Here is a 53,425-nt window from a genome sequence, read left to right as displayed (position 1 = left end):
CGGCTGCGCGCCAGGAACAGCGCGCCCTCGGCGGTGAGCGTGATGCTGCGCGTGCTGCGGTGAAACAGCCGCACACCCAACCGCTCCTCGAGCCGCGCCACGCGCTTGCCCACCGCCGAAGCCGACACGCCGAGCGCGCGCCCGGCCGCCACGAAGCTGCGGGTCTCGGCGACCTGAACGAAGACGGCGAAGCCGCTGAGGCTGTCCATGGGAATCTCCATTTCGGACGCCAATGTCCGCATTGATCGGAACTGTAGCCGTCTTTATCCGAAGTCAGCTTCTTCCTATCGTTGGCCGCATGACCTTCCTCCCCGACATTCCCCCCCATTTCTCCCCGGCCTGGCAGGGCCCGAATCCATCGCGCATCGACGCCGCCATCGACCGCGCGCTCGCCGAGCAGCGGCTGGTGGGCGCCGTGGTGCTCGTGAGCCACAACGGGCGCCTCGTCCACCGGCGCGCCGCCGGTCTGGCCGACCGCGAGGCCGGCCAGCCGATGCGCGAGGACGCGCTGTTCCGGCTGGCGTCGGTCTCCAAGCCCATCGTCTCGACCGCCGCGATGGTGCTCGTGGACCAGGGCCGCCTGGGTCTCGACGACCCGGTGACGCGCTGGCTGCCGGACTTCCGCCCTCGCCTGCCTGAAAGTGCGGGTGGTGGCGACGCCGAAGCCGTCATCACGCTGCGGCAACTGCTGACCCACACGGCCGGGCTAGGCTACCGCTTCCTCGAAAGCTCGGACGATGGCCCCTATGCGCGCGCTGGCGTGTCGGACGGCATGGACCGCGACGGCGACCTGACGCTGGCAGGCAACCTGCAACGCCTCACCAGCGTGCCACTGCTGTATCCGCCCGGCACGGGCTGGCTCTATTCGCTGGCCATCGACGTGCTCGGCGCGGTGGTCGAGGCGGCCAGCGGCCTGCCGCTGCCCGAGGCCGTGCGCACGCTGGTGACCGCACCATTGCAGATGCACGACACGGGCTTCGCCGCCGCACCGGATGACCAGCGACTCGCCACACCCTACGTGAACGGCCCCGACGCCACGCCGCCGCGGCGCATGGAGGGCCCCGTCGTGGTCACGCCGTTCGAAGGCGCCATCGGCATCCGTTTCGATCCGGCGCGCGCGTTCGACACCCATGCCTGGCCTTCGGCCGGCGCTGGCATGGTCGGCAGCGCGGGCGACTTCCTGCGCCTGCTCGAAACGCTGCGCACCGGCGGCGCCCCGCTGCTGGGCGCCGCCACCGTCGATGCGATGGGCCGCAACCACACGGGCACCTGGGGGCCGGCAGACGCGCCAGGCTGGGGCTTCGGGCTGGGCTTCTCGGTGCTGCACGACCCGCAGCCCACGCAGACGCCGGAATCGCCCGGCACCTGGCGCTGGGGCGGCGCCTACGGACACGCCTGGTTCGTCGACCGGGCGCGCGAGCTCAGCGTGGTGGCCTTCACGAACACGCTCTACGAAGGCATGTCGGGCCGCTTCGTCACCGAACTGAGGGATGCGGTCTATGCGTGACACGACGTCTTCCTCCCCCCTGCCCCTCTCGGGCCTGCTGGCACTGGCGGCCGGCGGCTTCATCACCATCCTCACCGAGGCGATGCCGGCCGGCCTTCTGCCGCAGATCGGCGCCGATCTGGGCGTGGCGCCCGCGCTGGTCGGCCAGCTGGTCACTGTGTACGCGATCGGCTCGCTGGTGGCAGCGATTCCGCTCGTGGCCTTCACGCGTGGCTGGCGGCGCCGGCCGCTGCTGATGGGCGCGATCGGCGGCTTCGCGGTGGTCAACACGGTCACGGCGCTGTCGCACGACTACACGCTGACGCTGGTCGCGCGCTTCTTCGCCGGCGTATTCGCCGGCCTGCTGTGGGCGCTGCTGGCCGGGCATGCGGCGCGCATGGTGGCGCCGTCGCAGCAGGGCCGGGCCATCGCGGTCGCGATGCTGGGCGCGCCGCTGGCACTGTCGCTGGGCATTCCGGCGGGCACGCTGCTGGGCGCGAGCGTAGGCTGGCGTCCGGCCTTCCTGATCATGTCGGCGCTGTCGGTGCTGCTGCTCGGCTGGGTGCGCTGGCGGGTGCCCGACTTCCCGGGCCAGGACGCCGGGCGCCAGCAAAGCGTGCGCCGCGTGTTCCTGCTGCCGGGCGTGCGGCCGGTGCTGGCCGTGATGTTCGCCTTCGTGCTGGCGCACAACATCCTCTATACCTATATCGCGCCCTTCCTGGCGCACGCCGGGCTCGGCACGCAGGTCGGGCGGGTGCTGCTGGTCTTCGGCGCGGCCTCGCTGGGCGGCATCTGGCTCACGGGCGTGCTGATCGACCGCTGGCTGCGCATGCTCGTGCTGGCTGGCACCACGGCCTTCGCGCTGGCGGCGCTGATGCTCGCCGCAGCAGGCGGGTCGGCGGCGGGCGTGTACCTCGCGGTCGCGGTCTGGGGCCTGGCCTTCGGCGGCGCGGCGACGCTGTTCCAAACGGCCTCGGCCCAGGCGGCCGGCGACGCGGCGGACGTGGCGCAGTCGATGGTGGTGACGACCTGGAACCTTGCCATCGCCGGCGGTGGCCTGGCGGGCGGCCTGCTGCTGCAAGGCGGCGGCGCGGCCAGCCTGCCCTGGGCACTGCTCGCGCTGCTGGTGCCGGGGCTGGTGCTGGCGTGGCGGGCCTGCGAGCACGGCTTTCCGGGCGTGCGCGGCGCGGCGGCTGCTGCGGCGCGCTGACAAGGAAGGAAGGCGGGCGCAGCCTGCCTTCCCTCTTTGATGCCGTACGCGCATCGAAACCGCGCTCACAAATCATCAATGGCTTTAGCCACCGCGACACCTGCCGCAGCATGCATGTCGCTACATTCGAAGGATGCAAGCCTCCCCCGCTCCCACCCTTTCGATCAAGCAGGTGCTGTTCTGCGGCGCCATGATCGTCACGCTCTCGATGGGCATCCGCCACGGATTCGGCCTCTGGCTGCAGCCCATCACGCAGGCACAGGACTGGAGCCGGCAGACCTTCTCGTTCGCGCTCGCGGTGCAGAACCTGTCCTGGGGCATCTTCGGCGTGTTCGCGGGCATGCTGGCCGACCGCTTCGGCGCGTTCCGCGTGCTGATCGGCGGCTCGGTCTTCTACGCGCTGGGCCTGTTCGGCATGGCGCATTCGCCGACACCGCTGTTGTTCACGCTGAGCGCGGGCGTGCTGATCGGCGCGGCGCAGGCGGGCTCGACCTACGCCGTGATCTACGGCGTGATCGGCCGCCAGATCCCGGCCGAGCGGCGCTCGTGGGCCATGGGCGTGGCGGCTGCGGCCGGTTCGTTCGGCCAGTTCCTCATGGCGCCCATCGAAGGCCGCCTGATCGGCGCCTTCGGCTGGCAGAGCGCGCTGGCGATGCTGGCGGTGGTGGTGCTCGTGATCATCCCGCTGGCCTTTGGCCTGCGTGAACCGAAAACGGCCGCGCTGGCCGGCCATCGCGACCAGTCGGTGATGCAGGCGGTGGGCGAGGCCTTCCGCTACCCGAGCTTCGGGCTGCTCATGGCGGGCTACTTCGTCTGCGGCTTCCAGCTGGCGTTCATCGGCATCCACATGCCGACCTACCTGCGCGACAAGAGCCTGTCGGCCGACGTGGCGGGCTATGCGCTGGCGCTGATCGGCCTGTTCAACGTGTTCGGCACCTACACGGTCGGCCTGTTGGGGCAGAAGCTGGCCAAGCGCAAGATCCTTGCGGCGATCTACTTCGCGCGGGCAGTGTCGATCGCCCTCTTCCTGGTCGTGCCGATCTCGCCGCTCAGCGTGTACATCTTCTCGGCGGCGATGGGCTTCCTGTGGCTGTCGACCGTGCCGGCCACCAACGCGATCGTGGCGGGCATCTTCGGCGTGGCGCACCTGTCGATGCTCAGCGGCTTCGTGTTCCTGAGCCACCAGGTGGGCTCGTTCCTCGGCGTCTGGCTGGGCGGCTACCTGTACGACACCAGCGGCAGCTACAGCATCGTCTGGTACATCTCGATCGCGCTGGGCGTGTTCGCCGCGCTGATCAACCTCCCAGTCAAGGAAAGCGCCATTGCGCGCACGGTCCGGCCGGCCGGCGCGGCGGCCTGACCGTCCTCTTGTTCAAGGAGCCATTGCCATGACACCCGCCACACGCAACCACCTGGCCCAGGCCGCCTGGCTCGCCGCCGTGCTGGCGGCGCTGGGCGGCGTGTTCGCGCTGTATGTGCATCCGGCATTCCTGGTCACGCTGGTCGACCAGGTGTGGTCCTGCTTCTGACAACCTCGCCCCAAGATCGACCGCTATGAAAGATATAGCAGCCGCAGTGCATGCGACCGCGACACCTTCTGAATGGATCGTGCGCTGGTCGCACCTGCTCGCGCCGGCCGCCACCGTCCTCGACGTGGCCTGCGGGTCCGGGCGGCACATGCAGTGGTTCGCCGGGCGCGGACATGCAGTGACCGGCGTCGACCGCGCGCCCGAAGCCGTCGAGGCCGCGGGCGCTTTCGGCCGGGTCGTGGCGGCCGACATCGAGTCGGGCCCCTGGCCCTTCGCGGCCCAGCGCTTCGGCGCGGTGGTCGTCACGAACTACCTCTGGCGCCCGCGCATGGCCGAGATCGTGGCCGCGGTGGCGCCCGGCGGCGTGCTGCTGTACGAGACCTTCGCGGCCGGCAACGAGTCCGTCGGCAAGCCCTCGCGGCCCGATTTCCTGCTGCAGCCTGGCGAACTGCTCGGGGCCTGCGCCAGCCTGCGGGTCGTGGCTTATGAAGATGGTTTCCTGCCGGAGCCGGCGCGCTTCGTCCAGCGCATCGCCGCCGTGCGGCCCGGCGAAGCGGCCGCGGGTGCCCCGCCCCGCCACTTCCTGAAGGCCAGCTGAGCGCGCCGACACAACTGTCTCCGGCCCGGCCGGAGTCAGTAGAATGGCCGCTTTCGTCCACCGACAAAGAGATTCCCTTGGAGCAACTGACAGGCAGCATCGTCGCGCTCGTCACGCCGATGCACGACGACGGCAGTGTCGACTACCCCGCCCTGCGGCGGCTCATCGACTGGCACATTGACGAAGGCACCGACTGCCTTGGCGTGGTCGGCACCACCGGCGAATCGCCGACGGTCGATGTGGAAGAGCACTGCGAAATCATCCGCGTATCCGTCGAGCAGGCCCGGGGCCGCGTGCCCGTGATGGCCGGCTGCGGCGCGAACTCGACCAAGGAAGCCATCGAGCTCGCCAAGTTCGCCAAAGGCGTCGGCGCCGACTCGCAACTCCAGGTCGTTCCCTACTACAACAAGCCCACGCAAGAGGGCCAGTACCAGCACTTCAAGGCCATCGCCGAAGCTGTCGGCGACCTGCCCGTCGTGCTGTACAACGTGCCCGGCCGCACCGTCGCCGATATGGCGCACGACACCGTGCTGCGGCTGGCGCAGGTGCCCGGCATCATCGGCATCAAGGAAGCCACCGGCAACATCGAGCGCGCCCAGTGGCTCATTCGCGACCTGCCGAAGAACTTTGCCGTGTACTCAGGCGACGATCCGACGGCGGTGGCACTCATGCTGTGCGGCGGCCAGGGCAACATCAGCGTCACGGCCAACGTGGCGCCGCGCAAGATGCACGAGCTGTGCGTGGCCGCGCTGGCCGGCGACGTGAAGCGCGCCATGCAGCTGCAGTTCGAACTGATGCCGCTGCACCGCAACCTGTTCGTCGAACCCAACCCGATCCCGCTCAAGTGGGCCATGGCCCGCCTGGGTCTGTGCGGCGGCGCCCTGCGGCTGCCGCTCACGGAATTGGGCGAAGCGAGCCGTCCGGCGGTCGAAGGTGCCCTGCGCGCCACCGGCCTGCTCAAGGACTGACCGAACCCGTTCCCCACCGATCACACCGGTTCCCGCCCGCCTTTCCCCTGCTCCAATCAAGGTCAAGCAACCTTTTGCCGGAACAGCGCTCAGAGAAGGCGGGGCGCTGGGGCCCATCGATTGACCGAACCATTCCACCAAGGAAGACGACGTTGAAGAACATTTCGCGACTTGCACTGCTGGCCCTCGTTGCCAGCCTCGCCGCCTGCTCCGTTCTCGAGAGCGACAAGATCGACTACAAGAGTGCAGGCAAGGCCCCGACGCTCGAAGTCCCACCGGATCTCTCCCAGCTTTCGCGCGACAACCGCTACGCGGTGCCAGGCGGCGCCGTCACCGCCAACGCCTACCAGGCCGGCATCGCGAACGCACCGGGCATTCCCACGGCCGTGGCCAACATCGGCGACGTGCGCATGGAGCGCTCGGGCACGCAGCGCTGGATCGTCGTCAACCGCACGCCCGACCAGCTCTGGGAGCCTGTGAAGGACTTCTGGCAGGAAAGCGGCTTCCTGCTGACCACCGACCAGCGCAACCTGGGCATCATGGAAACCGACTGGGCCGAGAACCGCGCCAAGCTGCCACAGGACATCATCCGCGGCACGCTGGGCAAGCTGGTCGACTCGGTCTACTCGACCGGCGAACTCGACCGCTTCCGCACCCGCCTGGAGCGCAGCACCAACGGCACCGAGATCTTCATCAGCCACCGCGGCATGCAGGAGGTCTACAACAACTCCCGCCAGGACCAGACCGTGTGGCAGCCCCGCCCGAGCGATCCTGAGCTCGAAACCGAATTCCTGCGCCGCCTGATGGTCAAGCTCGGCGTGTCGCAAGAGCAGTCGAAGATCCTCGCCGCCACCACCGCGACGCCCAAGACCGCCACCGTGGCCACCGTCGGCAACCAGCCGGTCGTGCAGATCAGCGAAGGCTTCGACCGCGCATGGCGCCGTGTCGGACTGGCCCTGGACCGCACCGGCTTCACCGTCGAAGACCGCGACCGCAGCGCCGGCATCTACTACGTGCGCTACGTGACGCCGAACCCCGACAAGAAGGACGAAGGCTTCTTCGGCAAGCTGTTCAGCAGCTCGAAGAAGGACGAAGCGCCGATCAAGTTCCGCATCTCGGTCAAGAGCCAGGGCGAAGCCACCACGGTCTCGGTCCTGAACGAAGCCGGCGCGCCCGAAACCTCGGCCAACGCGCAACGCATCGTCAAGGTCATCGCCGACGACCTGAGGTAAGTCCCATGCTCCGCTTCCGAAGCCTCGGCAGCGGCAGCACGGGCAACGCCGCGCTGGTCGAAGCGACGACCAGCGCCGGCCGCACCACCCGCCTCCTGGTCGACTGCGGCTTCGGCATCCGACAGCTCGACCGGCGGCTGGCCCAGGCGGGCCTTGCCGCATCGGACCTCGACGCCGTCTTCATCACCCACGAGCATGGCGACCACATCGGTTGCGCCCATGCCCTGTCGCTGCGCGACCGCATCCCGGTCTGGATGAGCGAAGGTACCTGGCTCGCAACCGGCGGCCGCGACTACGAAGGCCGCCTGCACCTGGCGCGCGACGATGCCGAGTTCACGGTCGGTGACCTCTGCCTGCAGCCCTTCACCGTGCCTCACGACGCCCGCGAGCCGCTGCAGCTGCGCTGCACCGATGGCAACCGCACGCTGGGCGTGCTGACCGACCTGGGCCACGCCACCAGCCATGTGCTGGCCCGGCTGCGCGGCGCGCATGCGCTGCTGCTCGAGTTCAACCACGACAGCGACCTGCTGGCCGGCTCGGCCTACCCCGCGTTCCTGAAGCATCGCGTGGGCGGCAACTACGGCCACCTGTCGAACACCGCCGCGGCCGACATCGCGCGTGCCGTGCTGCACGACGGACTGCGCCACGTGGTCGCGGCGCACCTGAGCGAACAGAACAACCGGCCCGAGATCGTGCGGCGCCTCATGGCCGACGCACTGGGCGGCGACGAGGCCGAAATGCTCACGGCGACCGCCGCCGAAGGCTCGCCCTGGCTGGACGTCTGAGCCCCGTCTGAGCGCCTTCGCCCTCCCCCAATGAAAAAGCCGCCCTCGGGCGGCTTTTTGCATGGTGTGGACCTGGCAGCGAAATTACTGCTTCGGTGCCTCGCCCTTCTTGGCGGCCTCGGTCGCGGCGTTGGCGGCGTCCAGGGCCGACGAAGCGGCTGCCGACGGTGCCGAAGCGGGCGCGGCGGCCGGCGGTGCGGCGGGTGCGGGTTCGGTCACGGGAGCAGGCGGCGGGGTCACGACCGCAGGCGCGGCGTCCTCTTTCGTTCCGCAGGCCACCAGGGCGGCGGCGGCGATCAGCGAGGCAATCAGGACGGACGACGACTTCTTCATGAGGACTCCTTTGGCAATGAAGGTCTGGAATCAAAAAATTCTAGACCGCCAACCTCGCCCGGATATGTCGCAGGGGTGTATTTGCGGCATTGGCTTACAAGCCGAGCGTGGAGGCCGCAAAGGCCGGCCGGCCCTGGCGCCAGCGCTCGTCGACGCTCTCGCGCAGGTCGCGCCGCGCGCGCGCCTCGCTACTGCAGACGCCGCGGCTGCGCTCGGGGTCGATGCGGCGCAGGCACCAGGTGGGCGTCCAGAGGGCGCTGGGCACCTCCTCGGTCGCGCCCGCGCGGCCGCCTGTGGCACGGCATTCGACGATGTGGTCCCAGGTGCGGCGCCACGTCACGAAGCGCGCGTGGCCGCGCTCCACCAGGTCGAAGCGCCCTGCCAACAGCAGCAAGCGGCGGCCACGGCCTGACCAGGCCTGCAGCGCCTCGATGCTCGCGCGCTCGCCCAGGGGCCAGTCGACGAAGTCGGGGTCGCTGAAGACGATCTCGTTCCAGCCCTGGCTCGCTGCCGCAGCCAAGGCTTCGCGCACGAGGTCGGCGAAAGCCTCCCGGCCGTCGAAACGGCCTTCGGTCAAAGGCGCCGGGGCCGCCCCGCCGTCATTCGGCATGCAGCCAGCCCGCCTCGCACCAGTCGCCCAGCAGCGCCAGCGCCCCCTCGCTGGCGCGAGCCAGTTCACGTGCGCCGAGCGCGCGCCGGTCGGCCAGCCTGCGCATCAGCGTGGCGTCGGCACCGCCGGCGCGAAAGCTCTCGCCGTTGATGTAGATGTGCCGCGCGTCGTAGAGCATGCGTGTGCGGCGGTCGAGCGTGACCTCGCGCAGCACCTCGGGCGCCTCGGCGCCTTCGCCGAACCAGACATTGGCCTTCGGTTCGGTGAGCGATTCGCCCAGTGCGCGGTCGATGGCATCGGGGTCGCGCAGCGCAGCCTCGACGGCCTTGCGTGCGAACTCCTGCAGCGCAGCCGGCATCGCGGCCGGAGCTTCGACCGCCGGTTGCGACGGATCACGGTAGCGCGCCAGTTCGGCCGGGCCTGCGTCCTCCAGGTCTTCGGCATAGGCCTGCGCGACGCGCGCCAGCAGATCGGCACCCAGCTCGCCCACGGCGGACGAACGCAGCCCGATGGAGTACGTCATGCAGTCGTCGCCCACCGCCACGCCGTCGTGGGCGTACTTCGGCGGCAGGTACAGCATGTCGCCGGGCTCGAGCACGAAGGTCTGTTCGGGCTCGAAGTTCTCGAGCACCTTGAGCGGCACATCGGGCTGCAGCCGCAGGTCGGACTGCTTGCCGATGGACCAGCGCCGCCGGCCGTGCGCCTGCAGCAGGAACACGTCGTAGCTGTCGAAATGCGGGCCGACGCCGCCGGTGTCGCTTGCGTAGCTGATCATCAGGTCGTCCAGGCGCGCATCGGGCAGGAAGCGGAACTGCCGCAGCAGGTCGTGCACGCCGTCATGGTGCAGGTCGACGCCCTGCACGAGCATCGTCCAGCCTGGCTGCTTCAGCGGCGGCAACGCGCGCCGAGGCAGCGGACCGTGCTTGAGCGACCAGCCGGATGCGCCATGCCGGATCAGGCGGGACTCGACGCCTTCGCGCTCCGCCAACGCGAACAGCGAGGAGCGGTCGATCGGTGGCACCATGCCGGGGACGGCCTGCCGGATCAGCAGGGGTTTCTTTTGCCAGTGCCGGCGCATGAACTGCGCGGCGCTCAGGCCGCCAAGCAAGGGCAGCGGTTGATTGATCTCCATGGGAGAATTCTGCAATGGAAATCTCTGAACAATGCGTGGTCGGCCTGACCTGGACCATGAAAGACACGCTCGGCGATGTGCTGGACGTGCTCGACGAGCCGGTGGAATTCATGGTGGGCGGCGACGACCTCTTCGACGTGATCGAGGCCGCCCTGCAGGGCCATGAGCCCGGCGCGCGCGTCCAGCTGCAGATCGAGCCCGAGCAGGGCTTCGGCGACTTCAACGACCAGCTGCTCTTCCTGGAGCCGCGCGCGCTCTTCCCCGAGGGCACCGAGGAAGGCATGACCTTCGACGGCTCCGCCCTGCCCAAGGGCGTGAGCGAGGCCATGCCCAAGGACGCGCTCTACACGGTGGCCGAGATCTACCCCGACCACCTCGTGCTCGACGGCAACCACCCGCTGGCGGGCATCGCGATCCGCCTCGACATCACGGTGCGCTCGGTGCGCGAAGCGACCGAGGAAGAAGTCGGCCGCGGCTCGGCCGGTACCGCCTTCTTCAAGGTGCCGCCGATGGCACCGGGCAACCAGATGCTGCACTGAGGCCACGCCACCCCACAAAGCAAAAGCCGGGCATTGCCCGGCTTTTTTCTTGCGCGGCCGATCGCCTACATGCGCGAGATGTGCCCGTTGTCGATGCGCACGCGATCGCCGATGCGCAGGTCGCCCGGGTTCTGTACGTCGAAGGCACGGTAGCCGCCGTGGTCGGTCTGCACCGAGACCCGGTAGCTTTCATAGGCACGCGGCCCGTTCTGCTGGGCTTCGATGGTGTTGCCCAGCAGGGCGCCGCCCACGATGCCGAGTGCGGTCGCCGCGGCACGGCCCTGGCCGCGCCCGAACTGGTTGCCCACCACGCCGCCGATGAGACCGCCCGCGACGGCACCGCCACCCGTGGTGCCGATGCCTGCAGTCTCGCTGCGCAGCACTTCGATGTTGGCCACGTGGCCGTACTCGACGTAAGCAGCCTCCTGGTACGCAATGGCCCGCGGCGGGGCCTGATAGGGGTAGCGCGAGGTCTGGTAGACCGGTGCCGGCGCCACACAGGCCGTGAGCGTGGCCAGTGCGAGCACGGACGCCGTGACGGAAATGAAGCGCGTTGAGATTTTCATGAAAGAGGCTCCTCGAAGAAAGCAGCACGCGCCCGAACGGATCGCATGCCTGCCTGTGCCTAACGCCTCAGCCGAAGCCGCGATGACGAAAGACACACGCTGAAACCTTCGAGGCAGACCGCGCGCGGGCAGTTCCGCTCTTTACGCCTCGGATACTCAGGTGCCCTTCAGCTCTGATGGGCAGGCGAGCCTCAGTGCAATCAGTGCTTGCCGGTCGAGCCGTAACCGCCCTCGCCGCGTTGCGAGGCTGCAAATTCGGTGACCACCTGAAACTGCGCCTGCACGACCGGCACAATGACCAGCTGTGCAAGCCGTTCCATCGGCTGCAGCACGAAGGGCGTGTTGCTGCGATTCCAGGCGCTGACCTTCAGCTCGCCCTGGTAGTCGCTGTCGATCAGGCCGACGAGGTTGCCCAGCACGATGCCGTGCTTGTGGCCCAGGCCCGAGCGCGGAAGGATCAGCGCCGCATAGGCCGGATCGGCCAGATGGATCGCGATGCCGGTGCCCACCAGTTGCCAGGCATTGGGCTCGAGCGTGATCGGGGCATCGAGGCAGGCCCGCAGGTCGAGGCCGGCGCTTCCGGGGGTGGCATACGCGGGCAATTGATCCACCATGCGCGGATCGAGGATTCGGACGTCGACTTTCACTGACTTTCTGCCTTGTTCACTTCTGTTGCTGTTCTTTTTGCTTGCGGGCGGCCTCTTCGAGCACCTGCTGCCACTTGGCGACCCCGGGCTTCAGACTGAGCCCCTTGAGAAAACGCTTGCCGGACCAGGCCGCCGCAGCGGCGCCCAGAACCAGCACGGAGAGCGGGACGCCGATCGACCACAGCACCAGGAACACCAGCGCCGCCATGCCGGCCAGCACCTTGAGCGTGGCGGGGGCGATGGCCTTGATCGCGTCTGCCTTCGCGGCTTCGTCGCTCGAAGAATCACGCCGCGCGGCAACCGTTCCTTGCGCGCCCGGCGAAGGCGTCATGCCGACATCGAGCCCGTGCTCGGACTCCTTGCCGGGCGTCCGAGCGGACTGACCCGCCCGCGCCGAAAGCTGCTCCACGTAGCGGGCGAAGTCGCCGTTGGGCGGTGTGTTCGATTCGGTGTTCATCAGGCCCTCCAATCGGGAAGTCGCGCGGCAATCTCCGTCATCAGCTCACGCGCCAGCCGGAGCTTGGGTGCGCGGGGCAGCTCGCGCACACCCTTCGCGTCCACCAGCAGCAGCGCGTTGTCGTCCTGCCCGAAGGTCAGCGGGCCGATGTTGCCCACCAGCAGCGGAATGCCCTTGCGCTCGCGCTTGGCCTTGGCGTGCTCGGCCAGGTTCTCGCTCTCGGCGGCAAAGCCCACGCAGAAGAGCTGTTTGGCCTGAGCGCGCTCGCTCTTGGCCACGGTGAGCAGGATGTCGGGGTTCTCGACGAAGTGCAGCACCGGGGTCTGGCCGCTGCCGTCCTTCTTGATCTTCTGGTCACTGTGCGTGGCCGGGCGCCAGTCGGCCACGGCGGCTGTTGCTACGAAAATGCTAGCACTCTGCGCGGCACGGGTGGTAGCTTCGAGCATCTCCTGCGCCGACAGCACGTCGATGCGGCTCACGCCACGCGGCGTCGGCAGGTGCACCGGGCCGGCCACCAGCGTGACCTCGGCGCCGGCCTCGCGCGCCGCGCGGGCAATGGCGAAACCCATCTTGCCGGACGAATGGTTGGTGATGCCGCGGATCGGGTCCAGCGCCTCGAAGGTCGGGCCGGCCGTGACCAGCACCTTCTGCCCTGCCAGCAGCTTGGGCTGGAAGAAAGCCGTGATGTCCTCGAGCAATTGGGCCGGCTCGAGCATGCGCCCGTCGCCAGTTTCGCCGCAGGCCTGCCAGCCGCTGCCCACGCCGAGCACGGTCGCGCCGTCGGCAGCCACCTGCATCAGGTTGCGCTGGGTGGCCGGATGGGCCCACATCTCGCGGTTCATGGCCGGGGCGATCAGCAGCGGCACACGGTCGGTCGGGCGCGCCAGGCACAACAGGCTCAGCAGCTCGTCGGAGCGCCCCTGCACGAGCCGCGCGATGAAATCGGCGCTGCAGGGCGCCAGCACGATCGCGTCGGCCTCGCGGCTCAGGTTGATGTGCGGCATGTTGTTGGGCTCGCGGGCGTCCCACTGCGAGGTGTAGACGGTGCGTCCCGAGAGCGCCTGCATCGTGACCGGTGTCATGAATTGCTCGGCCGCTTCGGTCATCACGACCTGCACCGTGGCGCCCGCCTTCACGAGCAGCCGGCACAGCTCCGCCGACTTGTAGCAGGCAATGCCGCCTGTGAGGCCGAGGACGATGTGTTTGCCAGCGAGATCTTGCATAAGGACATATTGTTGCTCACATACCGACAAGATCAGCCGCGGGATGGCCTTGGGCCGTGGAGGCACAAAGGGGACACCTATAATCGCAATTTCCCACTGCCCGGATTCACGCGTCCGGAACTGGCATGACCAAATTTGTCTTCGTCACCGGTGGTGTCGTATCTTCCCTTGGCAAGGGAATCGCCTCCGCCTCGCTCGCCGCGATCCTCGAATCGCGCGGCCTCCAAGTCACCCTCATCAAGCTCGATCCGTACATCAACGTCGATCCCGGCACGATGTCGCCGTTCCAGCATGGCGAGGTGTTCGTCACCGATGACGGCGCAGAAACCGACCTCGATCTCGGCCACTACGAGCGCTTCATCAACACGCGGATGCGCAAGGCCAACAACTTCACGACCGGTCAGATCTACAAGACCGTGCTCGAGAAGGAACGCCGCGGCGACTACCTCGGCAAGACCGTGCAGGTCATCCCGCACATCACGAACGAGATCCAGGAATACATCAAGCGCGGCGCCGGCATCGGCACGGCGCACGAGGTGGACGTGGCCATCGTCGAAATCGGCGGCACCGTGGGTGACATCGAATCGCTGCCCTTCCTGGAAGCCGTGCGCCAGATGAGCCTGCGCATGGGCCCGAACAACTCGGCTTTCGTGCACCTGAGCTACGTGCCCTGGATCGCCGCGGCCGGCGAACTCAAGACCAAGCCCACGCAGCACACCGCGCAGAAGCTGCGCGAAATCGGCATCCAGGCCGACGCCCTGCTGTGCCGCGCCGACCGCCCGATTCCCGACGACGAGCGCGCCAAGATCTCGCTGTTCTCGAACGTGCCCGAATGGGGCGTCATCTCCATGTGGGACGTCGACACCATCTACAAGGTGCCCCGCATGCTGCACGAGCAAGGCCTCGATGGCCTGATCTGCGACAAGCTGCGCATCAACACGCCGCCGGCCAAGCTCACGCGCTGGGACGAGCTGGTGTACGAGGTCGAGCATCCGCAACAGGAAGTGTCGATTGCCATGGTCGGCAAGTACGTCGACCTGTCGGACAGCTACAAGTCGCTCAACGAGGCGCTGCGCCACGCCGGCATGAAGAACCATGCGCGCGTGAAGATCGACTACATCGACTCCGAGACCATCTCGGCGCAAGACGTGTCGCGCCTGGCCAAGTACGACGCCATCCTGGTGCCCGGCGGCTTCGGCCAGCGCGGTGTCGAGGGCAAAATTTCGGCCGCGCGCTTCGCCCGCGAATCGAAGGTGCCGTACCTGGGCATCTGCCTGGGCATGCAGGTCGCGACCATCGAATACGCCCGCCACGTCGCCGGCCTGAAGAACGCCAACAGCACCGAGTTCGACCCCGAAACGCCCACGCCCGTGATCGCGCTGATCACCGAGTGGAAGGACCGCGACGGCACCGTGAAGACGCGCGACGAGAAGTCCGACCTCGGCGGCACCATGCGCCTGGGCGCGCAAAGCTCCGACGTCTCGCCCGGCACGCTGGCGCACAGCATCTACGGCGACGTCGTCACCGAGCGCCATCGCCACCGCTACGAAGCCAACGTCAACTACCTCGACGAGCTGCGCAACGCCGGCCTCGTGATCTCCGCGCTCACCCAGCGCGAGCACCTGACCGAGATCGTCGAGCTGCCGCAGAACGTGCATCCGTGGTTCATGGGCGTGCAGTTCCACCCCGAGTTCAAGTCAACGCCGTGGGGCGGCCATCCGTTGTTCAACGCCTTCATCAAGGCGGCGCTCGACCACAAGGACAAGAGCGCAGGCAGCACGAACAAGGCACTCAAGGCCGTTGCATGAAACTTTGCGGATTCGACATCGGGCTGGACCAGCCCTTCTTCCTGATCGCTGGCCCCTGCGTGGTCGAATCCGAACAGTTGCAGATGGACACGGCCGGCACGCTGAAGGAAATCACGGCGTCGCTGGGCATCCCGTTCATCTTCAAGAGCAGCTTCGACAAGGCCAACCGCTCGTCGGGCACGAGCTTTCGCGGCCCGGGTCGCGACAAGGGCCTCGAGATCCTGGCCAAGGTGAAGCGCGAACTCGGCCTGCCGGTGCTGACCGACGTGCACACCCACGAGGACATCACCGAGGCCGCCAAGGTGGTCGACGTGCTGCAGACGCCCGCCTTCCTGTGCCGCCAGACCGACTTCATCCACGCCGCGGCGCAGTCGGGCAAACCGGTGAACATCAAGAAGGGCCAGTTCCTCGCACCGCACGACATGAAGAACGTCATCGACAAGGCTCGTGCTGCCGCGAAGGAAGCCGGCCTCGATGAAGACAGCTTCATGGCCTGCGAACGCGGCGCCAGCTTCGGCTACAACAACCTCGTATCGGACATGCGCTCGCTCGCGATCATGCGCGAGACGAAGGCACCCGTGGTGTTCGACGCCACGCACTCGGTGCAGCTGCCCGGCGGACAGGGCACCAGCTCGGGCGGCCAGCGCGAGATGGTGCCGGTGCTCTCGCGCGCGGCCGTGGCCGTGGGCGTGGCCGGTCTCTTCATGGAGACGCACCCCGACCCCAGCAAGGCATTGAGCGACGGCCCCAACGCCGTGCCGCTCAAGCACATGAAGGCCCTGCTCGAGACGCTCGTCACGCTCGACCGGGTCACCAAGAAGAACGCATTTCTCGAGGACATCTTCCAGCAATGACCAGCGCCTACATCATCGCCAACGTCGAGGTCACCAACCCCGCGCAGTACGAGGACTACAAGAAGTGGTCCACCGAAGCCATGAAGGCGCACGGCGCCGAAGTGTGCGTACGCGGCGGCAAGGTGGAGGTGCTGGAAGGCGACGACTGGAACCCGCAGCGCCTGGTGGTGCTGAAGTTCCCCAACGTCGAAGCCGCGCATAAGTTCTATGCCTCGCCGGAATATGGCAAAGCACGCGCAGCGAGGGCCGGAGCGGCGATCATGCGCATGATCGTCGTCGAAGGTGTCTGAGCGCCGCGACGGCGGCCACACACAACAAGTTTTGGAAACTGGAGCAAATCAAGCATGAGTGCAATCGTTGACATCGTCGGCCGGGAAATTCTCGACAGCCGCGGTAACCCCACCGTCGAATGCGACGTGCTGCTGGAAAGCGGCACCATGGGCCGTGCGGCCGTGCCCTCGGGCGCCTCGACCGGTTCGCGCGAGGCCATCGAGCTGCGCGACGGCGACAAGGCCCGCTACCTCGGCAAGGGCGTGCTGAAGGCCGTCGAGAACATCAACACCGAGATCTCGGAAGCCGTGCTCGGCCTCGATGCCAGCGAACAGGCCTTCCTCGATCGCACGATGATCGACCTGGACGGCACCGACAACAAGGGCCGCCTGGGCGCCAACGCCACCCTGGCCGTCTCGATGGCCGTGGCCCGCGCCGCGGCCGAGGAGTCGGGCCTGCCGCTGTACCGCTATTTCGGCGGCATGGGCGGCATGCAGCTGCCGGTGCCGATGATGAACGTCATCAACGGCGGCGCGCACGCCAACAACAGCCTGGACCTGCAGGAGTTCATGATCATCCCCGTGGGCGCCAAGAGCTTCCGCGAGTCGGTGCGCTACGGCGCCGAAGTGTTCCACGCCCTGAAGAAGATCCTGGGCGACCGCGGCATCAGCACGGCCGTGGGCGACGAAGGCGGCTTCGCCCCCAGCGTCGAGAGCCACGAAGCAGCCATCCAGCTGATCCTGGAAGCCATCGACAAGGCCGGCTACACCCCCGGCGAGCAGATCGCCCTGGGCCTGGACTGCGCGGCCAGCGAGTTCTACAAGGACGGCAAGTACGTGCTGTCGGGCGAGAACCTGTCGCTGTCGGCCGAGAGCTGGACCGACATGCTCGCCACCTGGGTCGACAAGTACCCGATCATCAGCATCGAAGACGGCATGCATGAAGGCGACTGGGACGGCTGGAAGCACCTGACCGAACGCCTGGGCAAGCGCGTGCAGCTGGTGGGTGACGACCTGTTCGTCACCAACACCAAGATCCTGCAAGAGGGCATCGACAAGGGCATCGCCAACTCGATCCTGATCAAGATCAACCAGATCGGCACGCTCACCGAAACCTTCGCCGCCATCGAGATGGCCAAGCGCGCGGGCTACACGGCCGTCATTTCGCACCGTTCGGGCGAAACCGAGGACAGCACCATCGCCGACATCGCCGTGGGCACCAACGCCGGCCAGATCAAGACCGGCTCGCTGTCGCGCTCGGACCGCATCGCCAAGTACAACCAGCTGCTGCGCATCGAAGAAGACCTCGGCGACATCGCCGTCTACCCGGGCCGCGGCGCGTTCTACAACCTCAAGTAGCGCACTGCAGCCCGCATGCGCGCGCGCTTCGTCCCTCCTCTCATCCTGGTGCTCCTGCTGGCCATCCTGCAGTGGCAGCTGTGGAACGGGCGCGGCAGCGTGCGCGAGGTCGCCCAGCTGAAAACCCGGCTGGCCGACCAGAAGGACGCCAATGCCAAGGCCGCCCTCAACAACGAGCGGCTCGCGTCCGAGGTCAATGACCTCAAGGACGGTCTCGAGATGGTCGAGGAGCGCGCCCGCGCGGAACTCGGCATGGTCAAGCCGAACGAAGTCTTCGTGCAGATCGCTCACTAGGATGACCCCCAGTCTTCGCGCACTTCGTGTCGCTTCGCCAACCCCCTTTCAGGGGGCGACACCTGCGGCCCGGCGAAGCCGGTTCCGCGGTGTCTCGCGAACAGGCCACGACGACGGTGCCCTTCGGGGGCGAATCTGATCCTCGAGCTCCTGTCGGCCTCCGCCTTCGTGTGGTGGGGCGCTCCCGTCACCTGGCTCGAACTCGTCGCTGCCGTGCTCGCGCTCGCGATGGTCGGCTGCAACATGCGCGAGATCCACTGGGGCTGGCCGCTGGCCATCGTCAGTTCACTGCTCTACGTGGTGGTGTTCGCCAAGGCACGCATCTACGGCGATGCCGCCCTTCAAGTCTTTTTCGCATTCGTCGCCCTGTGGGGCTGGGCGCAATGGCTGCGGGGCCATCGCGCCGACGGCAGCGCCCTGCGGGTGAGCCGGCTGTCGCCGCGCGGCACCGTGTACGCACTCGTGGCCTGCGCCATCGCGTGGCCCATGGTCGCCCTCTTCCTGGGCCGCTTCACCAACACCGACGTGCCCTGGTGGGACGGCTTTGTCACCGGCCTGAGCCTGGTCGGGCAGTTCCTTCTCGGTCGCAAGTTCATCGAGAACTGGCTCGTGTGGCTGGCCGTGAACGTGGTCAGCGTGGGCCTGTTCATCCACAAGGGCCTGTGGCTCACGACGGGGCTGTACACGGTGTTCGCCGTGCTCAGCGTGGCCGGCTTCCTCGCATGGCGCCGACGCCTGCCTCAGGCCGGAACGAAGGCGGTGCCCGCATGACGCCGAGCCTGCCGACCGGTTGCGTCATCGCGCTCGTGGGTGCCGAGAGCACCGGCAAGACCGAGCTCTCGCGCGCCATCGCGCAGCGCCTGCAGGACCGCGGCACGCCTGTCACGCTGGTGGGCGAGTACCTGCGCGAATGGTGCGAACGCGAGGGCCGCACGCCGCGTCCCGACGAGCAGCAGGCCATCGCCGACGAACAGATGCGCCGCATCGACCTGGCAGCAGCCACAGGCGTTGTAGTGGCCGACACGACGGCGCTCATGACGGCGGTCTACAGCGAGCAGCTCTTCGCCGACACCTCGCTCTACGACAGCGCGCTCGCCGCGCAGCGACGCTACGCCATCACGCTGCTCACCGCGCTCGACCTGCCCTGGGTGGCCGACGACATGCGCGACGGCCCGCACGCGCGTCAGCCGACCGACACGCTGGTGCGTGCCGCGCTCACGCGTGCCGGACTCTCCTACGCCGTGGTGCACGGCAGCGGCGGCGAACGGCTGGCGAATGCATGGAACGCGATCAACACCATCGCCGGCAACGAAGGCCGTACCCGCACGCGCACTCGCCGCGACACGAAGCCCGCCACGTGGACATGGCCTTGCGAGAAGTGTTCCGACCCGGAATGCGAACATAAGCTCTTCAGCGACCTGATGGCGCGCCGCGACCCGACCTGAGCCCTTCCGGTTCTTGCGTGCTCGCGCGCCCTCTCCTCTTCACCGGAGACCCGATGCCCGTTTCGACTGCCGCGCGCCTTGCCGCCCGCGCTCCCGCCGCCGCTTTCCTCTCTTTGCTGCTGACCGCCGGAGCCGCTTCCGCAGCCCCTGTCGCCGCCACCGTCGAGAACGCCACCACCCCCACGGCCTGCGCCGAGGAAGACAACGTGTCGATGGTGCTGCGCGGCGACGGCATCCGCCGCATGCGCATCGAGGCGCTGCAGCCAAGCTACCTCGGCAGCATCGGCAACGACGTCACCGCACCCGATTTCTCGGGCTGCAACTTCGATGGCGGCGCACACCCCACCGATCCGGCGCACCGTTTCAGGAAGCGCACCGTCGTGCTGCTCGACAACGCGCAGTGGCGCATCGTCGGCATGACGCTGCCGACCTTCTGGCGGCCGGCGCGCGTGCCGGTGCAGGTCGGCATGCGCCACGACCGCGGCTTTCACCTGCTTCAGGTGTTCAAGAAGGAAAAGGGCAAGGCGCTCGAGGCCATCGTGCTGTACCCGTCCGACGGCTACTGGCGCCTCAAGCCGCTGCCCGAGGCGCGCTTCGGCGATGGCGTGTATGGCTCGTCGTTCCTGCTCGGCCCGGTCGTGCAGGCCGGACGGCCGGTGGTGAACATCGCGGCGATCCGCGTCGTGCCGAAGCCGCTCGCCATCCACCTGCGCTTCACCAACGGCAGCAGCGCCGTGGCGCGCGTGGCCGAGATCAGCCGCACGCGCACCGCCCTCGACGTGACGCTCTCGAAGCCCACGCAGAGCGCGAAGCAACCCTTCGCGGTGCTGCGCTCGATGTACGTGACGCCCAACAACGCCGACATGAGCGAAGTGCGCTGGCTGGCCTCGCCGCAGGCGGCCGAGCAGGTGCTGCCGCTGCCCGAGGTGAAGACGCTGAACGCCACGCAGGTGCGCTTCGGCCGCAGCCTGCCCTCGAAGCACAACACGAGCGCGCCCGACATCGAATTCAGCGGCTTCGACGACGAAGCCCGCTGAACCCGGCTCGCCTCAGGCCGCGCGCCGCACCTCGCCGGGCGTGAGGCCCAGCACGCGGCGCATGCAGCGCGCCATGTGGCTCTGGTGCGAGAAGCCGCTCTCGAGCGCCACGAGGCTCGCGGGTAGTTCGCTGTTCAGCAACAGGCTGCGCGCGCGGTCGACGCGGCGATGCACCACGTAGGCATGCACCGCCTGACCGGTTGAGCGCTTGAACTGCGTCTTCAGGTGCGAAGCGCTCAGGCCCGCGACCTCGGCCAGCGCGGCCAGCGACAGGTCACCGTCCAGATGGGCTTCGATGAACTCGGTGACACGTTTCAGCTGCAGCCGCGTCAGCCCCTGCGCAGGTGACGGAGCCACCTGCGGACCGGCGGCGATCAGCTGCACCGCGAGCGCGGTGCCGAGGCTGTCGGTGTAGAGCCGGCCATTGGGAAAGCCCGCACGCCGCTCGGCGTCGAGCGCCCATGCGATGTGCTCGATCTGCGGATCGCGGAACTGGTGGCGTTCGCCCAGCACCGCGCGCTCGGCCGGCAGGCCCATCTCGTCGGCCGTGCGCATCAGCAGCGCGGGCGCCATGCGCACCACGACCGAGGTGCTCGGCGACTCCTCGTGCCAGATGTCGGCGCTGCCGGCCGGCAGGATGTCGAGGTCGCCGCGCGTGTAGAGAAAGCGATGGAACTGGCACGCGCCCGCCACCGGCGCGCCCGCGTGCAGCTTGAGACGGTGGTCGGGCAAGGCCTCGTAGCCGACCACGCCGCCGGGGGTCTGGCGCATGTCGACGCGCAGGCTGTCGGTGGCCCGCGGTGCGACGAAGCTGTCAGCCGACAGCGCCACGTCGGACGCCAGGCCGGGCCCGCGCACATCGGTGTCCAGATGGGTATCGCTCATCGAAACATTATGGGCCGCGAGCGCCCTGCATGCCGTCGACCGTTTGTGCTCCCCCACAGCTGAACGTGCGCGACCGCAGGCCGTGCGATCCGGATCATCGACGGCCATGAACACCACACCCCACACACCTTACGCAGGCAAGAAAGCCGTCATCACCGGCGGCACCCTCGGCATGGGCCTGGCCACCGCACAGGCGCTGCTCGACGGCGGCGCCGACGTGCTCGTCACCGGACGCAACCCGCAGAACCTGGAGGCCGCGCGCCGCGTGCTCGAACCGTTCGGAGCACGGGCCCAGGTGCTGGCCTCCGACACGGCCTCGCTGGCCGACATCGACGCGCTCGCCGCCACGGTGCGCGAGCGCCTCGGCCGCATCGACCTGCTGCACATCAACGCGGGCATCTCGTCGCTGGAACCCTTCGAGCAGGTGACCGAGGCCGGCTACGACCGCGCCTTCGCGGTCAACACCAAGGGGCCGTTCTTCACCGTGCAGCGCCTGGCGCCGCTGATGCCCGCGGGCAGTGCCATCGTCTTCACCTCGTCCATCGCGGACGAAGGCGGCATGCACGGCATGAGCGTCTACAGCGCCACCAAGGCCGCCTTGCGCTCGATGGCTTCGGGCTTCGCGGCGGAGCTGGTGACGCGCGGCATCCGCGTGAACGTGGTGAGCCCCGGCTTCATCGACACGCCCACGCTCGGCGTGACCGACGCGAGCGCCGAAGAGCGCGCGGAGTTCATGCGGCTGGGCGACCAGATCACGCCGATGCGGCGCCACGGCACGTCCGCCGAAGTGGCGCGCGCGGTGCTCTTCTTTGCCTTCGAGGCGACCTTCACGACAGGTGCACGGCTCACCGTCGACGGCGGGCTGGGCCAGGGCCTGACGCCGGCCGCCGCCTGACACCCATTCATTCCGCACCAAGGAACACCACATGACCGACGTTTCCCTCATCGGCCTCGGCCCCATGGGCCTGGCCCTCGCGCGTGCCCTTCAATCGAAATTCACGCTGACGGTGTGGAACCGCACCGCCGAGCGCGCCGAGCCCCTCCTGAATCCCGGCACGGTGCTCGCGCCGACGGCCCTGGCCGCCGTGCAGGCCAGCCCCGTGGTGCTGGTCTGCGTGGCCGACTACACGGCGTCGCGCGCCATCCTCGCCGCGCCCGGCGTGATGGACGCGCTGCGCGGCAAGGTGCTGGTGCAGCTGAGCACCGGCACGCCGCAGGATGCGCGCGACGACTGGGCCGCGCTCAGCGGCGTGGCCTACCTCGACGGCGCCCTGCTCGCCACGCCCGGCCAGATCGGCCGGCCCGACACACCGCTCTTCATCTCCGGCGAAGCCCGCGCCCTCGCTGCCTGCCGGCCGCTGCTCGATGCCATCGCAGGGAACATCCAGCACATGGGCGAGCCGATCGGCAATGCGGCCGCCTGGGACCTGGCCACGCTCTCGTGCATGTTCGGCGCGATGAGCGGCTTCTTCCACGGCGTGCGCATCTGCGAAGCCGAAGGACTGCCAGTGGACGGGTTCTCGCAGATGATCGGCGCGATCTCGCCGGTGCTCGGCGAAATGCTCCAGGACGAGGGCGAAGCCATTCACGCGGGCCGATACGGCGAGCCCGAGAGCTCGATGGCCACCTGCGCGGGTTCGGGCCGGCTGTTCGTGAAGCAGGCGCGCGAAGCGCAGCTCGATGCGAGCTTTCCGGATTTCCTGATGGGGCAGTTCGAACGCGCGCTGCGCGCGGGCCTGGGCAACGAGCGCCTGGCCGCGATGGTCAAGGTGCTGCGACAGCCGGCCTGACCGGCTGCGCGATGCCGCTTACTGGACGACCGGGCTGCCCGGCAGCTGGTCGCCCAGCGGCTTGAACAGCTGCGCGGTGTCGACCGCATCGAAGCGGTACTGCTTGCCGCAGAAGTCGCAGCCGACCTCGATGTCGCCGCGCTCGGCCAGGATGCCCTCGGCCTCTTCCACGCCCAAGCCGCGGATCATCTGCGCCACGCGCTCGCGGCCGCAGGTGCACGCGAAGTGCGGGCCCAGCAGGCCGGCCTGCGGTTCGAAGCGCAGCACCTTCTCTTCCCAGAACAGGCGGCGCAGGATGGTCTCGACGTCGAGCGTGAGCAACTCGTCGCGCGTGAGGCTCGACGCGAGGATCGAGATGCGGTTGTATTCCTCGTTGCGGCCGATCTGGTCCTGGTGGGCCTCGTCGTGCGCCTGCTGCGAGGTGCCTTCGAGGTTGCCCTCGCCCTTGATGGGCAGGCGCTGGATCAGCAGGCCGGCGGCCACCTTGTCGTCGGCCGCGAGCACCAGCGTGGTGTCGAGCTGTTCGCTTTGCAGCATGTAGTGCTGCAGCACGTCGCTGAGCTTGCCCAGCTTCTGGCCGTCATCACCGAACAGCGGCACGACGCCCTGGTACGGCGTGGTGCCGGGCAGCTTGTCCTTGGGGTCGAGCGTGATGGCGCAGCGGCCCTTGTTGTTCACGTTGACCATGTCGGGCAGGTGCGCGTCGGCCGGCAGGTCGCCGATCACCTTCGCGGTGGCGCGCAGGCTCAGGTCGGGCTTGGCCTCGGCCACGGCCACCTTCACGGGGCCGTCGCCAAAGATCTGCAGGATCAGCGCACCGTTGAACTTGATGTTGGCCTGCATCAGCGTGGCCGCGGCCGTCATCTCGCCGAGCAGTTCGGCCACCGGCGGCGGGTATGGGCCGGTGGCGGTGTTGGAGGCGCGCCGCGCAAGGATCTCCTGCCACGCATCCGTCAGGCGCACGATCATGCCGCGCACCGGCAGGCCATCGAACAGGAATTTGTGCAGCTCGCTCAAAACGTTTTCTTTCTATCTCTGGGTGCCTGCGACCGAAGCGGTCAGGCGATCTTTTTCAGGCCCTTCGCGAAGCGATGGGCGTTTTCGACGTAGTGCTCGGCGCTTTGCCGCAGCTTGGCGGCGGCCGCATCGTCGAGCGTGCGCACCACCTTGGCGGGCGAGCCGATGATGAGGGAGTTGTCGGGAAACTCCTTGCCCTCGGTCACGACGCTGCCGGCACCAACGATCGAATTGCGGCCGATCTTCGCGTTATTCAAGACCACGGCCTGGATGCCGATCAGCGAGTTGTCGCCGATGGTGCAGCCGTGCAACATCACCTGATGCCCCACCGTCACGTTGTCGCCGATGGTCAGCGGGCAGCCGATGTCGGCGTGCAGCACCGAGAGGTCCTGGATGTTGCTGTTGCGGCCGATGGTCAACACCTCGGTGTCGCCGCGCAGCACGGCGCCGAACCAGACGCTCGCGTTCTCGGCCAGTTCGACGTTGCCCATGACCTGGGCGCTGTCTGCGACCCATGCGCCTTCGCCAAGGCGCGGGGCCACGCCATCCAATTCGTAAATCGCCATCGTGGTTGTCTCCGGGGGCAAAACTAGAATTGTAGGGATGCACCCCCGATTGAGCGCGCTGGCCGCGCTGCGCCTCACAGATCCCGACGCCAAGGTAGCGGCAACACGCGCCACAGCTGCACAGGCAGCTACCGTTTCCATAGCACTCGAGCCCCTGCGCACGCCCGGCGACGACGACGGCGTGCCGGGCCGCCCCGAACGCCCGCTGCGCGTGGCCGCCACCGCCGTGCAGAAGCGCTCGCCCTTCACGCCCGAAGGCCGCGCCGCGCTGATCCATTCGATCTGCCACATCGAGTTCAACGCGATCAACCTCGCACTCGACGCCGTGTGGCGCTACGACGGCATGCCCGAGGCCTACTACCGCGACTGGCTGCGCGTGGCCGACGAGGAGGCCCTGCACTTCACGCTGCTGCACACGCACCTGCAGGACATGGGCTGGCGCTACGGCGACTTTCCGGGCCACGACGGCCTGTGGAACATGTGCGAGAAGACCAAGGACGACGTGCTCGCCCGCATGGCGCTGGTGCCGCGCACGCTGGAGGCGCGCGGGCTCGACGCCACGCCGCTGATCCAGTCCAAGCTGAAGCGCGTGAACACGCCCGATGCGCTGCGCGCGGTGGAGATCCTCGACATCATCCTGCGCGACGAAGTGGGTCACGTGGCCATCGGCAACCACTGGTACCGCTGGCTGTGCGAGCGCGCCGGGATCGACGCCGAAGCCAATTACCCGGCCCTGGTGGCGCGCTACGACGCGCCGCGCCACAAGCCGCCTTTCAATCTCGAAGCGCGCAGCCGGGCGGGGTTCAGCTCCGAAGAGCTGCGCGCGCTGACCGACTCCCGCCCTGAATGACTGATGTGATTGCCGACCAGACCTGGTCACGCGCCGAGCTGCAAGCCCACCTCCAGGGCCACGACACACCGCCCCACTTCGAGCGCTGCCATTTCGACGAAGCCGACCTGTCGCGCCTCGACCTGCGCGGCGCGCAGTTCACGCTGTGTAGCTTCGCCGAGACCTCCTTCGACCGTGCGCAACTGGCGGACACGCGCTGGACCGGTTGCCGCGCGCGCCAGGCCGACTTCGGCCTGGCCGACCTCACGAACGCGCGCTTCCAGGACTGCGACCTGAACAACACGCAATGGGCACGCGCCAAGCTGGCTTCGGCGCTCTTCACCGGCGTGAAGCTCACGGGCGCGCACTTCGGCGAGGTATCGGCGCTGGGCGTGGTGTTCAAGGATTCGCTGCTGGTCGACGCGCACCTGCGCGGTCTGTCGTTTCGCAAGCAGACGCTCGAACAGCTCGACTTCTCCGAAGCCGACCTGTCGGGCTGCGATTTCCGCGAGACAGTGTTCGAGGGCGGCAGCCTGCGCAACGCGCACCTGAAGCTCGCGCGCTTCGAAGGTGCCGATTTGCGCGAGGTCGACCTGGGCGGCCTGCGGCTGGCCAACGCCGCGCCGTTCAAGGGCGCGACCATCTCGCACCGGCAGGCCGCGTCGCTGGTCGAGGAACTCGGCCTGCGCGTGGTCTGAGCAGGGTCAGGACGTCGCGGTGCGGCTGTGCACCACCAGCTTCGGCGTGAAGTACTGAAGCACCTCGCCGCGCTGGTTGCGCGTCTGGCAGCGCATCGTGACCATCGCGCGGCCGGGCTTGGAGCGCGAAGGCGTGATGTCGACGACCTCGCTCACCACATGCAGCACGTCGCCGGGCCGCGTCGGCTTGGGCCACTGCAGCTCGCCGCCCGAGCCGATGATGCCGTCGGCCAGCGGGATGCCGCTGTCCACCAGCAGCTTCATCGTGAGCGCGGCCGTGTGCCAGCCGCTGGCCGCAAGGCCGCCGAAGAAGGTCGCTTTCGCCGCCTCTTCGTCGGTGTGGAAAGGCTGCGGATCGAACTGCAGGGCGAAGGCCTTGATCTGCGCCGCGTCGAGCAGGTGTTCGCCGCTCTGGAACCGGTCGCCGACCTTCAGGTCTTCGAGATACAGCTTGGCCATGAGAGTCTCCTTGTGGTGTTGCCTGCCATTCTCGGGCGATCAGACGCGCTCCAGGATGGTGGCAATGCCCTGCCCGCCACCGATGCACTGGGTTGCGAGCGCATAGCGGCCGTTTTCGCGCGCCAGCAGCGCCGCCGCCTTGCCCGTGATGCGCGCGCCGGTCGCGCCCAGCGGATGGCCGATGGCCAGGCCGCCACCATCGAGGTTGACCTTCGCCGGATCGAGTCCGAGGTCGCGGATGCAGGCCAGCGCCTGCGACGAGAAGGCCTCGTTGATCTCGATCACGTCGAGGTCGGCCACGCTCAGGCCCGCACGTGCCAGCGCCTTGCGCGTGGCGGGAATGGGGCCGATGCCCATGATGGCCGGGTCGACCCCCACGGTCGCGAACGAGCGGATGCGCGCCAGCGGCTTCAGGCCGTGCTTCGCGGCGAACGCGTCGCTGGTGACCAGCACCACCGCCGCACCGTCGGTCAATGGCGACGAGGTGCCGGCCGTGACCACGCCGTCGGGGCGGAACGCGGGCTTGAGGTTCGCCAGCGCCTCGGCCGATGTCGAGGGCCGGATGCAGCCGTCGGCATCGACCAGGTCGCCAGAGGCCAACCGCACCGGCACGATCTCGTCCGCGAGCCGACCCTGCGCGCGTGCTTCGGCCGCCTTGCGGTGCGACTCGACGGCCAGCGCTTCCTGGTCGGCACGGCTCACGTTCCAGCGCTGCGCCACGTTCTCGGCGGTCTCGCCCATCGAGATATAGGCATCGGTGTTCGCCAGCAGCTCGGGGCTGGGCGAGAAGTTGAAACCGCCCTGCGGCACCATCGTCATCGACTCCACGCCCACGCACAGGAAGGCCTCGCCCATGCCTGCCTCGATCTGCGCGGCGGCGATGTGCACAGCCTGCATCGACGAGCCGCAGAAGCGGTTCACCGTCATGCCGCCCACCTCGTGCGGCAGCCCGGCCAGCAGCCCGACGATGCGCGCAAGGTTGTTGCCCTGCGAGGCCTCGGGGTAGGCGCAGCCCAGGATGATGTCTTCGAGCAGCGCGGGGTCGAGGTCGGTGCGCTGCAACAGGCCCTTGACCACGCCGGCGGCGAGCGTGTCGGGGCGCACCTCGGCCAGCGCGCCCTTCTTGGCGAAGTGGAACGGGGAACGGGCGTAGGCGGAAATCACGGCTTTCATGGAAACACTCCTTGGAGAAAATCTACCTTCCAATCGGTAGGCCTCAGGGGTCAAAAAAAGGCACGCCCTGCGTGCCCGTGGTGAAACGGATCGGTCAATCGACTGGTAACGCGCGCCGCAGCTGCGCGATGGCGTCGTCGAAGTCTTCGACGCGGCCCGTCATGCGCGACGCGACCAGCGCGCCCTGGCAGGACGAGAACACGAAGGCCGCGAGCGAGGCCACGGGGTTGTCTTTCTGCGCCTGCGCGGGCACCAGCGCGCCGAGCACGCCGGTGAGCCACATCACCTGCGTATTCCGCAGGGTCTGCACGGCCTGGCGCAGTTCCTCGTTGATGCAGTCCCAGCCCGGCGCCAGCGCGCCCGCCGGGCACAGGCCCGCACCGGCCTTCAGCGTGTTGCGGTACATGCGGAAATAGGATTCGAGCGCGTCCTTCGGCTCGCGCGCGCGCGCCGCCACCCAGTCCTTGAAGCCCTGCGTGGCCCCCTGGATCACCGCGATGCCGAGCGCTTCCTTGGTGGGAAAGTGGTGGTACAGGCTCGCCTTGCGAACGCCGACCGCGTTGGCCACGTCCTGGAAGCTGAAGCCCAGGTACGAACGGGTTTCGATGAGCCCGCGCGCCACCGCGAGGATCTGCTCGCGGGTGCCGCCGGGGGCCAGGGTGGAAGCGTCGCTCATCTACCTACTATAAGGTAGGCAATCGCATCCCTGCAAGCGCCGGGGTCAATCGGCCTTGATGCCGGCGGCCTTCACGATGCGGCCGTTGCTTTCGAACTCGGAGGCGATTTCCTTGGCGAAGGCCGCCGGGGTGCCCGTGGCGGGCACGTTGTCGGTGGCCGTGAGCTTGGCGCGCAGCTCAGGGCTGGCGAGCGCCTTGTTGATCTCGGCGTTGTACTTCGCGACCAGCGCCGCCGGCGTGCCCGCGGGCGCGAACACGCCGAACAGCGAATGGATGTTGGCCGCGCTGTAGCCCAGCTCGGCCAGCGTGGGCACCTGCGACAGGCTCTCCAGCCGCGCCGGCGCCCCGGCCGCCAGCGGGCGCAGCTTGCCCGACTGGATGTGCGCCGACAGCGTCGGGCTGGCGTTGGTCGACAGAATCTCGAACTGCCCGCTCAACGCATCGTTGAGCTGCTGGCCGCCGCCCTTGTACGGCACGTGCGTGATGTCCACACCAGCCGTCGCGCGCACCTGTTCGAGCACGATGTGCCCCAGCGAAGCCGGCCCCGAGGTGGCCCAGCGCACCGCGCCGGGCTGCGCCTTCGCCTCGGCGATCAGCGCGCGGAAATCCTTCGCCTTGCTCGCGGGCGTGGCGACCAGCAGCACGGGCGAATACATCACGCTGGCCACCGGCACGATGTCCTTCAGCGGATCGAACGGCAGCTTGCCCAGGTGCGGGCTCAGCACCAGCGGGCTGATGGCCGAGAAGCCCAGCGTCGCGCCGTCGGGCGCGGCCTTGGCCACCGCGTCCATGCCGATGGCGCCGCTCGCACCTGCGCGGTTGTCGACGATCACCGTCGTGCCCAGCTGCGCGGCGAGCCGGTCGCCGAGCGCGCGTGCGACCACGTCGCTCACGCCGCCCGCCGGGTAGGCCACGATGAGCCGCACGGTGCGCGGCACGGTCTGCGCATGCGCGCCGCTGGCCGCGCACAGCGCCGCGGCGGCGAGCAGCCGGGTCGTGGTGCGGCGCGAAGGCTTGGAGGCGGCGAGGAAGTTCATGGTGTCGGCAAGAGGTGTGCGTCGATGAAAGGGCAAGTCGGTCAGTCCAGCTGCAGCTTGCGCTCGCGGATCAGCTTGGACCACTTCTCATTGTCCGCCTTGACGAAGGCCGCGAACGCCGCCGGCCCGAGCGGATGCACCTCGGCGCCGGCCGTCGCGAACTTGGCCTTGATCTCGGGCGTCGCCAATGCCTTGGCGAGTTCACCCGACAGGCGATCGACCACGTCCTTGGGCATGTTGGCGGGGCCGACCAGCCCCTGGAAGCCGACGGCCTCCATGCCCGCGAAGCCCATCTCCTTCACGGTGGCCACGTCGGGCAGTTGCGGGTCGCGCACCGGACCGGTCACGGCCAGCGCCTTGAGCTTGCCGCCCTTCACCTGCGGCAGCAGCACGCTGCCCGCGTCGATGAGGATCTGCGTCTGCCCGCCGAGCAGGTCCTGCACGGCAGGCGCGCTGCCCTTGTACGGCACGTGCGTCATGTCCAGGCCGGTCACCTGGTTCATGAGCTCGCCATTGAGGTGCGTCGAGGTGCCGTTGCCGCCCGAGGCGAAGTTGACCTTGCCCGGCTGGCCCTTGGCCCACGCCACGAACTCCTTGAGATTCTTCGCCGGATGGTCGGGCCGCGTCACGGCGATGTAGCTGCCCTGGCTGATCTGCCCGATGTAGGTGAACTGCTTGATGGGGTCGTACGGCGGCTTGCTCTGCAGGTACGGCGCGATGGCGAAGGGGCCGGTGTTGGCCAGCAGCAACGTGTAGCCGTCAGCCGGCTGACGCGTGAGTTCGGTGGCCGCGATCATGCCGCTCGCGCCGGGCTTGTAGTCGACCACGAGCTGCTGCTTGAGCGCTTCCTGCAGCGGCACCTGCACGGTGCGCGCGGCGAAGTCGATGCCACCGCCCGGCGGATAGCCGACGATCAGGCGGATGGGCTTGGCGGTCGGGAAGCCTTGCGCGAATGCGGTGCCGCCCACAGCCAGCAATGCGGCCGCGACCAGGGTGGTTGCTGTCTTCTTGTTCATGAAAGGTGTCTCCTTCTTTTTTGAAAAACCGCGCGCTCCTCAGCCGCGCGGGTGGTGCTGCGCATGCAGCTGCTTCAGGCGCTCGCGCGCCACGTGCGTGTAGATGGTGGTGGTCGAGATGTCGGCGTGGCCCAGCAGCAGTTGCACCGCGCGCAAATCGACGCCGTGGTTCAGCAGGTGCGTGGCGAAGGCGTGGCGCAGCGTGTGCGGCGACAGCGGCACATGGATGCCGGCAGCCGCGGCCTGCTTCTTCACGATGACCCAGAACATCACGCGCGTCATGCCCGCGCCGCGCGCGGTCACGAACAGGTCGGGCGTCTGCTGGCCGTCGAGGATCGCGGGGCGCGACTCCTCGAGGTAGCGCTCGATCCAGCGCCGCGCCTCGGCGCCGAAGGGCACGAGGCGCTCCTTGTTGCCCTTGCCGAGCACACGCAGCACGCCGTCGTTGAGGCTCATGTCGATCGCCTTCAGCGCCACCAGCTCGCTCACACGCAGGCCGCTCGCGTACATCAGCTCGAGCATGGCGCGGTCGCGCAGGCCGAGCGGCGTCTCCACATCGGGCGCGGCCAGCAAGTCGTCGACCTGCTTCTCGGACAGCGTCTTGATGGCGCGCGGCATCTGGCGCGCGGGCATGAGGCGGATGCTCGGGTCGACGGTGATGCGGCGTTCGCGCAGCGCCCAGCGGTAGTAGCGCTTGAACACCGTGAGCCGGCGGTTGGCCGACGTCGCCTTGCCCTTCGTCGACAGACGCACACCCATGTAGGCCTGCAGCTCGGTCTCGCGCGCGGCGTCGAGCCCCATGCCGCCGCGCTGCTCGCGCAGCCACTGCGCGAGCAGCGCGAGGTCGCGGCGGTAGGCGGCCAGCGTGTTCTTCGACAAGCCATCTTCGAGCCAGAGGGCGTCGATGAAGGTGTCGATGTCGGCAGTGGGGGGAGCGGCGGCGGCCTCGGTCATGCGATGCAAGATAACAAAAGAAAAAGCCGCCCGGAACGCGGGCGGCTTTGCGGGAAGCGAAGCCGATCAGTCGAGCTTGAGGTTCTGCTTCTTCACGACCTGCTTGTAGACGTCGAACTCGGCCTTGATCTGCGCCGAGAACTGGTCGGGCGTGTTGGCCACGATCAGCGAGCCGGTGTCTTCGATGCGCTTCTTCACGGCCGGATCTTCCACGGCCTTCTTCACGCCGGCGTTGATCTTGTCGACCACTTCCTTGGGCAGGTTCTTCGGGCCGAGGATGCCGTAGTAGGCCATGCGGTTCACCGGCTCCAGGCCGACTTCCTTGAAGGTCGGCACGTTCGGCAGGCCGGCCACGCGCGTCGGCGCCGACACCACGATCGGCACCAGCCGGCCGCTCTGGATGAAGGGCATGGCCGAGGGCAGGTTGTCGAAGATGATCGGCACCTGGCCGGCCACCACGTCGTTCAGCGCCGGGCCTGCACCGCGGTATGGGATGTGCGTGACGAAGGTGGTGGTCAGGCTCTTGTACAGCTCCATCAGCAGGTGGCCGATGCCGCCCGTGCCCGACGATGCGTACGAATACTTGCCCGGGTTCTTCTTCAGCTCGGCCACGAACTCGGCGTAGTTCTTGGCCGGGAAGCTCGGGTTCACGGCGATCACGTTCGGCGTGGCCGCGATGTTGATGATCGGCGTGAAGTCGGTGATCGGGTCGTACGGCGTCTTCGGGTTGATGGCCGGGTTGGCCGCGGTGCTCGACACCGTGGCCACGCCCAGCTTGTAGCCGTCCGCCGGTGCGCGCGCGGTTTCAGCGGCGCCCACGATGCCGCCGCCACCGGCGCGGTTGATCACCACCACGGGCTGGCCCAGCACCTTGCCCAGCGGGTCGGCGATCACGCGCGCCACGATGTCCGTCGTGCCGCCGGGTGCGAACGGCACGCTCAGTTCGACCGGCTTGTTGGGATAGCCCTGCGCGAAACTCTGACCTGCCACTGCGACCAGCGCGGCGGCGCCCGCAAGCGCGCTCCATTGACGACGTTGCATCGATAACTCCTTGACTAGACGGGACCGGCCGGGGCCGGAAAAAAGCGAAGCCCGGATGCTAGCGGGTCGAGGCTTTCTTTCATGCTGTGGAATACCCACAGTTGTGGCGGTTTATGCTCGAAGCGGTGAACTACGCGCAGCTGCTCTTCCCCGACTTCTCCCTCATCGCCATCGGCTGGCTCCTGTGCCGCTACACCGCGCTCGACCGCCGCGTGTGGGACCAGGTCGAGAGCCTGGTGTATTACTTTCTATTTCCGGTGCTGCTGTTCCATTCGATCGTGCGCAGCCCGCTCGACTTCGGCGCCACCTCGAGCCTGCTGACCGCGGGCGTCGGCGTCGGGCTGGCCGGCATCGCGATGGCCTACGCCCTGCCCTTCGTGCCGGGCCTGCGCACGCATATCGACCGGCACGACCATGCCGCCAGCGCGCAGATCGCCTTCCGCTTCAACTCCTTCATCTGCCTGGCGCTTGCCGAGCGGCTGGCCGGGCCCGAAGGCCTGCTGCTGATCGCGGTGCTGATCGGCGTGTGCGTGCCGATGTTCAACATCGCCGCCGTGTGGCCGATGACCCGCCACGCGCAGACGGGCTTCGTACGCCAGCTGGTGCGCAACCCGTTGATCGTCGCCACGGTGGCGGGGCTGCTGGCGAATGTGCTGGGCTTCACCGTGCCGGGCTGGGCCACGCCGACGCTCACGCGGATCGGTGCGGCGTCGCTGGCGCTGGGGCTGCTTGCGGCGGGGGCGGGCATGCAGTTCGCGACGCTCGGGCGCGGGAAGGCGTTGGCGGTGTCGGTGTTGGCGATACGGCATTTCTTTCTGCCGCTGGTGGCCTGGGGGTTGTCGCTTGCTTTGAAGTTGGACGCTACGCAGGCTTCGGTGTTGATGGCTTTTTCTGCGGTGCCGACGGCTTCGAGTGCTTATGTGCTGGCGGCGCGGATGGGGTACAACGGGCCGTATGTTGCGGGGTTGGTCACGCTGTCGACCATTCTTGGGGTGGTTAGCCTGCCGTTTGCTCTGGCACTGCCTCGGTAGTTGGATGTCTGCTTGAGTTTTCTCCCGGGGCCGGGTCTCGGCCCGGCGGCCGACCTACTTTTCTTTGCTTCGCCAAAGAAACGTAGGCAAAAGAAAGGCGACCCTGCTGTCTGCGTCCCTCCGCTTCGCTGCGGGCAACCTGCGGTGCTCGCATTTCGCGGGGTCTCGCCCAAACTCGCTTCGCTCAAACAAGGGCGAGCCCTGATCCGCGAAACGCTGCGCTCCTCGGCGCATACAGAAGGGATGGCGAAACCGAACTCGCCATCGCTTCGCTCGGCTTCCAACACCACACAGGCCTTCGCTTCGCTTGGCCTGGGGCCTCCCCCAAAGAATCGTCCAGGGCCGAGCAACGCGATGGCCCTCCCTGCCCGAGCGCAGCGATGGGCCGTCTCCTCCCCCTCCCCTCTGGCTGCGCCGAGGAGCGCAGCGTTTCGCGGATCAGGGATCGCAGCTGTTTGAGCGAAGCGAGTTCTGCGAGACCCCGCGAAATGCGAGCACCGCAGGTTGCCCGTAGCGCAGCGAAGGGTCGCAGACAGTGGGGTCGCCTTTCTTTTGCCTACTTTTCTTTGGCGAAGCAAAGAAAAGTAGGTCGCCCGCCGGGGCGAGACCCGGCCTCGGAAAGCAAACAAGCCCCCCGCGTTCACCGCGACAACAAGACAGGCACAGCCGAAGCCAGCATCGCGATACCCGACAAGGTCAACAGACTCAACACGATCTTGCGAAACGCCACTTCACTGATCCCGATATAGAGCCGAGCCCCCAACAACACCGGCACAGCGACAGCAGCAGCCACCAACACCAGCAACGGCAAAACCGAACGCCCGATGCTCCCGCTCGCCACATGCACAGCAAACGCCACACTCAACATCGAAAGATTGAAGTTCTGAATCACCGCCCGCTGCGTGTCCCGCTGAAAACCGCGCAACGTGCACCAGAGCGTAGGAATGGTCCCCGAGAACCCGCCGATGCCGGCCATCGCCCCGCCGATCGCACCTGCCACCCCATCGGCCACACGTCCGCCAAATGCGACCTTCGGCAGATGTTGCGACATCAGCATCGCAGGACACCACAACACCAGCAACACACCCAGGCACAACTTGAACATCACAAGATCAAGATGCGGCAACAGCCACACGCCGAAGGGCACGCCGACCAGACCACCGAGCACGAAGGGCCAGAGAATGCGCTTGTCGAAGGAGCGCCGCACGGTGACCGCAGCAATCACCTGTCCCGTGAGCGCACCGAACAGGGCGAGCACCGCGGCCAGCTGAGGCTCCAGCGTCCAGGCCCAGATCGACATTGCGACCATGCCGAAGGCAAAGCCCGAGAGGCCCTGCACGAATCCCGCCAGCACGGCGCCGACGATCACATAGACATACAAGGCTTGCATGCGGTCGATGATATCGACCGCCCCTCGGCGAGCAGCCTCAGGCCGAGGCCGGCACCAGCGCCGTGCGCCGCACGCGCCGTACGTTGAAGGCACTGGCGATCAGAACGCCCTGCACCAGCGCCAGCCCGACGATCACGCTCGTGTACTGGCCGTGGTCCATCAGGCGGCCGAACACCAGCGGCGCCACGGCCTGGCCGATGTCCAGGCCCGCGTACACCACGCCGTAGACGCGCCCCGTGGCATTGGGCGGCGTCGACTTCTTCACCAGCAGGTCGCGCGATGGCCCGGCAATGCCCGAGACGAAACCCATCGCGCCGAACAGCACCGGCACCATCACCGGCGGGAACTGCGCGAAGGCCAGCACCAGCGCCAGTGCCGCCGCCACGCCGAAGCCCGCCCCCACGATGCGCTCGCAGCGCGAAGGGTCGGACGCCAGGAAGCCGCCCACCACCATGCCGGCCGCGCTCGCCACCATGTAGACCGTGAGGCACACCGCCACCAGCGCCACCGGCACGGCATGCAGGTGGCCCGCCGCCACGGGCGCGAAGGTCTGCACCACGCTGATCACGGCGGCATAGAAAAAGAAGAAACCGAAGCACATCCACACGGCCGGGATGCGCAGGAAGTCGAACTCGCCGCCGGTCGGCGCGGGCTCGCCCTGCCCCGTGGCCTTGTGCACCGCCGCCGCGTCGAGCGCCAGCGCGCCACGGTACAGCCACAGCACCAGCAGCACCACGATCGCCACCACGCCGGCCGAGGCCAGCGCCACGCGCCACGAGAAGGCAATGGCGATCGGCACCACGAAGGCTGGGGCCAGCGCCCAGCCCAGGCTGCCGGTGATGCCGTGCACGCTGTAGGCATGGCCCAGCCGCGTGGGCGCGACCTTGCGGTTGAACAGCGTGTAGTCCACCGGATGGAACACGCCGTTGCCGATGCCGCCGACCACGGCGCACGCCAGCAGCATCCAGTAGCTCTGCGCCACGGCATAGCCGAAGGCCGCGAGCCCCAGCGCGCCCAGTCCGACGAACAGCACCGGGCGCGGCCCCAGCTTGTCGACGATGAAGCCCGAGGCCGCCTGCACGATGCACGAGACCACGAAGAACACCGTGAGCACCGCGCCAAGCTCTACATAGCTCACCTGGAACGCATCCTTCAGCCACGGGAACAGCGGCGCCAGGATCAGCTGGCTGAAATGGCTCACCGCATGCGCCAAGCCGACCAGCCCGATCAGTTGGGCGTCGCTGCGCAAGGAAGGGGTGGGGGCCGCGTTCGGCGTGGAAGTGGATGACATGGATTGCTACAAAAAACCGGGGAGAGCACCGATGCTATGCGGCGCCGACGCGGCAGAATGGCGATACAGCGACAACATTTGTCGAAACTATGCCAAGCGCCGTTCCCCCCCACGCTCCGCCCGCCCCCGAGCCAGCCGCGTCCGCCAAGGCGCGCGGGGCGCCCTCCGCGCCGACCAACAGCGTCGGCCCGCTCACACCACACCTGTACGCACCCGACGCGGTGCGCCCATTGCGCGCCAAGGAGCATTTCCTGAGCGGCGACACGCAGGTCGAACTGCACGAGCACCCGTGGCCGCAGCTCACCTTCTCGACCCGCGGCGTGATCCGCCTGAGCACACAAGATGGCAGCTACATCGTGCCGCCGTCGCGCGCGCTCTGGGTGCCGGCCAACATGCCGCACAGCATCACGCTGATCGAAGACGCCGAGCTGCGCACCGTCTACCTGCACGCCTGGATCGCGCCCACCTGGGAGAAGTGCGAGGTGCTCGAGATCAGCCCGCTGCTGCGCGCCCTGATGCTCGCGCTCGACACCACGCCCGACGGCCTGCCGCCGGCCGACCCGCATGCGCCGCAGCGCGAACGCATGATCGCGCCGCTGCTGGTCGACGAGGTCGAGCGCGCCACGCAGATCCGCATCGACGTGCCGCTGCCCTCCGACAAGCGCCTGCGCCAGCTGTGCGAGACGCTGCTGCGCAACCCGGCCGACCGCGCCACGCTGGCTGAGCGCGCCGCCACCATCGGCGCCAGCGAGCGCACGGTGGCGCGGCTCTTTCGCGACCAGCTGGGCATGAGCTGGCAGCAATGGCGCCAGCAGGCCGTGATGGCGCACGCGCTGCCGCTGCTGGCGCGCGGCATGGCCGTAAGCCAGGTGGCGTCGGCCAGCGGCTACGCCACCGACAGCGCCTTCTGCGCGATGTTCAAGGCGGCCACCGGACGCTCGCCCACGTCGTTCCAGCACAAGAAGCAACGTCCCGCCTGACCGGCAGGACATGGGCCGGGCACGTCATCGCCCTCTGGCAAGATCGGCGATCGAACCGACACCCATGCACTCACCGATCCCCCTGCACATCGCGGCCGAGACCCGGCCCGCGACATGGACCGCCGACATCTGGCTGCGCATCCGCCGCCATTTCCTGCTGAAGGCGGTCGGCACCACGGCCTTCACCTGGCTGTTCTTCATCGGCTACTTCCACCTGCTGCGCAACCCGGCCTTTCCGGTCACGGTGATGCCGCTGACGGCGCTGGATCACCTGATTCCGTTCCAGCCCTACACGCTCGGCGCCTACCTGTCGCTGTGGGTGTACGTGGGCTTCGCGCCGGGGCTGCAGCTCACCTTCCGCGAGCTGGTGGTCTACGGGTTGTGGATCGGCGCGCTGTGCCTGAGCGGCCTGGGCATCTTCTACTTCTGGCCGACGCAGATCCCGCCACTGGACATCGACGTGTCGGGCTATCCCGGCTTCGCGATGCTGCAGGGCGTGGACGCGGCGGGCAACGCCTGCCCCTCGATGCACGTGGCGGTCGCCATCTTCACGGCCGTGCGCCTGGCCGATGTATTGCGCGAGGCGCGCACGCCGTGGCTGCTGCAGGCGATCAACTGGGCCTGGTTTGCCGCCATTGCCTACTCCACGCTGGCGGTCAAGCAGCATGTGGTGCTCGACGCGCTGGCCGGCGCGCTGCTCGGCCTGGCCTTCGCGCTGCCCTCGCTGCGCTGGCGTCCGGGCAAGCGTTTGCGAGGGGATGTCCCTCATTCGAGAGCGGATATCATTCGTCATCACTGACCACCACAGGCCGAGCGAGGAAGGGATCGAACCGGTGGCCAGCCCCGCAAGAGGCCGGCATCGTCGATCAACGACGGCACAAGACGACAGGCATCGCAGATGAGTTCGCTGAAGGAATTGCAAGACCTGATCCACGAGAAGTACGGCATCGAACCGTCCAAGCTCGACCCCCACGCCTCGATGCGCGAAACCGGCGGACTCGATTCGCTGGCACTGGCCGAATTCCTGTTCGCCATCGAAGACCACTTCGGCATCACCATGCCCGACGAAGACGCGAGCATCGACACGCTGGCCGAGCTGGCGCAGCTGGTCGACAAGGTCCGAGCCGCCAAGGCAGCGTGAGCACGCACGAAGTCGCCGTCACCGGACTGGGCGTCATGGCGCCCCACGGCGCCGAGCCCGACGCGCTGTTCGACGCGCTGCTGCAGGGCCGCTCGGCCATCGCGCCAGTCTTTCCCGAACTCCCCAAACCCGCCGCCGCTGCCACGGTCGCCTTCGACGAGACGCGCTGGTTCACCAAGCTGCAGCTCGCAGGCGTCGACCGCGTGAGCCAGCTCGCCGTGGCCGCCGCCGACCTCGCCCTGCGCGATGCCGGCCTGGCGCTGCGCGATGAAAGCGTCGATGCCGAGCGCGTGGGCGTCTACGCCGGCTGCGGCATGGGTGGTGCCGCCTCGCTCGAAGCCGCCTACCGCGGCAACGGGCGCGTCTCGCCGCTCACCATTCCCGCCTTCATGCCCAACGCGCCCGCCGCCCATGTGGCCATGCGCAACGGCGTGCTGGGGCCGGTGCTCACCTACTCGGTCGCCTGCGCCTCGTCGTCGGTGGCCATTGCCGAGGCCGCCAAGGCGGTGCAGCGCGGCGAGGTCGACATCGCCATCGCGGGCGGCAGCGAGGCGCTGATCGTCCCGGGCGTGGTGCTGGCCTGGCAGGCCATGCAGACGCTGGCCGGTTTCCAGCCCGGCGAAGCCGCCGGCGCAGTGCGTCCCTTCGCCACGGATCGCAGTGGTTTTGCCCTTGGTGAAGGTTCGGCCTTCCTCATTCTCGAATCGGCCGAGCGCGCCCGCGCGCGCGGAGCCCGCCGCTACGCCACGCTGGCCGGCTGGGGCCTGAGCAGCGATGCCACCCACCTCACCAAACCCGACGCCCCCGGCCAGGCCCGCGCCCTGCGCGCCGCGCTGCGCCAGGCCGGCCTGCAGCCGCGCGACGTAGGCTATTGCAATGCGCACGGCACGGCCACGCGCATCGGCGACGTGGTCGAGCGCAACGCGCTGGCCGAGGTCTGGGGCAGCGACTTCGACGCCCTGCGGGTCAGCTCGACCAAGGCGCTGCACGGCCACATGCTGGGCGCGGCCGGGGCCATCGAGGCGCTGATCACGGTGCTGGCGCTGCATCGGCGCGAGCTGCCCCCCAACGCGAACTGCCGCGAGGTCGACCCCGACTGCCAGATGAACCTCGTCGCCCCCGGCGACAGCGCCGCGCCCGCGCTCGACGCCGCCATCAGCAACTCCTTCGCCTTCGGCGGCACGAATTCGGTGCTGCTGTTCCGCAAGGGCTGAATGTTTTCGGGGCCGTGCACACCCTGTGCCACTGTGCCCCGCGCGATAGAGACATTCCGGGCTCTCCGGTATGCTGGCGGGCGCTTCTCCCCTCATGCTCGTTCAAGGAGGCCACCATGCACGTTCGCCCCACACTCATTGCCCTCGCCCTGCTCGCCGCAGGCGCCTCGGCGCAGGCCAACAACCTGCTCGACCAGCTGAAGGAACAGGCCGGCGCCGCGGTCAACTCACAAGGCAGTGGCAGCAGCAGCGGCGGCAGCTCGGCGCTGAGCAACCTCAGCCTCGGCGGCTTCAAGATGCCCGCCATCGGTTCCAGCACTGTCGGCAGCGCGGCCGGCGTGCTCGAGTACTGCGTCAAGAACAACTACCTCGGCGGCGATGCAGCGTCCGTCAAGGACAAGCTGCTGGCCAAGATCACCGGCCAGAAGAAACAGGAAAACGACTTCGCGAGCGGCGCCAAGGGCCTGCTCAAGGGCGGCGACGGCAAGTCGCTCAACCTCAAGGGGCTGTCGTCCAAGGTCAAGGAAAAGGCCTGCGACTACGTCCTGAAAAACGCGACCTCACTGATCTAGGCTCCTTCTCTCTCTCCCGCTCTCCGCGCACGGCCTGCCCGCCGTGCGCGCGCCCCGCTTCATGAATCCGGCTTCCCCTTCTTCCTCCCCCGCGCCTTCCCTTCGCCAGCGCCTCGCGCGCTGGGTTCCCTGCCTCGGCTGGCCCCGCCCTTCCGCCGCGCTCCTGCGCAACGAGGCCATGGCCGGCATCACCGTCGCGCTGATGGTGTTGCCGCAGGGCGTGGCCTATGCGGCGCTGGCGGGCATGCCGCTGGTCACGGGCGTGTATGCGGCGCTGTTCCCGGCACTCATCGCCGTGATGTTCAGCTCGTCGCAGCGGCTGTCGGTGGGGCCGACCGCGCTCACCAGCCTGCTGGTCGGCGCGTCGCTCGCGCCGCTGGCGGTGGCGGGCAGCGACGAGTGGGTGGCGATGGCGGTGTGGCTCACGCTGATGTCGGGCGCGATCCAGATCGTGCTCGGCGCGGGACGCTTCGGCTGGTTGCTGCGGCTGGTCAATTCGCCGGTGCTGATCGGCTTCACGCAGGGCGCGGCGGTGCTGATCGCCATCTCGCAGTTGCCCGCACTGCTGGGCTTCACGGGGCGCACCATTCCGCAGGTGCTGCAGGGCGGACCGCTGCCCGATCTCACGGCCATCGCCTTCGGCCTGGGCAGCATCGCCGTGCTGTGGCTGGGCAAGCGCTGGGTGCCGCGCTTTCCGACCACGATGGCGCTGGTGGCCGGCGCCGCGGCCATCAGCTGGAGCATCAATTACGCGCTGCGCGGCGGTGCCGTGGTGGGCGCCCTGCCCTCTGGTCTGCCCTCGTTCTACTGGCCCGGCCTGCTGCCGGCGCACACCTTCAGCGCGCTGGTGCTGCCGGCGCTGATGATCACGCTGGTGAGCTTTCTGGAAACCGCATCGAGCGCCAAGGTCGACAACGGCCGGGCGGGCACGCTGTGGAACGAAAACCAGGACCTGATCGGCCAGGGCCTGGCCAAGCTGGCCTCGGGCTTCACGGGCGCGTTCCCCACCAGCTCGTCGTTCTCGCGCTCGGCCATCACGCTCTACGCGGGCGCGCAGACCGGCTGGGCGACGCTGTTCAGCGTGGCCGTGGTGGCCGGTGCGCTGCTGTGGCTCATGCCGCTGCTGTACCACGTGCCGCAGGCGGTGCTGGCGGCGGTGGTGGTCACGGCCATCCTGGGGCTGGTGAAGCCGTCGAGCTTCACCGCGCTGTGGCGCATCTCGCGGCTGGAGGCCGGCATCGCCTTCGGCACCTTCGTGCTCACCATCGCCACCGCGCCGAGCATCTACTGGGGCGTGCTGGGCGGCCTGCTCGCCAGCCTGGCGCACTACATGTACCGTCACCTGCATCCACGCATCATCGAAGTGGGCCTGCACCCCGACGGCAGCCTGCGCGACCGCCACCTCTGGAAGCTGCCGCCGCTCGCACCGCAGCTCTACGCGGTGCGCATGGACGCCGAACTCGACTTCGCTTCCGCCTCCACGCTGGAGCGCGCGCTCACCGTCGCGCTGGCCGAGCGCCCCGACCTGACCGACGTGTGCCTGTTCGCGCAGCCCATCAACCGCATCGACATCACCGGCGCCGAGGTGTTCGGCTCGATCCGCCGGATGATGGAATCCAAGGGTGTGCGCCTGCACCTGAGCGGCATGAAGCTGCCGGCCATGCAGGTGCTGGAAAGCGCCGGCCTGCTCGCGCCGGGGCCGATGCTCTTCAGCTACCGCACCGACGGCGAGGCGCTGGCCGCGCTGATGCCGCGCATCGACGTGCCCGAAGCCGCCGAAGCCGCGGCCTGACCGCTTCTCTTCCTCGCCGGACGCGGGCGCCATGAAAACCACCATAGAAGAACTGGTCGCGTTCCGCGCGGTGGTGGACACCGGCTCGATCACCGCTGCGGCCGACCAGCTCGGCCAGACCGTGTCGGGCATCAGCCGCGCGCTGAGCCGGCTCGAGCAGAAGCTGGGCACCACGCTGATGCGCCGCACCACGCGGCGGCTCGAACTCACCGAGGAAGGTGCCGCCTTCCTGCAGCGCACGCGCGCCATCCTCGACGCCATCGACGACGCCGAAGAGCACATGGCCGCGCGTCGCCAGCAGCCGGCCGGCCGCCTGCGCGTGAACGCGGCCTCGCCCTTCATGCTGCACGCCATCGTGCCGCTGGTGCCGGAGTTCCGCCGGCTCTATCCGCAGATCAGCCTGGAGCTCGACACCGACGACCTGCCCATCGATCTGCTGGAACGGCGCACCGACGTCGCCATCCGCATCGGCCCGCTGCGCGATTCCACGCTGCATGCGCGCCCGCTCGGCACGCACCGGCTGCGCGTGCTCGCGAGCCCCGCCTACCTCGAGGCCCACGGCAAGCCACGCAAGGTCGACGAACTGGCCGGCCACGCGCTGCTGGGCTTCACCCAACCCGAATCGCTCAACCGCTGGCCGCTGCGCGGCGTGCATGGCGACGAATGGACCATCACGCCCACCGTCGTCGCGTCGAGCGGCGAAACCTTGCGCCAACTCGCGCTGGCCGGCGTGGGCATCGTGTGCCTGTCGGACTTCATGACCGCCGCCGACCGCGCCAGTGGCGCGCTGGTGCAGGTGCTGCCCAAGGACACGGTGGACGTGCGCCAGCCGGTCAACGCCGTGTACTACCGCAACACGCAACTGTCGGCGCGCATCACCTCGTTCCTCGATTTCCTGTCGCAGCGCATGGCCTGACAGGCCGCGCCTCACGCGCCTCAGCCCGGCGGCATGCGCTCGAACTTCTGCAGTGCCGGATCGAGGAAATCCCAGGCGTGCCCGCGCACCGCGTAGGTGACCGCCTGCGGCCGGTAGCGCGCGGGATCGTCCAGGCTCCCGGCATGTACGGTGAAGACCCCGGGCATCGCGGCGAAGGTCATGTACACGGGCGAGCCACAGGTCGGGCAGAAGGCGCGTGTCTTGATGTTGCCGCTGTCGCCCTTGAGGTGCCACAGCGTCGCCGCGCCCGTCTGCTTCACCTCGGCGCCCGCGAAGCTGAGGTACGAACCGTGGCCCGTGCCGCTCTTGTGTTGGCAATCAAGGCACTGGCAGTCGTTCTGGAACACGGGTTCCCCGGAAATCTCGTAGCGGATGGCGCCGCATGCGCAGCCGCCGGTGTAGGTCGGGTTCATGGTTCTTGTCCTTTCGAAGTGGCTCTGTGGGAGTGACGGCCAATCTAGTCGGGCAGGAGCGCGGGCGGGGAGTAACAAGATCGTCGTGAATCCGAACACGAACAGAATCCGTCAGTCATGGGAGCGCCAACCAAAGGAAACGACATGCACGTCGATCTGGTGTCCGAAGCCCAACACGATTCCCTTGTCGAACTGCTGAGTGAACTGCACGCCTTCTACAACGAAGGTGCCCACGTGCCGCGCGAGCTGGTGCGCGAGCACCTCCTGGGCAATCTCCTCGCGCCCGGATCGCCGCACCAGCTCGTGGTGGCATCGACCGACGAACGCACCGTGGTCGGCCTGGCAGCGATCACCTGGGTCTACTCGCTGGTCGATTTCGCACCGGAGCAGCGCAAGCACTGCCAGCTCAAGGAGCTGTACGTGAAGTCGGACCACCGCAGTGCCGGCGCAGGCCGCGCGCTCATGGCCTGGGTGGCGGCGCGCGCCATCGCCAACGGGTGCCATCGCATCGACTGGCCGGTCAAGGCGACGAATGCGCGGGGCATTGCGTTCTATGAAGGTCTTGGCGCGTTCCGAGTCGTCGAGCGGTTGAGCTACCGGCTGCTGGAGCCGGCCCTGGGCGAACTCGCGTCGCTCACGGCCCCTGCGTGACCACCAGCCGCTCGACCGCCGCCGACGCGATCTCGTAGCCGCTCACCCCCATGTCGGCCGACGCGTAGCGCGCCGCCTTGAGCGTGCCGCTGACGCGCACCGTGTCCATCGCGTGCAGCCCCTTGACGGGCGCGGGCGCGATGACGTGAACGATCTGGTTGGCGGGCGGCGGCGGGGTGTGGATGCAGGCGCCGAAGTACGGCACCAGCAGGAACTCGCGGATGCCGTCGGGCGTGGCGTCGAGCGGCACCACGAAGCCCGAGAGCTTCGCGGCCTTGCCGTCGAGCGCGATGTTGACCGGTGCGTTGTCCCAGACGGCGCGCATCTCGTCGAGCATCTGGATCGCGCGCGGGTCGTTGTCGCGCAGCGCCTCGAGGCTGATGTTGCGGTAGCGCTGGGTCGGGTCCCACTCCTTGGGCACCAGTGCGTCCCAGGCCAGTTCCTGCGCGGCGGGCACGCTCTGCTCCTGTGCGGCGTCCGGGCTGCAGGCAGACAGCAGGCTGCCCGCGACAGCCATCAGAAGCACCATCCCTGTGCGAGAAACAAAAACACTCATGGCCCCGATTGTGCTTGCCGCAGATGTCGGAGCGCTCGGAACGCTCTGGAAGACCTGTTTCAAAACGAATGGCGCCAGTGACACAAAAGACGCACGCCGCGCCAGAATGCCGCACCACGACCACGAGGAGATCCGCATGGCACCCACAGGATGGCTGGGATTGACGTCACTCGGCACGGTTCACACAGCGATCAGCCTGATCGCCGTGTTCGCAGGGATCTGGGCCCTGCTGCGCTACAAGGAAATCACCCTGCGCACCCGCCTGGGCCAGGTCTTTGTCTGGACCACGGTGCTGACCTGCCTCACGGGCTTCGGCATCTTCCAGCACGGCGGCTTCGGCAAGCCGCATGCGCTGGGCATCATCACCCTGGTGGCGCTGGCGGTCGGCGCGCTGGCGGGATACGGGCGGCTCGGGGCGAAATCGCGCTACATCGAGGCCGTCGCCTATTCGGCGAGCTTTCTCTTCCACTGGATTCCGGCCTTCACCGAAACGCTGACGCGCCTGCCGCTGGGCGCACCGCTGCTGCCGAGTGCAGAAGCACCCGAACTGAAGGCCCTCACGGCGGTGCTGGGCGCACTGTATGTGGTCGGCGTGACGCTGCAGATCAAGCGGCTGCGCGGCGACAAGCCGGTCAGTCCTGCACCCGTCCGCGCAGGCTCTTGATCTGCGAGCGCTGGCTCTTGCCCTCGAGCCGGCGCTGCTTCGAACCATAGGTGGGCTTGGTGGCGCGCCGCACGCGCGGCGCCGTGGCCACGCTGTCGATCACGGCCTGCAGCCGCGCGAGCGCGTCGGCGCGGTTCATCTCCTGTGTGCGGTGCGTCTGCGCCTTGAGCACGAAGACGCCTTCCTGCGTGATGCGGCTGTCGCGCAGCGCGAGCAGCCGCTCCTTCACATCGGCCGGCAGCGAGCTGGCCGGGATGTCGTAGCGCAGGTGCACCGCGCTCGACACCTTGTTGACGTTCTGCCCGCCCGCCCCCTGCGCACGGATGGCGCTGAAGTCGACCTCGTCGGGGTCGATCAGGAGAGGTGGGCGGAGCATGCCCGCGAGTGTGCCCTCAAACGCGTTCAAACACGGCGGCGATGCCTTGGCCGCCACCGATGCACATCGTGACCAGCGCATAGCGACCGCCCGTGCGGTGCAGCTCGGCGATCGCCTTCGTCGTGATGATCGCGCCGGTCGCGCCCACCGGGTGGCCCAGCGAGATGCCCGAGCCGTTCGGATTCACCTTGGCGGGGTCGAAGCCCAGTTCCTTGATGACCGCGCAGGCCTGCGCCGCGAAGGCTTCGTTCGATTCGATCACGTCGAAGTCGCTCACCTTCAGGCCGGTGCGCTCCAGCACCTTGCGCGTGGCGGGCACCGGGCCGATGCCCATGTACGCGGGCTCGACGCCGGCGTGCGCATAGCCGACCAGGCGCGCCAGTGGCTTCAGGCCCAGCGCCTTCACGCGGCCGCCTTCAGCAAGAACCACGGCGGCGGCGCCGTCGTTGATGCCCGAGGCGTTGCCGGCGGTCACGAGGCCGTCCTTCTTGAAGGCGGGCTTCATCTTGGCGAGCGTGTCGACCGTCGTGTCGGCACGCACATGCTCGTCGGTGTCGAACAGCACGACGCCCTTGCGCGTCTTCACCTCGACCGGAACGATCTGCTCCTTGAAGCGGCCGGCGGCGATGGCGGCTGCGGCGCGCTGCTGGCTGGTCACGGCCAGTTCGTCCATCTGCTCGCGCGAGATGCCGTAGCGCGCGGCCACGTTCTCGGCCGTGATGCCCATGTGGATCTTCTCCCACGGGTCGTGGAGGATGCCCAGCATGTAGTCGACCAGCACCGCGTCGCCCATGCGCGCGCCGTAGCGTGCGGAGGTGTCGAAGTAAGGGCCGCGGCTCATCGATTCCGAACCGCCGCCGATGGCGATGTCGCAGTCGCCCAGCGCAATGGCCTGCGCCGCCGACACGATGGCCTGCAGGCCCGAGCCGCACAGGCGGTTGACGTTGAAGGCCGGCGTCTCGATCGGGCAGCCCGCGTCGATGGCGGCCACGCGGCTGAGGTAGGCGTCCTTCACATCGGTGGGAATCACGTTGCCCATGACCACGTGGCCGATGGCGTCGGCCGCGACGCCGCTGCGCTCGATGGCGGCCTTGACGGCGGTGGTGGCCAGTTGCGTGTTGGGTACGTCCTTCAGCGCGCCGCCGAAGGTGCCGATGGCGGTGCGGGCGGTGCCGACCACGAAGATGTCGCGTTGGGTCATGGTGAAGATCTCCTGGATTGAAAAAAGCGAAAGACGGATCAGTGACGGGTCAACGGCCGGTCAATGGCCGCTCAGCGACCCGTGAAAGCCGGCGCCTTCTTGCCGAAGAAGGCATCGAGGCCGATGCGGAAGTCGTCGCTGGCAGCGCAGACCTGGAAGGCGGCCGACTCGGCATCGAGCTGGCTGCGCAGGTCGCGGTCGAGCGAGCCGCGCATCAGGCGGCGCAGGTTGCCCAGCGCCACGGTCGGCCCCTTGGCCAGCCGCTGCGCGAGGGCCATGGCTTCGGACTCGAGATCGGCGGCAGGCACCACACGGTTGATGAGGCCCATGCGCTCGGCGGCGGCGGTGTCGTAGGCATCGCCGAGCATGGCGATCTCCAGCGCACGGCGCATGCCGACGAGCCGCGGCAGCGCCCACGAGGCGCCCACGTCGCAGCTCGTGCCGATATTCACGTAGGCGAGGTTGAAGCGCGTGCCCTCGGCCGCGAGCACGAAGTCGGCCTGCAGCATCAGGCTCAGGCCGGCGCCGGCCGCCACGCCGTGCACCTGCGCGACGAGGGGCGCATCCATGCCGTCGAGCACGGTCAGCGCCTCGTGCAGCGGACCGATGAGGTCGGCCGCGCCCTGCTTCGGATCGGCGCTGAGCACGCCGAGGTCGCCGCCGGCCATGAAGCCCTTGCCCGCGCCGCTGACCAGCACGGCGCGCACGCTCCTGTCGGCCGCCAGTGCGCGCGCGGCGTCGAGAAAAGCATTGGCCATCGGCACGTCGATGGCGTTGAGCGCCGCCGGCCGGTTGAAGCGCAGCGTGGCCACCGCGCCTTCGCGGCCCACCAGCAGTGGGGAAGAAGAAGTGTCTTGGGTCGTCATGGGGCCGTTACTTTCGTGGGGGCGCGCTGCAGCACGCCATTGAGCAGCAATTCGATTCCCTGGTCGGCGATCTGGTCGGGCGTGAGGTCACCGTCGGGGCGGTACCAACGGCCGATCCAGCTCAGCGCGCCGGCCAGCATGAAGGCGGCCATCTTCGGATCGCAGGGTGCGAGCGCGCCCTCGGCCACGCCCTCCTCGATCAGGCGGCGAAAGTGGCCGTCGATGCCGGCCTTCAGGCGGCGCAGTTCCTTCTTGAGCGGATCGGGCAGCGGGTCTTCGCCGATGCGGATCACGCACATGCCGAAGTCCTGCGTGACCACGCCCGAGTAGATGCGCATGCAGGCCTTGAGCTGGTCGATGGCGCTGCCGCCAGCGGCGCGCACCTCGCCGATGCCGGACTGCATCAGGTCGAGCGCCATCTTCACGCACTCCAGCAGGATCTGGTCCTTGTTCTCGATGTAGTAGTACAGCGTGGGCTTGCTCACGTTCAGCCGCTCGGCAATGTCGTCGAGCGAGGTGGCGTGAAAGCCGCGTTCGTTGAAGAGTTGGGCGGCCGTGCGCAGCACGGCCATGCGCTTGACCTCGCGCTGCTGCGCGCGGCGGTCGGCGGGCTGCCACGGGGAGGCTGAAGCAGGAACAGCGGTGGAACGGGGCATGGGGTTTGTGCGGGCGGGGAAAGTCCCGATGCCGCGAACTGCGGCGAACACGGACATTACCGGCCAGTAGGAATTCTACGGGCCAGTAGCCTCTTGCTGCTGAACACAAACCCTGACCTTGCGGCGCGCACCTTTGGCCATGCCTGACGAGTCTCGACGGGATACGACTTCCGCCCCCGCCGCCACGGCCCCCGTGCTGCAGGCCGAGGCCCTGACGCTGGCGTTCGGCGGCGTGAAGGCGCTGACGAACGTGGGTTTCAGCGTGGCCCCGGGCTCCATCACCGCGGTGATCGGCCCCAACGGCGCGGGCAAGACCTCGCTGTTCAACACCATCTCGGGCTTCTACAAGCCTTCGCAGGGCCGCGTGCTGTTCGAGGGCGAGGACATCACCCGCCTGCCGGCACCGAAGCGCGCGGCGCTGGGCCTGGCGCGCAGTTTCCAGAACATCGCGCTGTTCCGCGGCATGACGGTGCTCGACAACATCAAGCTCGGACGCCACGCGCACCTGAAGACCAACGTGTTCGACGCCCTCTTCTACCTGGGCCGCGCGCGCCGCGAGGAGGCCGAGCTGCGCCGCGACGTGGAAGAACGCATCATCGATTTCCTCGAGATCGACCACATCCGCCACGCCTCGGTGGCAGCCCTGCCCTACGGCCTGCAAAAGCGCGTCGAGATGGCGCGCGCGCTGGCCATGCAGCCCAAGGTGCTGATGCTCGACGAGCCCGTGGCCGGCATGAACCGCGAAGAGACCGAGGACATGGCGCGCTTCATCCTCGACGTGCGGCGCGAATGGGGCATCACGGTGCTGATGGTGGAGCACGACATGGGCATGGTGATGGACCTGTCGGACCACGTGGTGGTGCTCAACTTCGGCCAGGTGATCGCGCAGGGCACGCCGGCGCATGTGCAGGCCGACCCCGAGGTGATCCGCGCGTACCTGGGCGCCGGCGATGTCGGCGAGCTGCGGCGGCGGCTGCGCGGCGAAACCACAGCAGGAGTGGCCTGATGGATTGGGCCTACCTCTTCGAGATCGCGCTCACAGGCATCGCCGGCGGCGGCCTTTATGCGCTGGCGGCGCTGGCCTTCGTGCTGGTCTACAAGGCCACGCGCGTGGTCAACATCGCCATCGGCGAAATGCTGATGGTCGGCGCCTATCTGTTCTTCACCTTCGCCGCGAGCTTCTCGCTGCCGATCTGGATGGCGGTGCTGGGCTCGGTGATCGGCACCGGCCTGCTGGGTGCCGTGATCGAACGCACCATGATCCGCCCGCTGCTGGGCGAGCCGCCGATCTCGGTGTTCATGGTGACGGTGGGGCTGGCGTCGATCCTGGTCGGTCTGGTCGAGATCATCTGGACCGCCGACCAGCGCCGCCTGCCCGAGTTCCTGCCCAACACGCCCGTGATGATCGGCGAGGCTTTCCTCGCCCCGAAGATCGCCTACGGCGCGCTGATCGCGGTGGTGCTGATCGGGCTGGTGCTGCTGCTGTTCCGCTTCTGGCGCGGCGGCGTCGCACTGCGCGCTACGGCCTCGGACCAGGCGGCGGCGTACTCGATGGGCATCAACGTGCCGCGCGTGTTCTCGCTGGCCTGGGTGGCCTCGGCCATGATCGCGGCGGTGGCCGGCATCATCGTCGGCGCCATCGGCGGCATCTCGTCGTCGATGGGCGTGTTCGGGCTGTCGGTGCTGGTGGTGGTGATCGTCGGCGGGCTCGACAGCGTGCTGGGCGCGCTGGTGGGCGGCGTGCTCATCGGGCTGATCGAGGCACTGGCCGGTTCCTACCTGGGCGGCGAATACAAGCTGCTCGCCACCTTCATCGTGCTGGTACTCGTGCTGATGGTGCGGCCCTACGGCCTCTTTGGCACGCACGAGATCGAAAGACTATGAACATGAGCCCCCACGTTCGGCACTTCGTGTCCTCACTGCCCCCCGGGGGGGCGCTGTTCGCCCTTGGGGCGGCCCGGCGGGCGAACTGATGCGCATCGGCACTCTCAAGCAAAGCTACATTGCCGACGCGGCGCTGTTCGACTCGCGCACGCAGAAGACGTGGCTCGCCATCGGCGCGGCGCTGCTCGTGCTGTTCCCCTTCATGGCCAGCGACTACTGGCTGTACCTCGCGTGCCTCGTCGCCATCAACGTCGCGAGCGCCACGGGCCTGAACATCCTCACGGGCTACACCGGTCTCGTGAGCCTGGGGCAGGCCGCGTTCATGGGCCTGGGCGCCTACACCGTGGCGATCATGCAGACGCGGCTGGGCACGCCCTTCCTGCTCAACATCCTCGCGGGCGGCGTGGTCGCGATGCTCGGCGGGCTCGTCGTGGGCATTCCGTCGCTGCGCGTGAAGGGCCTGTACCTCGCGATCGCGACCATCGCTGCATCGTTCATCGCGCACTTCCTGTTCGCCAACCTCAAGCTCACCGGCGGCACCACCGGCATCTCGCTGCCGCCCGCGCAGTTCTTCGGCCTGGCGTTGGACACGTCCTTCCGCCTCTACTGGGTGATCGTGCCGGTGATGGTGCTGATGGTGCTGGGCGCGGCCAACCTCTTTCGCACGCGCGTGGGCCGCGCCTTTATCGCGATCCGCGACCGCGACATCTCGGCCGAGGTGCTGGGCATTCCGCTGCTGCGCTACAAGCTGCTGTCGTTCGGGCTCTCGTCGTTCTACGCGGGCGTGGCGGGCGGGCTGTGGGCCTACTTCTTCCGCGTGGTCACGCCCGAGAGCTTTCCGCTGCTGATGTCGATCTTCTTCCTGGCCGCGATCATCGTCGGCGGCATGGGCACGATCCTGGGCGGCATCTTCGGCGCCGTGTTCATGACCATGGTGCCCGAGCTGCTCAAGCTGGTGGTCGACCTGCTGCCGGGCGGCGTCGAGATGACCGTGTTCCTCTCGCCGGTGCGCACGGTCGTGTTCGGCCTGCTCATCGTCGGATTTCTGGTGTTCGAGCCGCACGGGCTCGCAGAAGTGTGGCGGCGCATACGCCGCTTTTTCCATCTATGGCCGTTCCGCAACTGAGCCCCTTCCAACAGGAGACAAGCATGCCCAAGACACCGAAGAAGCTTTCCTACCACCGCCGCGCCCTGCTGATCGCCGCGGGCCTCGCGGCCGCCGTGCCGTTTGCGAATGCGCAAGGCACCGAAGACATCGTGATCGGCGGATCGATCCCGATGACCGGCGTGTTCGCCTTCGCGGGCGTGGGCATCAACGCCGGCATTGCCGACTACGTGAAGATGGTCAACGACGCCGGCGGCATCAAGGGCCGCAAGCTGCGCTACGTGCCGGAAGACACGGGCTACAAGGTCGACGTGTCGGTGGCGGCCTTCAAGAAGATCACGAGCCAGAACAAGGTCAACCTCTACTACGGCGACTCCACCGGCTTCTCGAAGACCATCAATCCCGAGCTGGACCGCAGCGGCCAGATCCTGATGGCCGGCGCCTCGTTCGCCACCGAGCTCAACGACCCGGCCAAGTATCCGAACCAGTTCCTGGTCGGCCCCGACTACACCGAGCAGATCGGCATCCTGCTGCGCCACATCGCCAAGGAGAAGCCGGGCGCGAAGGTGGCCTTCGTGTACTCCGACTCCGAGTTCGGCCGCGATCCCATCGAGGCCAGCGAGGCCGCCGCGAAGAAGCTGGGCCTGAGCGTGCCCGTGAAGCTCATGACGCCCGCGGGCAGCGTCGACGTGTCGACCGAGGTCATCAAGCTGCGCCGCGCGGCGCCCGACTACACGATCTTCCACGGCTACATCCTCGCGCCCATTCCCGAGTTCGTGCAGCAGGGCAAGCAGATGGGCATGACCAGCAAGTGGATGGGCACCTTCTGGACCATGGACAGCTCCACCGTCATGAAGATGGGCGAAGGCGGCGACGGCTTCATGGGCGTGATGCCCTACCGCTACTACTACGACACCTCGGCCAAGGCGCCGATGCTCGACAAGATCCGCGCGCTGCGCCCTGAGTACCAGAGCACGGCCTACACGCAGGGCTTCCTCACGGCCATGCTGTTCACCGAGGCGGCCAAGCGCACGCTCGACGCCGGCAAGCCGCTGGACGGCAAGAACCTGAAGGCCGCGCTCAACACCATCAAGGACTTCGACACGGGCGGCCTCATCGGCACGCCGATCACCATCAAGGGCAACTCCATTCCCGTGGGCCGCGTCTACAAGGCCGACATGAAGGCGCAGAAGATGGTGCCGGCGTCGGACTGGATCAGCCTCTCGCACTAGGCCATGAGCGCCCGACTCTTCTTCCAGGAACACCGCAGAACCGGCTTTGCCGGGCTGCTGGTGTTGCCCCCGGTAGGGGGTTGGCGAAGCGACACGAAGTGCGCGAAGACTGGGGGTGAGCCGTGAATGTCCTCGAGGTCAACAACGTGGAAGTGGTCTACAACAAGGTCGTGCAAGTCTTGCGCGGCCTGTCGCTGGCCGTGCCGCGCGGGCAGATCGTGGCGCTGCTGGGCAGCAACGGCGCGGGCAAGTCGACCACGCTGAAAGCGGTGTCGGGCCTGCTCGCGCTGGAAGACGGCGAGGTCGAGGCCGGGCGCATCGTGTTCGACGGCGCGTCCACCGAACGGCTTGCGCCGCAGCAACTCGTACGACGCGGCCTGAGCCACGTGATGGAAGGCCGCCGCGTGTTCGAGGATCTCACGGTGGAAGAGAATCTCGTCGCCGCCACCTATGCGCTCGCGGGCCGCGACGGCACCACGCCATCGCGCAACTTCGACGACGTCTACGCCTACTTCCCGCGCCTGCACGAGCGCCGCAAGGGCCTGGCGGGTTATCTCTCGGGCGGCGAGCAGCAGATGCTCGCCATCGGCCGCGCGCTGGTCGCGCAGCCGCAGCTCATCTTGCTCGACGAGCCTTCGCTGGGCTTGTCGCCGAAGCTGGTGGAAGACATCTTCACGATCATCGCGCGCATCAACGCCGAACGCGGCACCTCGATGCTGCTGGTCGAACAGAACGCCAGCGTAGCCCTGGCCATCGCGCACACGGGCTACATCATGGAAAGCGGCAAGGTCGTGATCGACGGCAGCGCCGAGCGGCTGGCGGCCGACCCCGACGTGCGCGAGTTCTACCTCGGCGTGGGCGGCAGCGGCGAATCGCGCAGCTTCCGCGAGTTGAAGCACTACAAGCGCCGCAAGCGCTGGCTGTCATGACGGCAACGCCCACCCCCCCTT

General features: G+C 68.3%; 62 protein-coding genes (1 of these 62 cut by a window edge). 36 read left to right on the top strand and 26 right to left on the bottom strand.

Translation table 11 applies throughout. From position 1 onward, the window contains the following. Positions 1-209: the 5' portion of a LysR family transcriptional regulator gene (locus tag D3H34_RS10220; RefSeq protein ID WP_119553342.1), read on the bottom strand. The gene continues 703 nt to the left of window position 1, outside the view; only the first 209 of its 912 coding nucleotides appear in the window; the start codon lies at positions 207-209; the stop codon falls past the left edge of the window. Between the two features lie 89 nt (positions 210-298). Here D3H34_RS10220 and D3H34_RS10215 point away from each other — a divergent pair, with 89 nt between their 5' ends. The 8 genes from D3H34_RS10215 (at position 299) to D3H34_RS10185 (ending at position 7,808) form a co-directional block, all read left to right on the top strand. Further along, entirely contained in the window at positions 299-1,507 is a 1,209-nt protein-coding gene (locus D3H34_RS10215) for a serine hydrolase domain-containing protein (protein WP_119553341.1), read from the top strand. Then, positions 1,500-2,696, top strand: a complete 1,197-nt coding sequence (locus D3H34_RS10210) for an MFS transporter (protein WP_286185598.1) — start codon at positions 1,500-1,502, stop codon at positions 2,694-2,696. The genes D3H34_RS10215 and D3H34_RS10210 overlap by 8 nt, the downstream gene beginning before the upstream one ends. A 133-nt stretch (positions 2,697-2,829) precedes the next feature. Next, positions 2,830-4,056: an MFS transporter gene (locus D3H34_RS10205; protein WP_119553339.1), complete on the top strand. Its 1,227-nt coding sequence runs from the start codon at positions 2,830-2,832 to the stop codon at positions 4,054-4,056. A 28-nt stretch (positions 4,057-4,084) separates the two neighbouring features. Next, on the top strand, positions 4,085-4,225 hold the full coding sequence (locus D3H34_RS34220; protein WP_167481167.1) for a hypothetical protein: 141 nt from the start codon (positions 4,085-4,087) through the stop codon (positions 4,223-4,225). Positions 4,226-4,250: 25 nt separating this feature from the next. Continuing rightward, complete coding sequence (locus tag D3H34_RS10200; RefSeq protein WP_119553338.1) at positions 4,251-4,823, top strand: class I SAM-dependent methyltransferase; 573 nt, start codon at positions 4,251-4,253, stop codon at positions 4,821-4,823. 71 nt (positions 4,824-4,894) lie between these two features. Next, on the top strand, positions 4,895-5,791 hold the full coding sequence (gene dapA / locus D3H34_RS10195) for a 4-hydroxy-tetrahydrodipicolinate synthase (RefSeq protein WP_370869904.1): 897 nt from the start codon (positions 4,895-4,897) through the stop codon (positions 5,789-5,791). 152 nt (positions 5,792-5,943) lie between these two features. Next, complete coding sequence (bamC, locus tag D3H34_RS10190) at positions 5,944-7,023, top strand: NlpB/DapX family lipoprotein (protein ID WP_119553336.1); 1,080 nt, start codon at positions 5,944-5,946, stop codon at positions 7,021-7,023. Between the two features lie 5 nt (positions 7,024-7,028). Beyond that, positions 7,029-7,808 carry an MBL fold metallo-hydrolase gene (locus tag D3H34_RS10185; protein WP_119553335.1) on the top strand — a complete coding sequence of 260 codons (780 nt, stop codon included), beginning with the start codon at positions 7,029-7,031 and terminating at the stop codon, positions 7,806-7,808. 84 nt (positions 7,809-7,892) lie between these two features. Here the strand turns inward: D3H34_RS10185 and D3H34_RS10180 are convergent, their stop codons facing one another. The 3 genes from D3H34_RS10180 to D3H34_RS10170 form a co-directional block, all read right to left on the bottom strand. Next, entirely contained in the window at positions 7,893-8,141 is a 249-nt protein-coding gene (locus D3H34_RS10180; RefSeq protein WP_119553334.1) for a hypothetical protein, read from the bottom strand. Positions 8,142-8,235: 94 nt separating this feature from the next. Continuing rightward, the gene (locus tag D3H34_RS10175) at positions 8,236-8,751 is read right to left on the bottom strand and encodes a hypothetical protein (protein WP_119553333.1); all 516 of its coding nucleotides are present in this window, start codon (positions 8,749-8,751) and stop codon (positions 8,236-8,238) included. Beyond that, on the bottom strand, positions 8,741-9,883 hold the full coding sequence (locus D3H34_RS10170; protein ID WP_119553332.1) for a JmjC domain-containing protein: 1,143 nt from the start codon (positions 9,881-9,883) through the stop codon (positions 8,741-8,743). Before D3H34_RS10170 ends, D3H34_RS10175 begins: the two co-directional genes overlap by 11 nt. Positions 9,884-9,897: 14 nt before the next feature. On the opposite strand from D3H34_RS10170, the gene D3H34_RS10165 reads away from it, so the two are divergent. Then, a complete protein-coding gene (locus D3H34_RS10165) occupies positions 9,898-10,422 on the top strand; it encodes an FKBP-type peptidyl-prolyl cis-trans isomerase (protein WP_119553331.1) in 525 nt (174 codons plus the stop codon). A 65-nt stretch (positions 10,423-10,487) separates the two neighbouring features. Here the strand turns inward: D3H34_RS10165 and D3H34_RS10160 are convergent, their stop codons facing one another. The 4 genes from D3H34_RS10160 to coaBC all read right to left on the bottom strand — a co-directional run bounded on the left by D3H34_RS10160 (position 10,488) and on the right by coaBC (position 13,315). Further along, positions 10,488-10,988, bottom strand: a complete 501-nt coding sequence (locus D3H34_RS10160; protein ID WP_119553330.1) for an outer membrane lipoprotein — start codon at positions 10,986-10,988, stop codon at positions 10,488-10,490. Between the two features lie 200 nt (positions 10,989-11,188). Then, positions 11,189-11,635 (bottom strand): dUTP diphosphatase, encoded by a 447-nt coding sequence (gene dut / locus D3H34_RS10155; protein ID WP_119553329.1) that lies wholly within the window; start codon positions 11,633-11,635, stop codon positions 11,189-11,191. Between the two features lie 16 nt (positions 11,636-11,651). Beyond that, positions 11,652-12,092, bottom strand: coding sequence for a hypothetical protein (locus D3H34_RS10150; protein WP_119553420.1), 441 nt, complete (start codon positions 12,090-12,092; stop codon positions 11,652-11,654). Further along, entirely contained in the window at positions 12,092-13,315 is a 1,224-nt protein-coding gene (coaBC, locus tag D3H34_RS10145; protein ID WP_119553328.1) for a bifunctional phosphopantothenoylcysteine decarboxylase/phosphopantothenate--cysteine ligase CoaBC, read from the bottom strand. Before coaBC ends, D3H34_RS10150 begins: the two co-directional genes overlap by 1 nt. Positions 13,316-13,440: 125 nt before the next feature. Between coaBC and pyrG the strand changes: the two genes are divergently transcribed. The 8 genes from pyrG (at position 13,441) to D3H34_RS10100 (ending at position 20,381) form a co-directional block, all read left to right on the top strand. Next, positions 13,441-15,123, top strand: a complete 1,683-nt coding sequence (gene pyrG, locus D3H34_RS10140; protein WP_119553327.1) for a CTP synthase — start codon at positions 13,441-13,443, stop codon at positions 15,121-15,123. After that, entirely contained in the window at positions 15,120-15,977 is an 858-nt protein-coding gene (gene kdsA, locus D3H34_RS10135; RefSeq protein ID WP_119553326.1) for a 3-deoxy-8-phosphooctulonate synthase, read from the top strand. The genes pyrG and kdsA overlap by 4 nt, the downstream gene beginning before the upstream one ends. After that, positions 15,974-16,267: a DUF1330 domain-containing protein gene (locus D3H34_RS10130; RefSeq protein ID WP_119553325.1), complete on the top strand. Its 294-nt coding sequence runs from the start codon at positions 15,974-15,976 to the stop codon at positions 16,265-16,267. The genes kdsA and D3H34_RS10130 overlap by 4 nt, the downstream gene beginning before the upstream one ends. A 54-nt stretch (positions 16,268-16,321) precedes the next feature. Next, positions 16,322-17,605: a phosphopyruvate hydratase gene (eno, locus tag D3H34_RS10125; RefSeq protein ID WP_119553324.1), complete on the top strand. Its 1,284-nt coding sequence runs from the start codon at positions 16,322-16,324 to the stop codon at positions 17,603-17,605. A gap of 15 nt (positions 17,606-17,620) precedes the next feature. Next, on the top strand, positions 17,621-17,899 hold the full coding sequence (gene ftsB, locus D3H34_RS10120) for a cell division protein FtsB (protein WP_119553323.1): 279 nt from the start codon (positions 17,621-17,623) through the stop codon (positions 17,897-17,899). 138 nt (positions 17,900-18,037) lie between these two features. Further along, on the top strand, positions 18,038-18,670 hold the full coding sequence (gene pnuC / locus D3H34_RS10110) for a nicotinamide riboside transporter PnuC (protein WP_119553322.1): 633 nt from the start codon (positions 18,038-18,040) through the stop codon (positions 18,668-18,670). Continuing rightward, a complete protein-coding gene (locus tag D3H34_RS10105) occupies positions 18,667-19,344 on the top strand; it encodes an AAA family ATPase (protein WP_119553321.1) in 678 nt (225 codons plus the stop codon). The genes pnuC and D3H34_RS10105 overlap by 4 nt, the downstream gene beginning before the upstream one ends. Positions 19,345-19,397: 53 nt before the next feature. After that, complete coding sequence (locus D3H34_RS10100; RefSeq protein ID WP_119553320.1) at positions 19,398-20,381, top strand: hypothetical protein; 984 nt, start codon at positions 19,398-19,400, stop codon at positions 20,379-20,381. 12 nt (positions 20,382-20,393) lie between these two features. On the opposite strand, the gene D3H34_RS10095 is transcribed toward D3H34_RS10100, so the two are convergent. Next, the gene (locus tag D3H34_RS10095; protein WP_119553319.1) at positions 20,394-21,266 is read right to left on the bottom strand and encodes an AraC family transcriptional regulator; all 873 of its coding nucleotides are present in this window, start codon (positions 21,264-21,266) and stop codon (positions 20,394-20,396) included. Positions 21,267-21,372: 106 nt separating this feature from the next. On the opposite strand from D3H34_RS10095, the gene D3H34_RS10090 reads away from it, so the two are divergent. Both D3H34_RS10090 and D3H34_RS10085 read left to right on the top strand, forming a co-directional pair. Continuing rightward, on the top strand, positions 21,373-22,161 hold the full coding sequence (locus D3H34_RS10090) for an SDR family oxidoreductase (RefSeq protein ID WP_119553318.1): 789 nt from the start codon (positions 21,373-21,375) through the stop codon (positions 22,159-22,161). 31 nt (positions 22,162-22,192) lie between these two features. Then, a complete protein-coding gene (locus D3H34_RS10085) occupies positions 22,193-23,056 on the top strand; it encodes an NAD(P)-dependent oxidoreductase (RefSeq protein WP_119553317.1) in 864 nt (287 codons plus the stop codon). A gap of 18 nt (positions 23,057-23,074) precedes the next feature. Here the strand turns inward: D3H34_RS10085 and hslO are convergent, their stop codons facing one another. Both hslO and D3H34_RS10075 read right to left on the bottom strand, forming a co-directional pair. After that, positions 23,075-24,073, bottom strand: a complete 999-nt coding sequence (gene hslO, locus D3H34_RS10080) for an Hsp33 family molecular chaperone HslO (protein ID WP_119553316.1) — start codon at positions 24,071-24,073, stop codon at positions 23,075-23,077. Positions 24,074-24,114: 41 nt separating this feature from the next. Continuing rightward, complete coding sequence (locus tag D3H34_RS10075; protein WP_062474644.1) at positions 24,115-24,639, bottom strand: gamma carbonic anhydrase family protein; 525 nt, start codon at positions 24,637-24,639, stop codon at positions 24,115-24,117. Positions 24,640-24,676: 37 nt separating this feature from the next. On the opposite strand from D3H34_RS10075, the gene D3H34_RS10070 reads away from it, so the two are divergent. Then, on the top strand, positions 24,677-25,489 hold the full coding sequence (locus tag D3H34_RS10070) for a ferritin-like domain-containing protein (protein WP_119553315.1): 813 nt from the start codon (positions 24,677-24,679) through the stop codon (positions 25,487-25,489). Next, the gene (locus tag D3H34_RS10065) at positions 25,486-26,166 is read left to right on the top strand and encodes a pentapeptide repeat-containing protein (RefSeq protein WP_119553314.1); all 681 of its coding nucleotides are present in this window, start codon (positions 25,486-25,488) and stop codon (positions 26,164-26,166) included. The genes D3H34_RS10070 and D3H34_RS10065 overlap by 4 nt, the downstream gene beginning before the upstream one ends. Before the next feature lie 6 nt (positions 26,167-26,172). Here D3H34_RS10065 and D3H34_RS10060 read toward each other — a convergent pair whose 3' ends face one another. The 7 genes from D3H34_RS10060 to D3H34_RS10030 all read right to left on the bottom strand — a co-directional run bounded on the left by D3H34_RS10060 (position 26,173) and on the right by D3H34_RS10030 (position 32,523). After that, positions 26,173-26,625 carry a MaoC family dehydratase gene (locus tag D3H34_RS10060; protein WP_119553313.1) on the bottom strand — a complete coding sequence of 151 codons (453 nt, stop codon included), beginning with the start codon at positions 26,623-26,625 and terminating at the stop codon, positions 26,173-26,175. A 39-nt stretch (positions 26,626-26,664) separates the two neighbouring features. After that, positions 26,665-27,798, bottom strand: a complete 1,134-nt coding sequence (locus D3H34_RS10055; protein WP_119553312.1) for a thiolase family protein — start codon at positions 27,796-27,798, stop codon at positions 26,665-26,667. Positions 27,799-27,892: 94 nt separating this feature from the next. Beyond that, on the bottom strand, positions 27,893-28,474 hold the full coding sequence (locus D3H34_RS10050; protein ID WP_119553311.1) for a TetR/AcrR family transcriptional regulator: 582 nt from the start codon (positions 28,472-28,474) through the stop codon (positions 27,893-27,895). Positions 28,475-28,519: 45 nt separating this feature from the next. Beyond that, entirely contained in the window at positions 28,520-29,512 is a 993-nt protein-coding gene (locus tag D3H34_RS10045) for a Bug family tripartite tricarboxylate transporter substrate binding protein (RefSeq protein ID WP_119553310.1), read from the bottom strand. 41 nt (positions 29,513-29,553) lie between these two features. Further along, positions 29,554-30,528, bottom strand: coding sequence for a Bug family tripartite tricarboxylate transporter substrate binding protein (locus D3H34_RS10040; protein ID WP_119553309.1), 975 nt, complete (start codon positions 30,526-30,528; stop codon positions 29,554-29,556). A 39-nt stretch (positions 30,529-30,567) separates the two neighbouring features. Then, positions 30,568-31,482 (bottom strand): site-specific tyrosine recombinase XerD, encoded by a 915-nt coding sequence (gene xerD / locus D3H34_RS10035; RefSeq protein ID WP_119553308.1) that lies wholly within the window; start codon positions 31,480-31,482, stop codon positions 30,568-30,570. Positions 31,483-31,548: 66 nt separating this feature from the next. Then, complete coding sequence (locus tag D3H34_RS10030) at positions 31,549-32,523, bottom strand: tripartite tricarboxylate transporter substrate binding protein BugE (RefSeq protein WP_119553307.1); 975 nt, start codon at positions 32,521-32,523, stop codon at positions 31,549-31,551. 113 nt (positions 32,524-32,636) lie between these two features. Here D3H34_RS10030 and D3H34_RS10025 point away from each other — a divergent pair, with 113 nt between their 5' ends. Beyond that, on the top strand, positions 32,637-33,554 hold the full coding sequence (locus D3H34_RS10025; RefSeq protein ID WP_119553306.1) for an AEC family transporter: 918 nt from the start codon (positions 32,637-32,639) through the stop codon (positions 33,552-33,554). 640 nt (positions 33,555-34,194) lie between these two features. Here the strand turns inward: D3H34_RS10025 and D3H34_RS10015 are convergent. Together D3H34_RS10015 and D3H34_RS10010 are read right to left on the bottom strand one after the other, a co-directional pair. Further along, the gene (locus D3H34_RS10015) at positions 34,195-34,944 is read right to left on the bottom strand and encodes a sulfite exporter TauE/SafE family protein (protein WP_119553305.1); all 750 of its coding nucleotides are present in this window, start codon (positions 34,942-34,944) and stop codon (positions 34,195-34,197) included. A gap of 37 nt (positions 34,945-34,981) precedes the next feature. Further along, the gene (locus D3H34_RS10010) at positions 34,982-36,235 is read right to left on the bottom strand and encodes an MFS transporter (protein WP_119553304.1); all 1,254 of its coding nucleotides are present in this window, start codon (positions 36,233-36,235) and stop codon (positions 34,982-34,984) included. An 89-nt stretch (positions 36,236-36,324) separates the two neighbouring features. Here D3H34_RS10010 and D3H34_RS10005 point away from each other — a divergent pair, with 89 nt between their 5' ends. From D3H34_RS10005 to D3H34_RS09975, 7 genes are all read left to right on the top strand, one after another. Beyond that, the gene (locus D3H34_RS10005; protein WP_205736706.1) at positions 36,325-37,215 is read left to right on the top strand and encodes an AraC family transcriptional regulator; all 891 of its coding nucleotides are present in this window, start codon (positions 36,325-36,327) and stop codon (positions 37,213-37,215) included. 64 nt (positions 37,216-37,279) lie between these two features. After that, a complete protein-coding gene (locus D3H34_RS10000; protein WP_119553303.1) occupies positions 37,280-38,014 on the top strand; it encodes a phosphatase PAP2 family protein in 735 nt (244 codons plus the stop codon). Positions 38,015-38,113: 99 nt separating this feature from the next. Continuing rightward, complete coding sequence (locus tag D3H34_RS09995) at positions 38,114-38,356, top strand: acyl carrier protein (protein WP_119553302.1); 243 nt, start codon at positions 38,114-38,116, stop codon at positions 38,354-38,356. Beyond that, the gene (locus D3H34_RS09990) at positions 38,353-39,570 is read left to right on the top strand and encodes a beta-ketoacyl-[acyl-carrier-protein] synthase family protein (protein WP_119553301.1); all 1,218 of its coding nucleotides are present in this window, start codon (positions 38,353-38,355) and stop codon (positions 39,568-39,570) included. The genes D3H34_RS09995 and D3H34_RS09990 overlap by 4 nt, the downstream gene beginning before the upstream one ends. Before the next feature lie 116 nt (positions 39,571-39,686). Continuing rightward, entirely contained in the window at positions 39,687-40,142 is a 456-nt protein-coding gene (locus D3H34_RS09985; RefSeq protein ID WP_119553300.1) for a DUF2501 domain-containing protein, read from the top strand. A gap of 61 nt (positions 40,143-40,203) precedes the next feature. Then, positions 40,204-41,934 (top strand): SulP family inorganic anion transporter, encoded by a 1,731-nt coding sequence (locus D3H34_RS09980; RefSeq protein ID WP_119553418.1) that lies wholly within the window; start codon positions 40,204-40,206, stop codon positions 41,932-41,934. A gap of 31 nt (positions 41,935-41,965) precedes the next feature. Next, the gene (locus tag D3H34_RS09975) at positions 41,966-42,850 is read left to right on the top strand and encodes a LysR family transcriptional regulator (RefSeq protein ID WP_119553299.1); all 885 of its coding nucleotides are present in this window, start codon (positions 41,966-41,968) and stop codon (positions 42,848-42,850) included. Positions 42,851-42,870: 20 nt separating this feature from the next. Here the strand turns inward: D3H34_RS09975 and D3H34_RS09970 are convergent, their stop codons facing one another. Further along, entirely contained in the window at positions 42,871-43,284 is a 414-nt protein-coding gene (locus D3H34_RS09970; RefSeq protein ID WP_119553298.1) for a GFA family protein, read from the bottom strand. 144 nt (positions 43,285-43,428) lie between these two features. Between D3H34_RS09970 and D3H34_RS09965 the strand changes: the two genes are divergently transcribed. After that, positions 43,429-43,935 (top strand): GNAT family N-acetyltransferase, encoded by a 507-nt coding sequence (locus tag D3H34_RS09965; protein WP_119553297.1) that lies wholly within the window; start codon positions 43,429-43,431, stop codon positions 43,933-43,935. Here D3H34_RS09965 and D3H34_RS09960 read toward each other — a convergent pair. Continuing rightward, complete coding sequence (locus tag D3H34_RS09960; RefSeq protein WP_286185593.1) at positions 43,919-44,452, bottom strand: DUF3299 domain-containing protein; 534 nt, start codon at positions 44,450-44,452, stop codon at positions 43,919-43,921. The two genes, D3H34_RS09965 and D3H34_RS09960, sit on opposite strands and share 17 nt — an antisense overlap. 37 nt (positions 44,453-44,489) lie before the next feature. Here D3H34_RS09960 and D3H34_RS09955 point away from each other — a divergent pair, with 37 nt between their 5' ends. Further along, the gene (locus D3H34_RS09955) at positions 44,490-45,155 is read left to right on the top strand and encodes a DUF2306 domain-containing protein (RefSeq protein WP_286185592.1); all 666 of its coding nucleotides are present in this window, start codon (positions 44,490-44,492) and stop codon (positions 45,153-45,155) included. Here the strand turns inward: D3H34_RS09955 and arfB are convergent. The 4 genes from arfB to D3H34_RS09935 all read right to left on the bottom strand — a co-directional run bounded on the left by arfB (position 45,124) and on the right by D3H34_RS09935 (position 48,254). Further along, positions 45,124-45,531, bottom strand: a complete 408-nt coding sequence (gene arfB / locus D3H34_RS09950) for an alternative ribosome rescue aminoacyl-tRNA hydrolase ArfB (protein ID WP_119553416.1) — start codon at positions 45,529-45,531, stop codon at positions 45,124-45,126. The two genes, D3H34_RS09955 and arfB, sit on opposite strands and share 32 nt — an antisense overlap. Positions 45,532-45,547: 16 nt before the next feature. Further along, positions 45,548-46,732, bottom strand: a complete 1,185-nt coding sequence (locus tag D3H34_RS09945; protein WP_119553295.1) for an acetyl-CoA C-acyltransferase family protein — start codon at positions 46,730-46,732, stop codon at positions 45,548-45,550. A gap of 71 nt (positions 46,733-46,803) precedes the next feature. Further along, positions 46,804-47,598 (bottom strand): enoyl-CoA hydratase/isomerase family protein, encoded by a 795-nt coding sequence (locus D3H34_RS09940; protein WP_119553294.1) that lies wholly within the window; start codon positions 47,596-47,598, stop codon positions 46,804-46,806. After that, positions 47,595-48,254, bottom strand: coding sequence for a TetR/AcrR family transcriptional regulator (locus tag D3H34_RS09935; RefSeq protein ID WP_167481166.1), 660 nt, complete (start codon positions 48,252-48,254; stop codon positions 47,595-47,597). The genes D3H34_RS09940 and D3H34_RS09935 overlap by 4 nt, the downstream gene beginning before the upstream one ends. Positions 48,255-48,393: 139 nt before the next feature. On the opposite strand from D3H34_RS09935, the gene D3H34_RS09930 reads away from it, so the two are divergent. The 5 genes from D3H34_RS09930 (at position 48,394) to D3H34_RS09910 (ending at position 53,404) form a co-directional block, all read left to right on the top strand. Beyond that, the gene (locus tag D3H34_RS09930; RefSeq protein ID WP_119553415.1) at positions 48,394-49,260 is read left to right on the top strand and encodes an ABC transporter ATP-binding protein; all 867 of its coding nucleotides are present in this window, start codon (positions 48,394-48,396) and stop codon (positions 49,258-49,260) included. After that, positions 49,260-50,138: a branched-chain amino acid ABC transporter permease gene (locus tag D3H34_RS09925; protein ID WP_119553292.1), complete on the top strand. Its 879-nt coding sequence runs from the start codon at positions 49,260-49,262 to the stop codon at positions 50,136-50,138. The genes D3H34_RS09930 and D3H34_RS09925 overlap by 1 nt, the downstream gene beginning before the upstream one ends. 88 nt (positions 50,139-50,226) lie before the next feature. Further along, positions 50,227-51,264 carry a branched-chain amino acid ABC transporter permease gene (locus D3H34_RS09920; protein WP_119553291.1) on the top strand — a complete coding sequence of 346 codons (1,038 nt, stop codon included), beginning with the start codon at positions 50,227-50,229 and terminating at the stop codon, positions 51,262-51,264. 23 nt (positions 51,265-51,287) lie between these two features. Next, positions 51,288-52,475, top strand: a complete 1,188-nt coding sequence (locus D3H34_RS09915) for an ABC transporter substrate-binding protein (protein WP_119553290.1) — start codon at positions 51,288-51,290, stop codon at positions 52,473-52,475. 122 nt (positions 52,476-52,597) lie between these two features. Beyond that, positions 52,598-53,404 (top strand): ABC transporter ATP-binding protein, encoded by an 807-nt coding sequence (locus D3H34_RS09910; protein ID WP_119553289.1) that lies wholly within the window; start codon positions 52,598-52,600, stop codon positions 53,402-53,404. Positions 53,405-53,425: the final 21 nt, after the last annotated feature.

The organism is Acidovorax cavernicola (genome assembly GCF_003581445.1).
Note: the sequence above shows the minus strand (reverse complement) of the source record. Positions and strands in the feature narration are given on the sequence as shown.

Excerpts from the sequence above, each read along its gene's own strand:
- D3H34_RS10215 (WP_119553341.1), top strand. The coding sequence starts at position 299 with ATGACCTTCCTCCCCGACATTCCCCCCCATTTCTCCCCGGCCTGGCAG.
- D3H34_RS10210 (WP_286185598.1), top strand. The coding sequence starts at position 1,500 with ATGCGTGACACGACGTCTTCCTCCCCCCTGCCCCTCTCGGGCCTGCTG.
- D3H34_RS10205 (WP_119553339.1), top strand. The coding sequence starts at position 2,830 with ATGCAAGCCTCCCCCGCTCCCACCCTTTCGATCAAGCAGGTGCTGTTC.
- D3H34_RS34220 (WP_167481167.1), top strand. The coding sequence starts at position 4,085 with ATGACACCCGCCACACGCAACCACCTGGCCCAGGCCGCCTGGCTCGCC.
- D3H34_RS10200 (WP_119553338.1), top strand. The coding sequence starts at position 4,251 with ATGAAAGATATAGCAGCCGCAGTGCATGCGACCGCGACACCTTCTGAA.
- D3H34_RS10185 (WP_119553335.1), top strand. The coding sequence starts at position 7,029 with ATGCTCCGCTTCCGAAGCCTCGGCAGCGGCAGCACGGGCAACGCCGCG.
- D3H34_RS10180 (WP_119553334.1), bottom strand. The coding sequence starts at position 8,141 with ATGAAGAAGTCGTCGTCCGTCCTGATTGCCTCGCTGATCGCCGCCGCC.
- D3H34_RS10175 (WP_119553333.1), bottom strand. The coding sequence starts at position 8,751 with ATGCCGAATGACGGCGGGGCGGCCCCGGCGCCTTTGACCGAAGGCCGT.
- D3H34_RS10170 (WP_119553332.1), bottom strand. The coding sequence starts at position 9,883 with ATGGAGATCAATCAACCGCTGCCCTTGCTTGGCGGCCTGAGCGCCGCG.
- D3H34_RS10165 (WP_119553331.1), top strand. The coding sequence starts at position 9,898 with ATGGAAATCTCTGAACAATGCGTGGTCGGCCTGACCTGGACCATGAAA.
- D3H34_RS10160 (WP_119553330.1), bottom strand. The coding sequence starts at position 10,988 with ATGAAAATCTCAACGCGCTTCATTTCCGTCACGGCGTCCGTGCTCGCA.
- D3H34_RS10150 (WP_119553420.1), bottom strand. The coding sequence starts at position 12,092 with ATGAACACCGAATCGAACACACCGCCCAACGGCGACTTCGCCCGCTAC.
- coaBC (WP_119553328.1), bottom strand. The coding sequence starts at position 13,315 with ATGCAAGATCTCGCTGGCAAACACATCGTCCTCGGCCTCACAGGCGGC.
- pyrG (WP_119553327.1), top strand. The coding sequence starts at position 13,441 with ATGACCAAATTTGTCTTCGTCACCGGTGGTGTCGTATCTTCCCTTGGC.
- kdsA (WP_119553326.1), top strand. The coding sequence starts at position 15,120 with ATGAAACTTTGCGGATTCGACATCGGGCTGGACCAGCCCTTCTTCCTG.
- D3H34_RS10130 (WP_119553325.1), top strand. The coding sequence starts at position 15,974 with ATGACCAGCGCCTACATCATCGCCAACGTCGAGGTCACCAACCCCGCG.
- eno (WP_119553324.1), top strand. The coding sequence starts at position 16,322 with ATGAGTGCAATCGTTGACATCGTCGGCCGGGAAATTCTCGACAGCCGC.
- ftsB (WP_119553323.1), top strand. The coding sequence starts at position 17,621 with ATGCGCGCGCGCTTCGTCCCTCCTCTCATCCTGGTGCTCCTGCTGGCC.
- D3H34_RS10105 (WP_119553321.1), top strand. The coding sequence starts at position 18,667 with ATGACGCCGAGCCTGCCGACCGGTTGCGTCATCGCGCTCGTGGGTGCC.
- D3H34_RS10100 (WP_119553320.1), top strand. The coding sequence starts at position 19,398 with ATGCCCGTTTCGACTGCCGCGCGCCTTGCCGCCCGCGCTCCCGCCGCC.
- D3H34_RS10095 (WP_119553319.1), bottom strand. The coding sequence starts at position 21,266 with ATGAGCGATACCCATCTGGACACCGATGTGCGCGGGCCCGGCCTGGCG.
- D3H34_RS10090 (WP_119553318.1), top strand. The coding sequence starts at position 21,373 with ATGAACACCACACCCCACACACCTTACGCAGGCAAGAAAGCCGTCATC.
- D3H34_RS10085 (WP_119553317.1), top strand. The coding sequence starts at position 22,193 with ATGACCGACGTTTCCCTCATCGGCCTCGGCCCCATGGGCCTGGCCCTC.
- D3H34_RS10075 (WP_062474644.1), bottom strand. The coding sequence starts at position 24,639 with ATGGCGATTTACGAATTGGATGGCGTGGCCCCGCGCCTTGGCGAAGGC.
- D3H34_RS10070 (WP_119553315.1), top strand. The coding sequence starts at position 24,677 with ATGCACCCCCGATTGAGCGCGCTGGCCGCGCTGCGCCTCACAGATCCC.
- D3H34_RS10065 (WP_119553314.1), top strand. The coding sequence starts at position 25,486 with ATGACTGATGTGATTGCCGACCAGACCTGGTCACGCGCCGAGCTGCAA.
- D3H34_RS10060 (WP_119553313.1), bottom strand. The coding sequence starts at position 26,625 with ATGGCCAAGCTGTATCTCGAAGACCTGAAGGTCGGCGACCGGTTCCAG.
- D3H34_RS10055 (WP_119553312.1), bottom strand. The coding sequence starts at position 27,798 with ATGAAAGCCGTGATTTCCGCCTACGCCCGTTCCCCGTTCCACTTCGCC.
- D3H34_RS10050 (WP_119553311.1), bottom strand. The coding sequence starts at position 28,474 with ATGAGCGACGCTTCCACCCTGGCCCCCGGCGGCACCCGCGAGCAGATC.
- D3H34_RS10045 (WP_119553310.1), bottom strand. The coding sequence starts at position 29,512 with ATGAACTTCCTCGCCGCCTCCAAGCCTTCGCGCCGCACCACGACCCGG.
- D3H34_RS10040 (WP_119553309.1), bottom strand. The coding sequence starts at position 30,528 with ATGAACAAGAAGACAGCAACCACCCTGGTCGCGGCCGCATTGCTGGCT.
- xerD (WP_119553308.1), bottom strand. The coding sequence starts at position 31,482 with ATGACCGAGGCCGCCGCCGCTCCCCCCACTGCCGACATCGACACCTTC.
- D3H34_RS10030 (WP_119553307.1), bottom strand. The coding sequence starts at position 32,523 with ATGCAACGTCGTCAATGGAGCGCGCTTGCGGGCGCCGCCGCGCTGGTC.
- D3H34_RS10025 (WP_119553306.1), top strand. The coding sequence starts at position 32,637 with ATGCTCGAAGCGGTGAACTACGCGCAGCTGCTCTTCCCCGACTTCTCC.
- D3H34_RS10015 (WP_119553305.1), bottom strand. The coding sequence starts at position 34,944 with ATGCAAGCCTTGTATGTCTATGTGATCGTCGGCGCCGTGCTGGCGGGA.
- D3H34_RS10010 (WP_119553304.1), bottom strand. The coding sequence starts at position 36,235 with ATGTCATCCACTTCCACGCCGAACGCGGCCCCCACCCCTTCCTTGCGC.
- D3H34_RS10005 (WP_205736706.1), top strand. The coding sequence starts at position 36,325 with ATGCCAAGCGCCGTTCCCCCCCACGCTCCGCCCGCCCCCGAGCCAGCC.
- D3H34_RS10000 (WP_119553303.1), top strand. The coding sequence starts at position 37,280 with ATGCACTCACCGATCCCCCTGCACATCGCGGCCGAGACCCGGCCCGCG.
- D3H34_RS09995 (WP_119553302.1), top strand. The coding sequence starts at position 38,114 with ATGAGTTCGCTGAAGGAATTGCAAGACCTGATCCACGAGAAGTACGGC.
- D3H34_RS09985 (WP_119553300.1), top strand. The coding sequence starts at position 39,687 with ATGCACGTTCGCCCCACACTCATTGCCCTCGCCCTGCTCGCCGCAGGC.
- D3H34_RS09980 (WP_119553418.1), top strand. The coding sequence starts at position 40,204 with ATGAATCCGGCTTCCCCTTCTTCCTCCCCCGCGCCTTCCCTTCGCCAG.
- D3H34_RS09975 (WP_119553299.1), top strand. The coding sequence starts at position 41,966 with ATGAAAACCACCATAGAAGAACTGGTCGCGTTCCGCGCGGTGGTGGAC.
- D3H34_RS09970 (WP_119553298.1), bottom strand. The coding sequence starts at position 43,284 with ATGAACCCGACCTACACCGGCGGCTGCGCATGCGGCGCCATCCGCTAC.
- D3H34_RS09965 (WP_119553297.1), top strand. The coding sequence starts at position 43,429 with ATGCACGTCGATCTGGTGTCCGAAGCCCAACACGATTCCCTTGTCGAA.
- D3H34_RS09960 (WP_286185593.1), bottom strand. The coding sequence starts at position 44,452 with ATGGCTGTCGCGGGCAGCCTGCTGTCTGCCTGCAGCCCGGACGCCGCA.
- D3H34_RS09955 (WP_286185592.1), top strand. The coding sequence starts at position 44,490 with ATGGCCCCGATTGTGCTTGCCGCAGATGTCGGAGCGCTCGGAACGCTC.
- arfB (WP_119553416.1), bottom strand. The coding sequence starts at position 45,531 with ATGCTCCGCCCACCTCTCCTGATCGACCCCGACGAGGTCGACTTCAGC.
- D3H34_RS09945 (WP_119553295.1), bottom strand. The coding sequence starts at position 46,732 with ATGACCCAACGCGACATCTTCGTGGTCGGCACCGCCCGCACCGCCATC.
- D3H34_RS09940 (WP_119553294.1), bottom strand. The coding sequence starts at position 47,598 with ATGACGACCCAAGACACTTCTTCTTCCCCACTGCTGGTGGGCCGCGAA.
- D3H34_RS09935 (WP_167481166.1), bottom strand. The coding sequence starts at position 48,254 with ATGCCCCGTTCCACCGCTGTTCCTGCTTCAGCCTCCCCGTGGCAGCCC.
- D3H34_RS09930 (WP_119553415.1), top strand. The coding sequence starts at position 48,394 with ATGCCTGACGAGTCTCGACGGGATACGACTTCCGCCCCCGCCGCCACG.
- D3H34_RS09925 (WP_119553292.1), top strand. The coding sequence starts at position 49,260 with ATGGATTGGGCCTACCTCTTCGAGATCGCGCTCACAGGCATCGCCGGC.
- D3H34_RS09920 (WP_119553291.1), top strand. The coding sequence starts at position 50,227 with ATGCGCATCGGCACTCTCAAGCAAAGCTACATTGCCGACGCGGCGCTG.
- D3H34_RS09915 (WP_119553290.1), top strand. The coding sequence starts at position 51,288 with ATGCCCAAGACACCGAAGAAGCTTTCCTACCACCGCCGCGCCCTGCTG.